The organism is Azospirillum baldaniorum, from assembly GCF_003119195.2.
Classification (GTDB): domain Bacteria; phylum Pseudomonadota; class Alphaproteobacteria; order Azospirillales; family Azospirillaceae; genus Azospirillum; species Azospirillum baldaniorum.
In genome coordinates, this window is record NZ_CP022254.1 from 57,672 (window position 1) to 102,500 (window position 44,829).

40 protein-coding genes (2 of these 40 running past the window's edge) are annotated in these 44,829 nt (G+C 70.3%); 27 read left to right on the top strand and 13 right to left on the bottom strand.

From position 1 onward, the window contains the following. From Sp245p_RS14585 to pflB, 3 genes are all read left to right on the top strand, one after another. Nucleotides 1-787: the 3' end of a PqiB family protein gene (locus Sp245p_RS14585; protein ID WP_041812972.1), read on the top strand. It extends 908 nt beyond the left edge of the window; only the last 787 of its 1,695 coding nucleotides appear in the window; the start codon falls outside the window, past its left edge; its stop codon occupies nt 785-787. Nucleotides 788-795: 8 nt separating this feature from the next. Next, on the top strand, nt 796-1,407 hold the full coding sequence (locus Sp245p_RS14590; RefSeq protein ID WP_052584406.1) for a PqiC family protein: 612 nt from the start codon (nt 796-798) through the stop codon (nt 1,405-1,407). 322 nt (nt 1,408-1,729) lie between these two features. After that, complete coding sequence (pflB, locus tag Sp245p_RS14595; RefSeq protein ID WP_425458899.1) at nt 1,730-4,000, top strand: formate C-acetyltransferase; 2,271 nt, start codon at nt 1,730-1,732, stop codon at nt 3,998-4,000. Between the two features lie 138 nt (nt 4,001-4,138). On the opposite strand, the gene Sp245p_RS14605 is transcribed toward pflB, so the two are convergent. Then, nucleotides 4,139-5,575 (bottom strand): sigma-54 interaction domain-containing protein, encoded by a 1,437-nt coding sequence (locus tag Sp245p_RS14605; protein ID WP_014198551.1) that lies wholly within the window; start codon nt 5,573-5,575, stop codon nt 4,139-4,141. Nucleotides 5,576-5,790: 215 nt separating this feature from the next. On the opposite strand from Sp245p_RS14605, the gene Sp245p_RS14610 reads away from it, so the two are divergent. The 4 genes from Sp245p_RS14610 to Sp245p_RS14625 all read left to right on the top strand — a co-directional run bounded on the left by Sp245p_RS14610 (nt 5,791) and on the right by Sp245p_RS14625 (nt 8,771). After that, nucleotides 5,791-6,366: a sigma-70 family RNA polymerase sigma factor gene (locus Sp245p_RS14610; RefSeq protein ID WP_014198552.1), complete on the top strand. Its 576-nt coding sequence runs from the start codon at nt 5,791-5,793 to the stop codon at nt 6,364-6,366. Continuing rightward, nucleotides 6,363-7,016 carry a ChrR family anti-sigma-E factor gene (locus tag Sp245p_RS14615; RefSeq protein ID WP_014198553.1) on the top strand — a complete coding sequence of 218 codons (654 nt, stop codon included), beginning with the start codon at nt 6,363-6,365 and terminating at the stop codon, nt 7,014-7,016. The genes Sp245p_RS14610 and Sp245p_RS14615 overlap by 4 nt, the downstream gene beginning before the upstream one ends. A gap of 68 nt (nt 7,017-7,084) precedes the next feature. Continuing rightward, on the top strand, nt 7,085-8,284 hold the full coding sequence (locus tag Sp245p_RS14620) for a DNA polymerase IV (protein WP_014198554.1): 1,200 nt from the start codon (nt 7,085-7,087) through the stop codon (nt 8,282-8,284). A 94-nt stretch (nt 8,285-8,378) separates the two neighbouring features. Next, the gene (locus tag Sp245p_RS14625) at nt 8,379-8,771 is read left to right on the top strand and encodes a DUF4280 domain-containing protein (protein WP_014198555.1); all 393 of its coding nucleotides are present in this window, start codon (nt 8,379-8,381) and stop codon (nt 8,769-8,771) included. Nucleotides 8,772-8,930: 159 nt separating this feature from the next. On the opposite strand, the gene Sp245p_RS14630 is transcribed toward Sp245p_RS14625, so the two are convergent. The 11 genes from Sp245p_RS14630 to Sp245p_RS14680 form a co-directional block, all read right to left on the bottom strand. Continuing rightward, the gene (locus Sp245p_RS14630; protein WP_014198556.1) at nt 8,931-9,611 is read right to left on the bottom strand and encodes a toxin-antitoxin system YwqK family antitoxin; all 681 of its coding nucleotides are present in this window, start codon (nt 9,609-9,611) and stop codon (nt 8,931-8,933) included. 1 nt (nt 9,612) lies between these two features. Next, nucleotides 9,613-11,688, bottom strand: coding sequence for a type VI secretion system Vgr family protein (locus tag Sp245p_RS14635; RefSeq protein ID WP_014198557.1), 2,076 nt, complete (start codon nt 11,686-11,688; stop codon nt 9,613-9,615). A 16-nt stretch (nt 11,689-11,704) separates the two neighbouring features. After that, a complete protein-coding gene (gene tssH, locus Sp245p_RS14640) occupies nt 11,705-14,320 on the bottom strand; it encodes a type VI secretion system ATPase TssH (RefSeq protein WP_014198558.1) in 2,616 nt (871 codons plus the stop codon). After that, nucleotides 14,317-15,387, bottom strand: a complete 1,071-nt coding sequence (tssG, locus tag Sp245p_RS14645; RefSeq protein ID WP_244439442.1) for a type VI secretion system baseplate subunit TssG — start codon at nt 15,385-15,387, stop codon at nt 14,317-14,319. The genes tssH and tssG overlap by 4 nt, the downstream gene beginning before the upstream one ends. Further along, on the bottom strand, nt 15,384-17,180 hold the full coding sequence (tssF, locus tag Sp245p_RS14650; protein WP_014198560.1) for a type VI secretion system baseplate subunit TssF: 1,797 nt from the start codon (nt 17,178-17,180) through the stop codon (nt 15,384-15,386). Before tssF ends, tssG begins: the two co-directional genes overlap by 4 nt. Before the next feature lie 14 nt (nt 17,181-17,194). Further along, nucleotides 17,195-17,668, bottom strand: coding sequence for a type VI secretion system baseplate subunit TssE (gene tssE / locus Sp245p_RS14655; RefSeq protein ID WP_014198561.1), 474 nt, complete (start codon nt 17,666-17,668; stop codon nt 17,195-17,197). Nucleotides 17,669-17,832: 164 nt separating this feature from the next. Then, nucleotides 17,833-18,348, bottom strand: coding sequence for an Hcp family type VI secretion system effector (locus Sp245p_RS14660; RefSeq protein ID WP_052584407.1), 516 nt, complete (start codon nt 18,346-18,348; stop codon nt 17,833-17,835). A 38-nt stretch (nt 18,349-18,386) separates the two neighbouring features. Continuing rightward, a complete protein-coding gene (tssC, locus tag Sp245p_RS14665; RefSeq protein WP_014198563.1) occupies nt 18,387-19,856 on the bottom strand; it encodes a type VI secretion system contractile sheath large subunit in 1,470 nt (489 codons plus the stop codon). Nucleotides 19,857-19,905: 49 nt separating this feature from the next. Next, complete coding sequence (gene tssB / locus Sp245p_RS14670) at nt 19,906-20,442, bottom strand: type VI secretion system contractile sheath small subunit (RefSeq protein ID WP_014198564.1); 537 nt, start codon at nt 20,440-20,442, stop codon at nt 19,906-19,908. A 168-nt stretch (nt 20,443-20,610) separates the two neighbouring features. Next, on the bottom strand, nt 20,611-21,246 hold the full coding sequence (locus Sp245p_RS14675) for a hypothetical protein (protein ID WP_174452046.1): 636 nt from the start codon (nt 21,244-21,246) through the stop codon (nt 20,611-20,613). Nucleotides 21,247-21,374: 128 nt separating this feature from the next. Then, nucleotides 21,375-21,689 carry a hypothetical protein gene (locus Sp245p_RS14680; RefSeq protein ID WP_014198567.1) on the bottom strand — a complete coding sequence of 105 codons (315 nt, stop codon included), beginning with the start codon at nt 21,687-21,689 and terminating at the stop codon, nt 21,375-21,377. Between the two features lie 169 nt (nt 21,690-21,858). Between Sp245p_RS14680 and Sp245p_RS14685 the strand changes: the two genes are divergently transcribed. From Sp245p_RS14685 to modC, 19 genes are all read left to right on the top strand, one after another. Further along, nucleotides 21,859-22,611, top strand: a complete 753-nt coding sequence (locus Sp245p_RS14685; protein WP_246119781.1) for a hypothetical protein — start codon at nt 21,859-21,861, stop codon at nt 22,609-22,611. Beyond that, nucleotides 22,608-24,566, top strand: coding sequence for a hypothetical protein (locus Sp245p_RS14690; RefSeq protein ID WP_109138648.1), 1,959 nt, complete (start codon nt 22,608-22,610; stop codon nt 24,564-24,566). Before Sp245p_RS14685 ends, Sp245p_RS14690 begins: the two co-directional genes overlap by 4 nt. After that, entirely contained in the window at nt 24,563-26,587 is a 2,025-nt protein-coding gene (locus tag Sp245p_RS14695) for a PP2C family protein-serine/threonine phosphatase (RefSeq protein WP_109138649.1), read from the top strand. Before Sp245p_RS14690 ends, Sp245p_RS14695 begins: the two co-directional genes overlap by 4 nt. A 200-nt stretch (nt 26,588-26,787) precedes the next feature. Continuing rightward, nucleotides 26,788-27,348 carry a lytic transglycosylase domain-containing protein gene (locus tag Sp245p_RS14700; RefSeq protein WP_052584408.1) on the top strand — a complete coding sequence of 187 codons (561 nt, stop codon included), beginning with the start codon at nt 26,788-26,790 and terminating at the stop codon, nt 27,346-27,348. Nucleotides 27,349-27,358: 10 nt separating this feature from the next. Then, complete coding sequence (locus Sp245p_RS14705; protein ID WP_014198573.1) at nt 27,359-27,874, top strand: SPOR domain-containing protein; 516 nt, start codon at nt 27,359-27,361, stop codon at nt 27,872-27,874. Nucleotides 27,875-28,090: 216 nt separating this feature from the next. Further along, nucleotides 28,091-28,855 carry an SPOR domain-containing protein gene (locus Sp245p_RS14710; RefSeq protein WP_014198574.1) on the top strand — a complete coding sequence of 255 codons (765 nt, stop codon included), beginning with the start codon at nt 28,091-28,093 and terminating at the stop codon, nt 28,853-28,855. A gap of 5 nt (nt 28,856-28,860) precedes the next feature. Continuing rightward, nucleotides 28,861-29,310 (top strand): hypothetical protein, encoded by a 450-nt coding sequence (locus Sp245p_RS14715; protein WP_014198575.1) that lies wholly within the window; start codon nt 28,861-28,863, stop codon nt 29,308-29,310. Nucleotides 29,311-29,337: 27 nt separating this feature from the next. Beyond that, nucleotides 29,338-30,681 carry a type VI secretion system baseplate subunit TssK gene (tssK, locus tag Sp245p_RS14720; protein ID WP_014198576.1) on the top strand — a complete coding sequence of 448 codons (1,344 nt, stop codon included), beginning with the start codon at nt 29,338-29,340 and terminating at the stop codon, nt 30,679-30,681. Nucleotides 30,682-30,698: 17 nt separating this feature from the next. Then, nucleotides 30,699-31,574 carry a DotU family type IV/VI secretion system protein gene (locus tag Sp245p_RS14725; RefSeq protein WP_109138843.1) on the top strand — a complete coding sequence of 292 codons (876 nt, stop codon included), beginning with the start codon at nt 30,699-30,701 and terminating at the stop codon, nt 31,572-31,574. 15 nt (nt 31,575-31,589) lie between these two features. Further along, entirely contained in the window at nt 31,590-35,726 is a 4,137-nt protein-coding gene (locus Sp245p_RS14730) for a type VI secretion system protein (RefSeq protein WP_109138650.1), read from the top strand. An 8-nt stretch (nt 35,727-35,734) separates the two neighbouring features. Continuing rightward, nucleotides 35,735-36,838 (top strand): type VI secretion system protein TssA, encoded by a 1,104-nt coding sequence (gene tssA, locus Sp245p_RS14735; RefSeq protein ID WP_109138651.1) that lies wholly within the window; start codon nt 35,735-35,737, stop codon nt 36,836-36,838. A 3-nt stretch (nt 36,839-36,841) separates the two neighbouring features. Beyond that, nucleotides 36,842-37,399: an Hcp family type VI secretion system effector gene (locus tag Sp245p_RS14740; protein WP_014198580.1), complete on the top strand. Its 558-nt coding sequence runs from the start codon at nt 36,842-36,844 to the stop codon at nt 37,397-37,399. After that, the gene (locus Sp245p_RS14745) at nt 37,396-37,983 is read left to right on the top strand and encodes a TIGR00645 family protein (protein ID WP_014198581.1); all 588 of its coding nucleotides are present in this window, start codon (nt 37,396-37,398) and stop codon (nt 37,981-37,983) included. Before Sp245p_RS14740 ends, Sp245p_RS14745 begins: the two co-directional genes overlap by 4 nt. Before the next feature lie 26 nt (nt 37,984-38,009). Then, entirely contained in the window at nt 38,010-38,963 is a 954-nt protein-coding gene (locus Sp245p_RS14750; RefSeq protein WP_014198582.1) for a ligand-gated ion channel, read from the top strand. Between the two features lie 82 nt (nt 38,964-39,045). Next, a complete protein-coding gene (locus Sp245p_RS14755) occupies nt 39,046-39,777 on the top strand; it encodes an SIMPL domain-containing protein (protein ID WP_014198583.1) in 732 nt (243 codons plus the stop codon). A gap of 417 nt (nt 39,778-40,194) precedes the next feature. Next, nucleotides 40,195-40,986 (top strand): TOBE domain-containing protein, encoded by a 792-nt coding sequence (locus Sp245p_RS14760; RefSeq protein ID WP_014198584.1) that lies wholly within the window; start codon nt 40,195-40,197, stop codon nt 40,984-40,986. A gap of 24 nt (nt 40,987-41,010) precedes the next feature. Then, the gene (gene modA / locus Sp245p_RS14765) at nt 41,011-41,757 is read left to right on the top strand and encodes a molybdate ABC transporter substrate-binding protein (RefSeq protein ID WP_014198585.1); all 747 of its coding nucleotides are present in this window, start codon (nt 41,011-41,013) and stop codon (nt 41,755-41,757) included. A gap of 34 nt (nt 41,758-41,791) precedes the next feature. Continuing rightward, complete coding sequence (gene modB / locus Sp245p_RS14770; RefSeq protein ID WP_014198586.1) at nt 41,792-42,460, top strand: molybdate ABC transporter permease subunit; 669 nt, start codon at nt 41,792-41,794, stop codon at nt 42,458-42,460. Next, complete coding sequence (modC, locus tag Sp245p_RS14775; RefSeq protein WP_014198587.1) at nt 42,457-43,548, top strand: molybdenum ABC transporter ATP-binding protein; 1,092 nt, start codon at nt 42,457-42,459, stop codon at nt 43,546-43,548. The genes modB and modC overlap by 4 nt, the downstream gene beginning before the upstream one ends. Before the next feature lie 18 nt (nt 43,549-43,566). Here modC and Sp245p_RS14780 read toward each other — a convergent pair whose 3' ends face one another. Then, nucleotides 43,567-44,466 (bottom strand): DMT family transporter, encoded by a 900-nt coding sequence (locus Sp245p_RS14780; protein WP_014198588.1) that lies wholly within the window; start codon nt 44,464-44,466, stop codon nt 43,567-43,569. Nucleotides 44,467-44,583: 117 nt separating this feature from the next. On the opposite strand from Sp245p_RS14780, the gene Sp245p_RS14785 reads away from it, so the two are divergent. After that, nucleotides 44,584-44,829 carry the 5' portion of a hypothetical protein gene (locus Sp245p_RS14785; RefSeq protein WP_014198589.1) on the top strand. The gene runs 93 nt beyond the window's last position, so only the first 246 of its 339 coding nucleotides appear in the window; its start codon is at nt 44,584-44,586; its stop codon lies off the right edge, out of view.

Below are 44,829 nucleotides of genomic sequence, written 5' to 3' on the forward strand. Positions count from 1 at the left end.
GTCGGTGCGCGGGTTGCATCCGGGGTCCGCGGTGGAGTTCCGCGGCATCCGTGTGGGCGAGGTGACCGACATCCGCCTCGACGTGGACCCGGTGACTGGCGAGGCCCGCATTCCGGTGACCCTGAACATCGAGCCGGAGCGGCTGGGCAGCGACCTGCCGGCGGCGCACGACACCGAGACCGCCTATGCCCGCATGAAGACGCTGGTGGAGCAGGGGCTGCGGGCGCAGTTGCGCACCGGCAACCTGCTGACCGGTGAGCTGATCGTGACGCTCGACCTGTTCCCGGACGCGCCCAAGGAAACACTGGTCCGCGGCGGTCCCTACCCGGAACTGCCCTCCCAGCCGAACGTGCTCGACACGGCGACCAAGACCGCCACCGACCTGATGAACGAGCTGGCTCGCGCGCCCATCGCCGAAACAGTGGTGGAACTGCGCTCGACCATCCAGAAGGCCGGTGCCCTGATCGGCTCGCCGGAGATCGCGCAGGCCGTCGGCTCGCTCAGCCGGTCGCTCGCCGAACTGGAAAAGACGACGCAGGCGCTGGGCAGCGAGGGCGAGCCGACCATCCGCGCCCTGCGCGACGTGGCGGAAAACACCTCCAAGCTGGTCCGGCAGGCCGAGAAGACGCTCAGCAGCGCGGACGGGCTGGTCAACTCGTCCCGCCCCGCGGTCAGCGACCTGCAGGGGCTGGTGCGCGAACTGACCGCCGCGGCCCGCTCCATCCGTGGCCTGACCGACTATCTCGAACGCCATCCCGAAGCCCTGATCCGGGGCAAACGCGGTTGAGGATTCCCATGGCTCTCGCTCGTCACACCCGTCGCCTGCTGCTGTGCGCCTCCGCTGTGGCCCTACTGGCCGCCTGCAGCACGCCGCCCAGCCGCTTCTACCATCTGGACGCCGTCGCGCCGGACACGGCACCCTCGGGCGCAGCTCCGTTGCGGGGCGCCGAGGCGCAGCGGCGCGTGATCGGGCTGGAAGGGGTGAAGGTCCCCGGCTATCTCGACCGGTCGGAGCTGGTGATGCGGGCGCCGGGCAACCGGCTGGTCGTCCGGGAGTTCGACCGCTGGGGCGGCCCCCTCGACGAGATGGTGACCCGAACGCTGCTGCGGAACCTCGAGACGGACCTGTCGGGGACGGAGGTCGTCGGCCTGCCGCTTCAGCGCGACTTCCCGCTGTCCCAGGTGGTCGAGGTGACGCTGGACCGCTTCGACGCGGCGGAGGACGGGCCGGCGGTTCTGGAGGCGCGCTGGCGCGTCTTCGACCAGGGCGGCGACCGGCTGCGCCGCCTGGGCCACACCGCGGCGCAGGAACCGGTGAGCGCGGCCGGCGATCCCGGTGCCGTCGCCGACGCGCTCAGCCGCACCCTGGCCCGCTTGGCGCAAGATATCGCAAGCGCGCTGCGCTGATCCCGGTCGTCTGTTTTAAAACGGGCGATCCAAATGAAAATAATCGATTCTCGATCGATTGTCTCAAATGCTGCGCTGCAAAAGCGGCGCATTCCATCAGTTTTTGTGACAGGACGTGACTTGGATGGTGCCCTGCGTATTTCGCAGAGATTGATTGATTGGGATCAATGTGGGCGGGGAGCTTTGAGCGCCTACTGATTGGGCAAGCGCGATGCTTGGCCGGGCGGGTCCGTCCGGTCGGGCGCCGCGCAACGTGGCGCGGCCCCCGCCGGGGAGGGCAGGGACCGCCGCAGACCAATAGAGGCGCGTCATGGATTCCCTGATGTTCGAACCGAAAATCCCCGTTGCCGAAGCCGAGACGCCGAACCCCTGGCGCGGTTTTGCGCCCGGTTCCTGGCGGACCACGGTCGATCTGCGCGATTTCATCGTGAAGAACGTCCGCCCCTACGGCGGCGACGGCAGTTTCCTCTCCCCGGCCAGCGACCGCACCCTGTCGCTGTGGAACAAGGTGCGCGATCTCCTGAAGGAGGAGCGCGCGGCCAAGGGCGGCGTGCTCGACGCCGACACGGAACTGGTGTCCTCCATCGTCAGCCACGCCCCCGGCTACATCGACCGGGAGCTTGAGGTCATCGTCGGGCTTCAGACGGACAAGCCGCTGAAGCGGTCGATCATGCCCTTCGGAGGCTGGCGCATGGTCAAGACGGGCCTGGAAGCCTACGGCTTCAAGCCCTCGCCCAAGCTGGACGACGTGTTCCCGGCGCTGCGCAAGACGCACAATGACGGCGTCTTCGACGTCTACACCGAGGAGATGCTGCGCTGCCGCAAGTCGGGCGTCATCACCGGCCTGCCGGACGCCTACGGGCGCGGGCGCATCATCGGCGACTACCGCCGGCTGGCGCTCTACGGCGCGACCTTCCTGATCGAGGATAAGAAGGCCCAGTACAAGAGCCTGGAAGTCGACCGCATCGACGAGAACACGCTGCGCCTGCGCGAGGAGATCACCGAGCAGATCCGCGCGCTCCGCGACCTCGTGACGATGGCGGCGTCCTACGGCTTCGACGTGTCGCGCCCGGCGACCAACGCCTTCGAGGCGGTGCAGTGGACCTACCTCGCCTATCTGGCAGCGGTGAAGGAGGCCAACGGAGCGGCCATGTCGCTCGGCCGCGTGTCGAGCTTCCTCGACGTCTACATCGAGCGCGACCTGCGCGAAGGCCGCCTGGACGAGGCGGGCGCTCAGGAACTGATCGACCAGTTCGTCATCAAGCTGCGCATGGTGCGTTTCCTGCGCACGCCGGAATACGACCAGCTCTTCTCCGGTGATCCGACCTGGGTGACGGAGTGCATCGGCGGCATGGCGCTCGACGGGCGCACGCTGGTGACCAAGGGCAGCTTCCGCATGCTCCATACGCTCCAGAATTTGGGTCCGGCGCCGGAACCGAACCTGACCGTTCTGTGGTCGGAAAGCCTGCCGGAGGGCTTCAAGAAGTTCTGCGCCGAGACGTCGATCAAGACCTGCTCGGTGCAGTACGAGAACGACGACCTGATGCGGCCCTTCTGGGGCGACGACTACGGCATCGCCTGCTGCGTCTCGGCCATGCGCATCGGCAAGCAGATGCAGTTCTTCGGCGCCCGCGCCAACCTCGCCAAGACGCTGCTCTACGCCATCAACGGCGGCCGCGACGAGGTCTCCGGCGAGCAGGTCGGCCCGGCCTTCGCGCCGATCACCGGCGACGTGCTCGACCACGACACGGTGGTCGCCCGCCTGCTGCCGATGATGGAGTGGCTGGCCCGCGCCTACATGAACACGCTCAACGCCATCCACTTCATGCACGACAAGTACATGTACGAGCGGCTGGAGATGGCCCTGCACGACCGCGACGTGCTGCGCACCATGGCCTGCGGCATTGCCGGCCTGAGCGTCGTCGCGGACAGCCTGTCGGCGATCAAGCACGCCACGGTGAAGGTGGTCCGCGACGAGCGTGGCCTCGCCACCGACTTCGTGATCGAGGGCGACTATCCGGCCTTCGGCAACAACGACGACCGGGTGGACGGGATCGCGGTGTGGCTGGTGGAGACCTTCATGGGTCTGCTGCGCAAGCAGAAGGCCTACCGCGACGCGGTGCCCACCCAGTCGGTGCTGACGATCACCTCGAACGTGGTCTACGGCAAGAAGACCGGCAACACGCCGGACGGGCGCAAGGCCGGCCAGCCCTTCGCCCCGGGGGCCAACCCGATGCACGGGCGCGACCGCAAGGGGGCCATCGCCTCGATGGCGTCGGTGGCCAAGCTGCCCTACGCCCACGCCCAGGACGGCATCAGCTACACCTTCACCATCGTGCCCGGCGCTCTGGGCCCGACCGAGGGGGAGCGGGTGGCCAATCTGGTGGGCATGCTGGACGGCTATTTCGGCCAGGGCGGCCACCACATCAACGTGAACGTCTTCGACCGCGAGACGCTGCTGCACGCCATGGACCATCCGGAGCTGTACCCGCAGCTGACCATCCGGGTGTCGGGCTACGCGGTGAACTTCATCAAGCTGACCCGCGAGCAGCAGATGGACGTCATCAGCCGCACCTTCCATGGGGCGCATTGAGAAGCGTCTGAGTCGCGGCGCATTGCCCCCACCCTGACCCTCCCCCGCTGGGCGGGGGAGGGGATAATTCCCTCCCCTGCGTCAGCGGGGGAGGGAAGGGACCCGCGAAGCGGGAAGGGTGGGGGCAACACGCCCCCCTCACACCGTCCCCTGCGTGTCCTCCTTGATCCCCAGCGCCTGCATCCGCTCGTAGAGCGAGGCGCGCGAAATCCCCAGCAGCTTGGCGGCCTTCGCCTTCACCCCGCCGGTGCGGGACAGCGCACCGACGATGGCCGCGCGTTCCGTGTCCTTCAGCACGTCGCTCAAGGGACGGTCGCCACCCTCCGCCAGCCGCTCGCCTGAACCGCCGGGACCCGCCGCGCGCGGCAGGGCACCGCGGATGTGGTCGGCGGTCAGGACCGTGTCGTCGGTCATCGCCGACACCCGTTCCAACACGTTGCGCAACTCCCGCACATTGCCCGGCCAGTCGTAATCCTCCAGCACGGCGATGGCCCCGGCGGTCAGTTCCCGCGACGGGGCGGCGGTGGTGAAGGCCAGCTCGTCGAGGATGCGGTCGGCGATGCTGCCGATGTCCTCCGTCCGGTCGCGCAGCGGCGGCAGGGTGATCGGCACCACGTTCAGCCGGTAATAGAGGTCGGCGCGGAACTGCCGCTCGCGGACCAGGGCGTCGAGGTCGCGGCTGGTCGCCGCGATGACGCGCAGATCGACGCGCACCACCTTGTTCGAACCGACCGCCTCGAATTCCCGCTCCTGGAGCACGCGCAGCAGTTTGGCCTGGAGCGGCAGCGGCATGTCGCCGATCTCGTCCAGGAACAGGGTGCCACCGTCGGCGAGCTGGAACTTGCCCTCGCGCATCTTGCGGTCAGCGCCGGTGTAGGCGCCGGGGGCGACGCCGAACAGCTCGGATTCCAGGAGGTTTTCCGGAATCGCCGCGACGTTCACCCCAACGAAGGGCGCGTTGGCGCGCGGGCTGGCGGCGTGGATGCCGTGGGCCAGCAGCTCCTTGCCGGTGCCGGTCTCGCCCAGCAGCAGGACGGTGCTGTCGAGCTGCGCGGCGCGACGGGCCAACCGCTTCACCTCGCGCATGGAATCGCTGTTGCCGATCATCTGCGACAGGGAGTATTTCGCGCGCCGCTCCTGCGCCAGCTCCTGGCGGGCGCGGGTCAGCTCCTCCTGGAGCTTCTGGTACTTCGACATCAGCGGGCGCAGCCGGTCGGCCCGGTCGAACAGCGCGAAGCCGATGGCCCCGATCAGCGTCCCGTCCTCCTCGCGCAGCGGCAGACGGGTGACCACGATGGTCCGCTCCCTGATGTCCATGAGGTCGAGCAGCATGGTCTGCCCGCTCTCCACCACATGGCGCATCTGGCTGTTGGGGATCACCTCCTCGACCGGGCGGCCCAGCGCGTCGTCCGGATTGCCGGAATAGCCGAGCAATTCCAGATAGCGCTCGCCGATCCAGGCGATCCGCGCGTTCTGGTCGACCACAATCAGCCCGACGCAGGCGTCCGCCAGATGGTGGAACAGCGACTCCACGGCCCTGGCCCGCAAATGTTCGAAGTTCGGTTCGAGGCTCATGCCTTCTTCCTTCTTGATGGGGGGCTTGGTGGAGGGCTTGGCGGAGGGCGTCGCGGACCTAGCATCAAGTGGGGGCATCATACCAGGGAATCCAGTTGGGGGATGCCCCGCCCCTACGCACGACGCTGATCCTATGCCGAATTACGCCGTGTGCCGGGGCACGCGCTGTTGTATGGTGCGGCAAGACCGAGACCGACCGAAGACTTGTCCCTGGCATGCTGCCGAAGGCCGATTCGAACGACCCGACCATGCCGGACCACGAGCAACTGCTGCTTGCCGTCGCGCGCAACCGCGATTCCACCGCCTTCCGGGCGCTGTTCGACCACTTCGCGCCGCGGATCAAAGCCTACATGCGCCGGCTGGGCGCCGACAGCAGCACCGCTGAGGAGCTGGTCCAGGACGTCATGATGGCGGTGTGGCTGCGGGCGGACCGCTTCGATCCGGCGCTGGCCAGCGCCTCCACCTGGATCTACACCATCGCCCGCAACCGCCGGATCGACCGCGTCCGGCAGGAACGGCGGCCCGAGCTTCAGCCCGACGACCTGATGCCGGACGGTGGGGAGGAGCCCACGCCCGACCACCACTTCGAGGCCGCCGAGACGGCCTTCCGCCTGCGCGCGGTGATCGGCAACCTGCCGCCGGAGCAGGCCGACGTGCTGCGGCTCGCCTACTACGAGGACAAGGTTCATGCGGAGATTTCCGCCGAACGCAGCATCCCCCTGGGTACCGTGAAGACCCGCCTGCGGCTGGCGCTCGTTCGCTTGCGCCGGGCCTTCGGGGAGGGGGCGTGACCGTGCCGGCCCATCATCCCGCCCCCGAACTGCTTCTCGACTACGCCGCCGGCAGCCTGCGCGAGGTGCAGTCTCTGCTGGTCGCCGCGCATCTCGCCTATTGCCCGGACTGCCGGGCGCAGGTCGCGGAGCTGGAAGCCTGCGGCGGCGTCCTGCTGGCGGATCTGCCGCCGGAGCCGGTGTCCGATTCGCTGTTCGGCACCCTGATGACCCGGCTCGACGCGACGGCCGCTGCGCCGCCGCCCGTTCCCACGCCGGCCGGAAAGAGCCTGTTTCCCGGCCCGCTGCGCCGGGCCATCGGGGCGGAGCCGGAGGCGCTGGAATGGGTGCGCGTCGTTCCGGGCGTCCATCTGTCGGCCTGGGGCGTCAGCGCCGGAACCGCCTCGGCCTGCCTGCTGCGCATGGCGCCGGGGTCCCGGGTGCCGGCCCACCGCCACACCGACAGCGAGATGCTGCTGGTGATGAAGGGCGGCTTCTCCGACGAGTTCGGGGCCTACCGGGTTGGCGACGTGGCGTCCTACGACACCGGCACGCCGCACCACGCCGTGGCCGACGCGGACGGGGAATGCCTGTGCCTGCTGGTGCAGGACCAGCCTTTGGTCTTCACCGGCCCGCTCGGCTGGCTGCTCAACCGGGGCTTCCGCTTCTGAGCGGAAAACTGGAACGGGACGGGAACATTCCTTCCCCGCCGCGGGCGCGCTGCTGCTAGACTGCGGCCATGGCTGTGTTCGACGATTGCAAGGTCCTGTGCCGCGACTGCGCGGCGGCCCTCCGCGGGAGCGAGCCGCGCTGCTCCAAATGCGGCGGCCGGCGGCTGGTCCGGCATGAGGAGCTGCATGGCCTCGCCATCGGCCACATCGACTGCGACGCCTTCTACGCCACGGTGGAGAAGCGCGACCGGCCCGAGCTGGTCAGCCGCCCGCTGATCATCGGCGGCGACCGGCGTGGGGTGGTCGCCGCCTGCTGCTACATCGCGCGGATGGCCGGGGTGCGCTCGGCCATGCCGATGTGGCAGGCGCTGGAAGCCTGCCCGGACGCCGTCGTGCTGCGGCCCGACATGGCGAAGTACAAGACAGTGGGCCGGCAGGCGCGGGAGCTGATGCACGCCTTCACCCCGCTGGTCGAGCCACTGTCCATCGACGAGGCTTTCCTCGACCTGTCCGGCGTGGCCGAGCGGCTGAGCATCAGCCCGGCCCAGGCGCTGGCCGAGCTGGTCCGCCGTTTCGAGAATCAGCTGGGCATCACCGCCTCGGTCGGGCTCAGCTACAACAAGCTGTTCGCCAAGATCGCCTCCGACCTGGAGAAGCCGCGCGGCTTCTCGGTGATCGGGCGGGGGCAGGCGCTCGACTTTTTGGCGCCCAAGCCGGTGTCGATCCTGTGGGGCGTCGGGCCGGTGCTCCAGCGCAAGCTGCAGTCGGACGGCATCCGCACGGTGGGCGACCTGCGTGGCTGGTCGGAGATCGATCTGGTGCGCCGCCACGGCAAGATGGGCCGCCTGCTGCACCGCTTCGCCCGCGGCCAGGATGACCGCCGGGTGGAGCCGGAATCGCCGAGCAAGAGCATCTCCGCCGAGACGACCTTCGACTGGGAGACCGCCGACAAGGCGGCACTGAAGGACGCGCTGCTTCCGCTGGCCGAGACGGTGGCACGCCGCCTGTCCGCCGCGGGCCTGCGGGGGCGCAGCGTGGTCTTGAAGATGAAGACCGCCGATTTCCAGACGATCACCCGCTCGCGCCGGGTCGATCCGCCCGCCCGCTCGGCGGGGCTGATCTGGCAGACCGGCTGCGAGATGCTGGACGCCGAGCCGGACGGGCGGTCGATCCGCCTGATCGGCGTCGGCTGCACCGACCTGCTCGACCCGGAGACCGAGGCGGAGCCGGGCCTGTTCGACGGGTTCGGCCCGTCTCCGCCGGGGTGAAGCGAATTCGGACCAATCCGGTCCAGGGACCGCTTGCCGCGGCACGGTGGAGGCGCCCACTCTTCGTCTCGACGTTTCGGTATGGAGAGACGGGATGAGTCAGGCGGTGTGCGCGGGTGCCATGATGACCTGCAGTTTTGGGGCGGCGCCGTCCGCCCTGGTGGTGCTGCCGCTGAACCGGACGATGGCCGGCGGGCCGCCGATGGCGAACATCATGGACAACAAGCCGATCATGAACATTCCGCCCTTCGGCGTGTGCACCAGTCCGGCCAACCCGGTGGTCGCCTCGATGATTCCGGTGCCGCCGCCGGGCGTGATCAAGCCGCAACCCTGCGTTCCCTGCACCGTCGCCCCCTGGGTGCCCGGCGCGCCCACGGTGATGGTCGGCAACATGCCGGCCCTGACCTCCACCAGCAAGCTGATGTGCAATTGGGGCGGGGTGATCCAGATCGTCGTGCCGGGGCAGTTCACGGTGCAGACGCCGTAGGGTGTGCGGGGGGGTGAGGTGTCGGGGGGAATTGCCCCCACCCTAACCCTCCCCCGCTATCGCAGGGGAGGGGACTGTTGCCGCTTCGCAGAAGGCACCCTCCCCTGCGAAGCGGGGGAGGGCCGGGGTGGGGCAAGGGTTTTCACTTCAGGAGTGCCCTCACCCCGCCGGGGGCTGAAGCACGGCGATCTCCTTGCCATCCTCCGAATAGGTCCGCAGCGGTTCGATCAGCAGGCCGCGGCGGTAGACGCCGTGCTGCATCAGCGCGCCGGAGGGGAAGAAGCGGCGCAGCACCCCGTCCTGAAGCCCGTCCAGGAAGGCCGCGCGCTCGCTCACCGTGCCGTCGTCGTAATAGCCCAGGACCGGGCCGTGCAGGCGGTCGTTGGCGTAGCTCTCCCGCCGCATCGGGCGACCCTGCGGGCTGTGGAACAGCGCCTCGCCCTCGCGCTTGCCGTCGCAATACTGGAAGACGGCGGCCACCGTGCCGCTCTCGTGGAAGAAGACCGACGGGCCGTTGAGGAACCCGCCGCGGTAGGTCATGCGGCAGGTCGGGCGGGCGTTGGCGTAGAAGGTGGTCTGGCCGTGCTGCACGCCGTCCGCATACTCGGCGACCTGGACGAGGGCGCCGCCGGGGGCGTAGTTGCGCACCTCTCCATGCAGCTTCCCGGCACGCAGCCGGGCGCGCAGGATCGGGTGCCCGTCCTCGCCGTAGGCGGTGTAGAGGCCATGGAACTGCTCGTCGCGCATCTCGCCGCTGCGCACGATGCGGCCCTGCTCGTCGCGTTCCTCCACGGGCTGGGGATCGGGAATCCGCGCTTCAGATGGGCTGTCGTCGGCCATCTCAATTCACCTTCACCAGGGTGCCTTTGACGGTCATGATGGCGCCGGCGCTGACCTCGCCCATGGTCTGGGCCTTCAGCGTGGCGGACAGCCCCTCGGCGGTCAGGGCCATCCCGGCCTTCAGGTTCATGCCCATGCTCGCCTTGACGTCCATGCCCATGCCCGACTTGATCTCCATCGCCATGCCGGACTTGGCGTTGAAGGCGCCGCCGGCGTCGAGCTTCATGTCCGTGCCGGACTTGACGGCGACTTCGCCGGAGGTGGCCGTCACCTTGACCGACTTGCCCTTGATGACCACGTCGCCGGTCACGTCGATGGTCAGGTTGCCCTTCACGGTCAGGGTGTAGTCGCCGTCGGCCTTGTGGATGAAGTCCGCCTTGTTGGTGTGGGTCTCGTTCCCCTTCACCGTCACGGCGCGCGTGCCCTTCGCGACCTCGTGAGTCTCGTTGCCGTCCGACACGGTGATGCTGTGATCGTTCTTCACGGTCAGCTTGCGGTCGTGCTGGATGTCGATGGTGCTGTCGTTCTCGACCGTCTCCACCTCGTCGTGTTTGACGAGGCGGGTCACGTCGTTCAACACCTCGACGTTCATGTCCTTCTGGGCGTGAACGAAAATCTCCTCGGCGTCGGCCTTGTCCTCGAAGCGGATCTCGTTGAACTTGCCGGTGCCGTTCTTCGAGGTCTGGGTCTTGATGGTGCTCTTGGTCGAATCGTCGGGCAGCGTGTAGGGCACGGTCTGCTCGGCGTTGTAGACGGAGCCGGTGACCAGTGGGCGGTCGGGGTCGCCGTCGAGGAAGGTCACCACCACCTCTTGCCCGACGCGCGGGAAGAACATGATGCCGTAGTTCTTGCCCGCCCAGTTCTGCGCGACGCGGACCCAGCAGGAGCTTTTCTCGTCCTTCTTGCCCAGCCGGTCCCAGTGGAACTGCACCTTGATGCGCCCGTATTTGTCGAGCCAGATCTCCTCCCCGCTCTTGCCGACGACGATGGCGGTCTGGGTGGAGTGGATGCGCGGCTTCACCGCCGTGTCGAGCGGGCGGAAGGGCAGATCGGGCGGGAAGGCGGTGAAATGGGCGTTGAAATGGCCGCTCGCCCCGTCGATGCGCACGGAATACAGGACATACTCGGCGTTCAGGTCGCTCTTGCTGTGGCCGGACACGGTGATGCGCGTCCCGGCCTCCAGCGACCGGCATTCGCCGCTGCCGCGCACCCGGCGTCCGGGGAAGGCCAGCGCCTGCTGGCGCAGCTTGGCCATCGCCTCACCGTCTGACGAGGTGGTGTGGCGGCCCATGTAGTCGCTGACCGTGCCGAAGCCCGACGCGCCCTCGGCCGTGGCGTAGAGATCGGTTGAGGGCGTCTCGAAATGGTAGCCGTCGATGCCGTAGCTCTTGGTCGTCACGCGGCGCTCGACGCTGAGCCCGTTCAGCACATGGTCCTCGTCGTCGTGCCCTTCGGTGGTGCGGTATTCGAAAGCGTCGAGCAGCGTGCTCTTGGCGAAGGCGTTGGCCCCGTCGCCCAGCACCAGCGTGTGCTTCCCGTCCTCATGCGCGAAGTAATAGAAGATGCCTTCCTCTTCGAGCAGACGGGCGACGAAGTTGTAGTCGGTCTCGCGGTACTGCACGCAATATTCGCGCTTGGCGTAGGTGCCGGTCAGCGATTTCTTGAGGTCGGTGTAGCCGGCGCCCTTGCAGACCTCCTCGACGATTTCCGGGACCGTCTTCTCCTGGAAGATGCGGCAGTCGCCGGAATGGGTCAGCATCCACAGCCAGGGGTGAAGCTCCGCCTCGTAATGGGCGACCTGGCCGCGGTCGTCGACGTGGGTCAGTTCGATCCGCCCGACGATGGCGTTGATGTAGCGCACCGTCTCCTGGTCGCCGAGCGTGATGGCGACGGTCACCGCCTTGCCGACGACGCGGTCGAAGGCGATGTCCTCGTCCGACGAGATCATCGTGACGCGGTAGGTGAACAGCGACGACAGCCGCTCCTCCCCCACGATGGTGCGCAGCGCCAGCGCGTCCGCCCCCAGCGGGGTGGTGATGGACAGATACTGGCCGTCCTGGGAAAAGCGCTTCGCCATCCTCGCCGCTCCCCGGTCAGGCCGCCGTGCCGTCCACGCTGACGGTGAAGCGGCCGTCCGCGCCGTGGTCCACGGTGATGCGGCCCACCGGCTGGCCGGCGGCGACGCGGTCGAGGATGCGGATCGCCACCTCCGGCACCACGAACTCCGACAGCAGCGTGTCGATCATGCGCGCCCCGGCGTCGGAGTTCAGCGCCCGCAGAACCAGCGCCTCCACCGCCGCGTCGGTGACGGCCAACTCGGCGCCGCGGTTGCCGGCGGTGCGGCGTTGCAGCTTGTCCAGCTTCATCGTCACGATGCGGCGGATCTGCGCCTCGCTCAGCGGGTAATAGGGCACGACCGACAGGCGGCCGAGGAAGGCCGGGCGGAAGCGGCGGCGCAGCACGTCGGAGATGGCGGCCAGCCCATCCTCCCGCGCCTCGCCGATGCGCCCGGCGTCGAGCGCCTCGCGGCCCAATGCGAACAGCTCGGTGTCCCCCAGGTTGCTGGTCAGCAGGATCAGCGTGTTGCGGAAGTCCACCTCCACCCCCTCGCCGTCCTCCAGAACGCCCTTGTCGAAGACCTGATAGAACATGTCCAGCACGTCGGGGTGGGCCTTTTCGACCTCGTCCATCAGCAGCACGGCGTGGGGGCGGCGGCGCACCGCCTCGGTCAGCACGCCGCCGCTGCCGTAGCCGACATAGCCCGGCGGGGCGCCGCGCAGCGTCGCCACGGCGTGGGCCTCCTGATACTCCGACATGTTGATGGTGATCAGGCTGTCCTCGCCGCCGTTCAGCAGCTCGGCGAGCGCCAGGGCGGTTTCGGTCTTGCCGACGCCGCTCGGGCCGCTCAGCAGGAAGACGCCGATGGGGCGCTGCGGCTCGCCCAGCCCGGCGCGGTAGCCGCGCACGGCCCGCGCGATGGCCTGGAGCGCCTGCGGCTGGCCGACGACGCGGGCGGCCATGCGGTCCTCCAGCGTGGCGACCACCTCCAGGTCGTCCTTGGACATCGAACCGACCGGGATGCCGGTCCAGTTCGACACCACGGCGGCGACCACCGCACCGTCCACCCGGTGCGGGACCAGCGGGCTGTCGCTCTGCACGGCCTTCAGCTTTTCCATGGCCGCGGCGGCCTCCACCGCATGGCCGGCCTTCAGCGCGGCTTCCACCGCATTGACCAGATCGTGCTCGCGCGTCCAGCGCTCGTCCAGCGCGGCCTTCTCCAGGGAGAGCGCGCCGCGGCGTTGCGAAATCTGCGACAGGCGGGCGTGGTGGGCGGTGCCGGGTTCGGCCTCCAGCCGCTCCGCCTCGCGGGCGAGGATGGCGTCCTCGCGCTCCATCGCCTCGATGGCCTCGGGCTTGGAGCTGCGGGCGATGGCGACGCGGGCGCAGGCGGTGTCGAGCACGCTGATCGCCTTGTCAGGCAACTGGCGGGCGGGGATGTAGCGGGCGGACAGGGCGACCGCGGCGGCGATGCCGTCGTCCAGCACGCTGACCCCGTGATGCTCCTCGAAGCGGCGGACGAGGCCGCGCAGCATGGCGGCCGCCGCCGTCTCGTCCGGTTCCGGCACCGAGACGGGCTGGAAGCGGCGGGCCAGCGCCGGGTCCTTCTCGAAATACTTCTTGTACTCGGCCCAGGTGGTGGCGGCGATGGTGCGAAACTCGCCACGGGCCAGGGCGGGCTTCAGCAGGTTGGCGGCGTCGCCCTGGCCAGCGGCTCCGCCGGCGCCGATCAGCGCGTGCGCCTCGTCGATGAAGACGACCATCGGCACGGGGGAGGCCGAGACCTCCTTGATGATCGACTTCAGCCGGTTCTCGAACTCGCCCTTCACCCCGGCTCCGGCTTGCAGCAGCCCGAGGTCGAGCGTGCGGATGACCATGCCGCGCAGCGGCGGCGGCACGTCGCCCTCGGCGATGCGCAGGGCCAGCCCTTCCACAATGGCGGTCTTGCCGACGCCGGGGTCGCCGACGAGGATCGGGTTGTTCTGGCGGCGGCGCATCATCACGTCGATGACCTGCCGGATCTCGCGGTCGCGCCCGATCACCGGGTCGATCTTCCCGGCCTTGGCCTGGGCGGTCAGGTCCTGGCTGTACTGATCCAGCATGGCCCGCCCGTCCGACGCGGCGGAGAGCGGAGCGGCGGTGGGAGAGGAGTCGGACGCGGCGGCGGACGGTCCGCCCTCCTTCAGAACGCGCACCAGTTCCGGCAGGTCGGACGCGGTGCGCTCGCGCGGCAGGGCGAGCAGCGAGGGGGCGGACTCCGTGATCACCGCCCGCACGGAATCGCAGGCGACCGCGGCCCAGAGGATGGCCGGGAGGAGGATCTGCGGGCTGTCCAGATGGGTGACGGAGATCAGCAGCGCCGTCTCCAGCATCTCTGGCACGCGGGGGGAGAAGGCCGGGGTGCGGCTGTTGCCGCGGCGGATGCGGTCCAGCGCCGCGTCCAGTTCCGTCTCCAGCCGGCCCGCCTCGACGCCGTAATGGCGCAGGATGCCGGCGACGGTAGCGTCCTTCAGCCGCAGCAGGGCCAGCAGCACATGCTCCGCCTCGACGTCGTAATGGGTCTGCGAGACGCACAGCGCGGCGGAGCGTTCCAGAACCTTGCGCCCGTCGCGGTCGAGCTTTCCGATGAGGGACTTGATGTCGGCGGTCACGGGACGGCTCCCTGGGATGACGTTGCGGGCGGGGCGGGGTCGAGGGTCAGGCGCCCGTCCTTCACATTCGGGCGGCCCGGCGCCCGCAGCCAGGAGGTCCAGCCGAGGCGGCTGCCCTCCGGCGGCTTGGTGGACAGGCGCGTCAGCGGCACCTTGGTGGCTTCCAGCACCAGCACGATGCGAAAATCCATGCCGTCCCCGGTGTGGAAGCGGGCGAGCGCGCAGAGGGTCTGATGGTGCCGCCCGTCGGGCAGGAACTCGCGGAAGCGCTCCAGGCTGTCGAGCGTCAGTTCGATGGCGTAGCAGCTCTGCTGGTCCCAGACGCGGCGGCCCAGCACGACGGTGCGGCCGAGGCTGTTGTTCCGCGCGCCGAAGCCGCCGCCGATGCGGGTCCGGCTCTCCTCGTCCAGCGGCAGCCAGCGCCCGACGAAGCTCTCCACCCGCACCTTGACCCGGAAGACGGCGCCGAGGATCGCCTCAAGCCCAGCCGACGAACGGCGCCGGTTGGCGAGGATGCCGGAGAAGGCCAGCAGCATCCGGTCGGGCGTGCCGGGCAGGCGCTGTTCCAGGCCGGGCGTGCCGATTCCGGCCAGCGCGCGCAGCACACGGGCCATCAGGGTGCGTTCCGGGTCGCGCTCCAGCAGGGGGAGGCTGCCCTGGCGGGTGCGGTAGAAGATCGACATCAGGCGGTGGTTGAAGATGTCGTAGAAGGCCGAGCCCGCCGTGTCGTGTCGCGCCGCTCGCTCCACGAGCAGTTCGGTGGCGACGTAGGGCAGGGGGCCGTTGATGCCCGCCACGCCCAGAACGGGGGAACGCACCACGCCGCGCCCGTCCTCGGTCCGCCGCGCCTCGACCACGTCGCTGGCGGGGAAGACGAAGCTGGGGTCGTGCTCGATGCGGACGGCCTCCTGCTCCGGGTCGATGCCGGTGCCGAGCGGGGCCAAGCCGGGGGCGGCGCGCTCCAGCAGGGCGATGGCCTGCAGCAGGTCGAAGCCCCAGGGCTCGGCCTCCAGCCGGTCGATCAGGGCGGGAGGCTGGCCCGAGGAGGGGGGAGGGCGGTCCGTCACAGGACCGGCTGGCTGCCGGCGAGGCGCGACCATGCCTTCCAGACCCCTTCCCGTTGCACCGAGCGCAGCCGAAGCTGGGCGAAGGCGTTGACGTTGATGTAGAGCCCGAGGAAGCGGCTGAGCACGCCGCCGAAGACCAGCGGGCTGGCGCCGACGAAGTTCCGCTCGTCCAGTGCCACCGTCACCTCCAGCCCGCGCACGAAGCCGCGCCAGGCGTCCTGTCCCATGCGGTGCAGCACCGGGCGGGAGGACAGGCCCTGCACGCCGCGGATCTGGTGCTGGGCGGACGGATCGTCGGGCGCGTGCAGCAGCAGGATGGATTGCAGGGCGCGCAGCCCCTCGGCGTCGCCGGTGAGGCTGAGATGGTTGACCGACAGGTGCGAGATCAGCTTCCAGGCCGAGGAGCCGCCCGCCGGGGCCGGGCGGCCGGGCGTCGGCTTGTGCAGACAGCGGATGGTGGCGATGGGGGCGGATTCCTCGATCATCAGCGCCGCCCCCGCCGGCACCTGCTCGGCCAGCGCGCGGTTGGTGCAGAGCGTGCGCACCAGAAGCGTCTCGTCCGCCGGGTCGGTCGGCGTCAGGTCGAGGTGGTGCAGGCTGAGATGGATGTCGGTGCCCGGCACGTCCTCCCGCTGGGTCGGCTCACGCGCGGCCAGCCAGAAGCCGCGCGGCTCCGTTTCGGCCTCGGCGTGCTGGTGCGAAAAGAGGGGGACGTAGCGGTGGTGCATGCCGTCGCCGTCGCGCAGGCCGCTGACCTCCAGGATCGAATGGACCTCGGTCGTGCGCTCGCGCAGGGCGTCGGGAACGACGCGGTAGGCGGTGCGCCGGTGGTTCAGCCGGATCGGCTCCGCCGTGCGGTTGAACAGGTTGACGATGGGCGTGCAGCCGAGGACGAAGCTGTCCTTGCGCAGGGTCAGCCGGTTGGGCAGCGGGCGCGACACCGCGATCAGGATGTCCACGACCTCGCCCGACAGCCGGCCTTGCGGAAGCGGCAGGTCGTAGAAGTCGAACTTCTGCGGAAACTCGAAGTATTCCTGCAACAGGCCGTAGGCCGGCTGGGCATGCTTGGGATGGGGCAGAACCGTCTCGTCCGGGCCGAAGCCCACGGGGGCGATCAGGTTCTCGCCGCGCAGCCGCACCGGCGGCTTGCCGGGCTGGACGTAGGCGATCTCGACCACGCCGCACAGGAACAGCTCGTGCAGGGCGGATGTGAGGATCGTTTCGCCGTCGATGAACAGGCGCAGCCTGTCGATCGGCAGATTCTCGAAGGACTGGTTGCGCGTTTCCAGCCGCAGCCGCAGCACCGAGGCGGTGGCGGCGCCGTCGAGGAAGTCGTAGCGGTCCGCCGGCTCCACCGCGGCGTCGGTCACCGCGACCGGCCACAGCGTCACGTCGTAGGCGGTGCGGAAGCGGCAACGGATGTTGTCCTCGGCCACGGCGTGCAGCGGCGTCCCGCGCGGCACGCGGAAGCCGCCGGTCAGCCGCCCCTCGCCGGGCGTCGGCTCCATCCGCGCGATGCCCATGGCCGGGATCGGCGCGATCATCTGCGGGTGGAGGATGCCGAGCAGAGCTTCGGAGAAGCGCGGGAATTCGCGCTCCAGATTGAGTTGCAGGCGACCCGACAGGAAAGCGAAGGATTCGATCAGCCGCTCGACGTTCGGGTCGGCGGCTTGGTCCGGTCCCAGCGCCAGCCGGCGCGCGATCTTGGGATAGCTGCGCGCGAAGGCTTCGCCCGCCCGGCGGACGTAGAGAAGCTCGCGTTCGTAATGGTCGAGGAGGTCCTCGCGCCGCATCCTGGTGCGTCCTTTCAGCCGGACTGGCTTGGCTCGGTGGCGGCCGGGCCGCGCAGGCCCACGTCGAACTCCAGCCGTTCGGTGACGGTGCCCGCCACGACCTCGCCGGAGATGCTGGTGACCATGGTGCCGCGCCCGGTTCCGGCGCTGACGGTCACCCGCGGGCGCTTCAGCCGCGGCTCGAAATCGATGATGGCCTGCCGCACCATCCGCTCCACCTGACGGCGGTCGGCGTCGGAAGCGGCGTCCAGATGCGTGATGTCGGAAATCCCATAGTCCAGCGCCGTTCCGCCGAGGTCGGGGCGGCGCGTGCCGGTGCTGCGGCTGTCGAGGATGCGCGCCACCTCGCGCTGAATCGACGCCTTGAGGTCGGGCATGGACAGCACCGTGGCGGACGGCTCGTCGCCCGTCGGGTGGTCCGGTTCGAAGTCGATCAGCCGTTCGAACAGCAGCGACCGTCCGCCGGTCATCGTCTTGGGCTGGGTCATCGCCGTGTCCGTTGGGGGTGAAGTCGCTTCAGTTCCTTCTCCCCTCTGGGGAGAAGGTTAGGATGAGGGGGTTGCGCGTCTCGGAGCGTCCGGCAAAAGCGCAACCCCCTCACCCGGCCCTGCGGGCCACCCTCTCCCCAGAGGGGAGAGGGTTATTTGCCACCTCAGCTGTCGGAGACGGTGCCCTTCAGCAGGTTGAACTTCACGCCGCCACCGCCTTCGTGCTTCTGCTCCTCGGTGTAGCGCTTGTAGGTCCAGTAGATCTCGGTGGCGTTGATCTCGATGGTCTCGGTCGTGTCGCCCTCGTTGACGCTCAGGCTGTGCTTGGCGATCAGCGGGTTGGTCAGCTCGATCGTCAGGAACTCGCCCCACTGGTGGCTGTCGCCGATCGGCTTCAGGCAATGGATGGTCCACTGCTTCTTCGCCGTGTCGGAGTTGGCCGAGCGCAGCAGCAGCGAGATCAGCTTGGGCGAGGCCCGGTCCCACTTGCGCTCAAGGGTGATGTTCTCGACCTTCGGGGTGTGGACCGTGCGGCGGGCGTTGGTCGACACTTCCATTTCGACGGTCATGTCCTGCGACAGGGATTCGCACAGGATCATGTCCTTGAACACCACGCCCCCGGCGATCTCCACCGCGGACTCCCCCTGGACGTTGGGGATATCGAGAATGATCATAGACATGCGGATTTACTCCGGACGATGCGTTCGGGGGGAGGGGATCAGGCTTCCGGCGCCGGCAGTTCGGCGACCATGCGGATGGAGGCCGACAGCTCTTCGAGCTGGAAATGCGGACGCAGGAAGATGTTGGCGCGGTAGACGCCCGGACGGCCCGGCACGTCGTAGACGTCGATGCGGGCCTCGCGCAGCGGGAAACGGGCCTTCGTGCCCTGCGACGCCTCGTCGTCCAGAAGGACGTAGTTGGCGATCCAGGTGTTCAGGTGGTCCGTGATGTTGTTGCGCGTCAGGAAGGCGCCGATCTTGTCGCGCAGCATCACCTTCAGGTAATGGGCGAAGCGCGACGACACCAGCATGTACGGCAGCATCGCGGAGATGCGGGCGTTCGCGTTGGCCTCGTCGGTGTTGTAGACCTTCGGCTTGTTGGTGGTCTGGCCGCTGAAGAACGCCGCGTAATCCGTGTTCTTGCAGTGGACCAGCGAGATGAAGCCGAGGTCGTTCAGCTCCTTCTCACGGCGATCGGTGATGGCGATCTCCGTCGGGCACTTCAGGGCGACGTCGCCCTCGTCGGTCTTGAAGGTGTGGCTGGGCAGACCCTCGACCTTGCCGCCGCCTTCGACGCCGCGGATGGCCGCGGTCCAGCCGTGCTTGGCGAAGCTGTCGGTGATGCGCGCGGCCAGCGCCCAGGAGGCGTTGCCCCACAGGTACTTGGAATGATCGCGCCCGTCGGTGTCCTCGACGAAATTCATGCCTTCGACCGGAACGGTGTTCGGGCCGTAGGGCAGGCGCATCAGGACGTGCGGCATGGTCAGCGAGACGTAGCGGGAATCCTCCGACGAACGGAAGGACCGCCACTTCACCATCTCGGCCGTCTCGAAGATCTTCGACAGGTCGCGCGGGGCGCCCAGCTCGCCGAAGTTCTCCATGTCGAACATCGCCGGCGACACGGCGCTGATGAACGGCGCGTGGGCGGCGGCGGCGAGGTTCGACATCTTCTCCAGCAGGGAGATGTCCTGCGGATGGCGGCCGAACTCGTAATCACCGACCAGCATGCTGTAGGGCGTGCCGCCCAGCGTGCCGTACTCGGCCTCGTAGACCATCTTGAACATGGCGCTCTGGTCGAACTCGACCGCGCTGTCCAGGTCCTTCTGAAGGTCCTTGCGCGAGACGTTGAGGACGCGCAGCTTCAGCGTCGTCGAGGTCTCGGTGTTCATGACGAGGTAGTTGAGGCCGCGCCACGTGCCTTCCAGCTTCTGGAAGTCGGGGTGGTGCATGACCTCGTTCAGCTGGTCGCTGATCAGCTCGTCGATCTGCGCGATGCGCTGGTTGATCGCCTCGACCACGTCGATGGCGGAGGCGTCGCCGGTCTCGGCGAGGACCTGGTCGACGAATTCGGTCAGAAGGTCGCGGGCGTAGGGCCGCTGGCCCTCTTCGCGCGCCATCTTGCCTTCGACCATCATGCGGTCGAGCAGGGACAGACTGGCGGCGCTCTCAACGGACGTTTCCGTGCTCACCTGTTCGCTCCGTGAAGGGGGTTCTGGTTGGGCTTACCGGGAGGGGGGATCAGGCGGGCTCGCCCGCGGGCTCGCCGGCCGGGGCGCCGGCCACCGGGCCGAGGAGCTTCTTCAGCTCGTCCTGCTGTTCGGTGCTGGTGATGACGTCGTTCAGCAGGCCGTTCAGCTCGTCGTTGCCGTCCAGCTTGGCCAGCAGATCCGACAGCTTCTGCCGGGCTTCGAACAGGCGGCTCAGCGTCGGCACCTGCTTCAGCACCTCCACCGGCTGGAAATCGTCCATGTGGCGCATGTTCAGCAGGATGTTCAGCTTGCCGCCGTCCTCCTGCAGCTTGTTGTCCACCTGGAAGGCGAGGCGCGGCCCGACGGAGGCCATCACGTCGTTGAAGTTGTCGCGGTCGATCTCGACGAACTTGCGCTCCTTCAGCTTGGGAAGGGGCTTCTCCGGCTTGCCGCTGAGATCGGCCAGGATGCCGACCAGGAAGGGCAGCTCCTTCATCTCCTGGGCGCCACCGGTGTGGACCTCGTAGGTGAGCTTCACCCGCGGCGGGCGGACGCGCTCCAACTTCTTCTGACTGCTCTCGCTCATATCTGACGACCTCATAGGGTTGTGCGCGTCGCGCGCCGGCTGTCGAGCTTCGCCATCATTCGAAAGGCACCCCCGCGGAGGCCAGCCGAGATGGACCCCAATTGGACGACATCGTCCCGGAACACCTCCGTTTCGGAGGGAATGTCCGGCGTACGAAGCATCGCCCGCTCAGCTTCGAAGGTGCTGCAAGAGGAAGTTGCGGGCCTCCAATAGTTGACTCATCCGCTCGGCGCTGGAGAGCAGGCCGGTGTCGGGATGGAAGATCGGGGCCAGCGTGCGGAAGCGGCTGTTCACCACCTGCGGGTCCAGCCCCCATTCGTGGGTGAAGCCGAGCACGTAGGTGGCCTGCCACGGCTTGCGGATCGGCTGGCGCAGCGGGCGGAAGGCCAGCGTCTCCAGCGCCGCGGTCAACTGCTCCAGCCGCAGGCGGCAGCGGCTCATCTCGCTTTCCACGGCGTTCAGCTCGCCCGCGGTGATGAGGTGCGCGCCGTCGTCGTTGCCGATGGTGGCGGCGACCCAGGCGGCTTTGCGCACGGTCGCCGCGTCCAGCGGCGTGGCGTGGCGCACCCGCAGCTTCGGCACCACCCGCACGCGGCGGGTGCCGCCGTTCTTCAGCGTCACGGTGCGGTGGGAGACGTCCACCGGCTCGGGGCTGCCGGGATCGGGCAGATGGGTCAGCGCCTCCGGCCCGACCAGCGTCAGGCAGGAGCGGATCAGGGCGGGCACCGTCATGCCGCGCGCCGTCGCCGCGGAGTCCACGGCGGCGTAAAGGGCATGCTGACAGGGTGCGGTGATGGTGGGCAAAGGGCCTCCGGGTACGCACGGCGGTAGTGCCCCGCAAGGTGTGCGATGGCGGCCCGCCGCGGAACGCCTTGTTGGTCCACTCCCGGAGTCACGCCGCCGGAACTGCGTCCGTTGCGGAGCGAAGGCGGTCAGGCGTCCTTGCCGCCGCGGAATTCCTCCATCACGGCGCGGATGCCGGTTTCCAGGGCCCGGACGCGGCGGCGCTGCCGCTCCTCCCGCCGTGTGGCCTCCTGCGCCTCGCCGCGCAGGCGGTCCACCTCCTCGACCAGCGAGGGGGCGACGGTGCCGCGGTCGGTGTAGAACAGCCCGACCTGGATGACCTCGTAGAGGGAGGTGCCGGCGGGCATCAGCCGCTCCAGCGCGGAGAGGGCAGCCAGCCGCTCACCGGGGGAATCGCTGCGCAGCCGGGCGAGGATCGCGTGCAGGCGGGCATCCCGGTTCATGATGGCCGGTTCATGATGGAGCGCGTCCTTTCTGGTTTGCTGGTCTGGTTGGCCGGGGGAGTATCGCAGGGGCCGGGGAGCGGCAAAAGCAGATCAGACCAAGTTGGGCCAATCTGAACGGGATGCCCCCGCGGAAAGCCGCTATAGCCGGACCCTTGGGAGGCTGGCCATGCTCTACGGTTTCGGGCGTCTGGCGCTTGTTTTGTGGCTGTGCGCCGTGGGCGGGCAGGCGTTCACGCTGTTCGCCTTTCACAACGCGGTGGCGGAGGCCCACACGGCGGAAATCGCCGCGCGCGCGTCGGCGCTGGCCAGCCGCGTCGCTGCCAGCGCGGCGGAGCGCGCCGCCATCGGCTTTCCGCTCGCCGACCAGAACGACCTGCAACGGCTGATCGAAGTGGCCTCCACCGGCGGCGGGGGCGTGCGGCTCTATGTGGTGGACCCGCGCGGGACCGTGCTGTTCGCCACCGCCCAGGCGGCGGGAACGCCGGTGCCGGCCTCCTGGATGGGCGGCGCCGCGGGGCTGCCGGCGGAGCCGTGGGACCTCGCGGACCGCGACGGCGTTCTGGTCGGCGTGCCGGTGGCCGACGCCCTGGGCAAGCCCGCCGGCGCCGTGCTGGGCCTCGCTCCGCAGCAGGACGCGCGGGTGGAGGTTCTGGCCGCGCTGCGCGAGACGGCGACGGTCACCGCCGTCTTCCTGGCCGCCATTGGGCTTCTCGCCGTTCTGGGCACGCGGCTTCTGCTGTCCGGCGTCTGCCGGTCCGTTCTGGAGCGGACGGCTTTCTACGCCGCCGAGGCGCGGCAGCTGCAGGCCGACGCACCCGCCGCCGTGGCGGTCGCCGATCCGGCGCTGTCCGCCGTCCTGGCCGGGCTGCGCGCGGCGGAGACCGAGGCCGCCCGCATCGACGGGGAGGTGCTGCGATGACCCGCCCGGCGACGCTGTTCCCCCAGCGCAGCGTGTTGCGGCGCTTCATCCCGCTGATGGCGGTGGTGGTCGTCGTGCCCTGGCTCGCCACGCTGGCGGCGGCGCTGATCGCCGCGGCGGGGCTGGCCGACCGGGGAACCGCCTCCCGCGCCGAGATCGTCGGGACGGGCATCGCCCATGATCTGGAAAAGGCGCTGGCGCTCGGCCTGCCGCTCGACCGCATGGCCGGGATGGACGACTATCTCGGCGAGGCGGGCGCGGTCTTTCCGGAGATCAAGCTGATCCTGGTGGTGGACGGCGCCGGGCGCCCGCTGTTCCAGAAATCCGATGCCGCGCGCCCCGACCTGTCGGTCCGGCTGGTGCCGGCGGAGACCGACTGGTCCGCGCTCGGGCTGGTCCTGCAACGCTTTCCCATTCGTCAGGGCGCCGCGACGGCGGGTGAGGTCCTGCTGGGCCGCAGCGCCGTGGCGCAGCCGGCCAACGCGCCGCGCATCCTGATCGATTTCGCGGTGGCGCTGAGCATCGCGCTGGCGCTCGGCGGGCTGGCGCTGCGCACCATGCTGAACGCCCAGGTGATGGCGCCGCTGCGGCTGGCGTCGTCGCTGGAGGCCAACCTTGCGCGCTCCGCCTACGACCGCATCGCCCCGCCGGTGGAGCAGAGCCTGATCGGCACCCTGCTGGCCGAGATGAACCGGGTGGTGACCGGCGTGAACGACCGCTTCGCCCGCCTGCGCAGCTATCTGGCCGAGGTGCGCGACCTCAGCTTCAACAAGGACGCCGCGGCGGAGGTGGCGCCGCTGATCGAGCGGATCGAGCGGCTGGGCCGCTTCTCGCCCGACCGGCTGACCGCGCTGGCGCCGCCGGACGCCGGGTCGTTGCCCTACGCCACGGCCTTCTGCGCCGGTGTGGTTGCGGCCGCCGCCGCGGCCATGGCGGCGCGGCACCTGCCGCCGGGCATCGCGCTCGGCGGGGTGGTTCTGGGCATGGCCGCAGCGGTTCCGCTCGCCTTCGCGCTCGGCCGCCGCGCACCCGTCGCGGGAGCGCTGGCGCTGGGCGGTTGGGCGTTGCTGAACGGGCTGGGCGACGGGGCGGCGGTCTGGCTGACCGGCGTTGTGCTTGGCGGGGCGGTGCTGGGCGGGCTTTCCGCGGCGCTTCCCTTCCAGGCGGCGCGTCCCGCCGCGGAAAGTTTGCGCGCCGGGCCGGCGGTGTCCGCCGCGGGCGGTCTGGTCGCCGGGACGGGGTTGTCGGTCCTGTGCATCGGCGGTGGCGTGCCGGGCGTCCTCATGGCCGGCGCGGTGCTGTCCGGATTGGCCGGTCTGCTGGCCGCGGTCCGGCTGGAGCGGCGGAGCGGTCTGACGCTGCCGCGCGTGACCCTCCGCGCTCTGCTGGCGGTGGACCGTTGGTGGGCGGACGGGACGCTGCGTCCCAGGGGTTGGGGGCTGTGGCTGGTCACAGCGCTGGCCTTGGCGGTGTTGAGCCGGGCCGACGGCGGCGGGGCGATGGACGCCCGCCGGGTCGCGGAACTCTTCTGGCTGCACGCCACCCCGGCTTGGCTGGCCGCCGCGCTGGTCGCGGTTCTGGTGCCGCGGGGGGGTGCGGGGCTGCTGAGTTTGGGCGCGACGGCGGCGGTCGCGCTTCTCCTGGCGCTCGGCCCGGTGGAGCCGGGAACGGCCGTCGCGCTGGGCATCGCCGCGGCGCTTGGCGCCGGGCATGCGGGATTCGCGGCGTCGGGGAACTGGGGGGGGCTGACCGCGGTCCGCGCCGCGCTGACCCTGGCCGGAACGCTCGGCGTGCTGTGGCTGTCCGGCGGGAGCAACACGGTGGTGGCCGCCGGAACGCTGCCTTCCCTCGCCTTGCTCGCCGGGATCGCCGCGTTGCCGCCGCTGGCGCTGGCCCTGTGGCGCCACGCCACGCCACGCCGGCGCGTTCCGGTCGAAGGGGAGGCCGCGCGATGACCGGTCTTCGCCAGCGCATGACGGTGGCCGCCGCCACGGTGGTCCTCGCCGTGCTCGTCACCGCCGCGGTTTTCGCCCTGCTGCGCATCGAGAGCGGGGCAACCCGCCACGCCGAGGACGAGGGGCGGATGACCCTGCGGTTGTGGGAAGGGCTGCTCGACCAGTCCGCCGCGGCTGCTCGGGTGGCGGTGGGCGATCCCCGCCTCACCGAAGCGCTGGAGCGCGGCAACGCGACGGCGGTGGCGGAGCGGCTCGGCGCTCTGGGGTTCACGGCGGTGACGGTGGTCAACGGCGCGGGGCAGACTCTGCTCGCCGTTCCGGCCGACCAGCCGATCCGCCTTCTCGACGAGCGGCGCATCGGGCAGGTGTTGGCCCGCAACGACACGCAGGACGGTCTGGTGCTGACCGGCGGCGGCGCGCAGCTTCTGCTCGCCCGCCCCCTCGGCGCGCAGCGGCCGGCCGACCGGGCGCTGGTCGCCATCCGTCCGCTGACGGGAAGCCTGGAGGCGCTGGCCGGCGTCCTTGGCGGCTCCGCCTTCCTGGTCGGCAGCGACGGCAGGTTGTACGGCCACGCCGGACCGCTGGCCTGGGCCGACGTGCGTCCCGCCGCGGAGCGCGGCGAGGAGGTGCAGGCGACCATCGGCGCCCGCGGCTACGGCGTGCGCAAGCTGCGCCTGCCCAAGGTGGCCGGCACGGAGGGGGACGGCACTCTGTACCTCATCACCGTGCGCGAGACCACGCTGGCCGCCATGGCCGACAGCCTGCTGGACAGCTCCGCCATCCTCGTGGTGCTGATGGTGCTGGTGGCGGGGACGCTGGGGCTGGACTGGTATTTCCGGCGCGTCTTCACGCCGGTCTACGCCTCAATGTCCGCCTTGTCGGCCCTGGCCGCGGGCGACACCGGCGTCGCCGTGCTGGGGGCGGAGCGCACTGACGAGGCCGGGCAGCTCGCCCGCACCGTCGAGGTCTTCCGCAGCCGCAGCCGCGCGCTGCGCGACGCCGAGGAGCGGCGTGCCCGTCACTGGCTGCGCCAGCAGTCCTTCATCCGCCGCCAGATGCTGCGCCTGTCGGAAACCCTGCCGGAGCAGGGGCGGCGGGAACTCCTCGCCGACCTCGCCCGCATCGAAGCGGCGTCGGAGGGAAGGACGCCCTGCGCGCGCACCGACGACCCCGGCGCGCTCGCCGTCGCCTTCGAGGTGATGGCGGAACGCGTGCGCGACCAGCACACCGCGCTCGACGGCATGGTCCGCCAGCTTCAGTCGGCGCTGGACACCCGCACGGAGCTTGTGGAACTGCAGAAGCAGTTCGAGATCGCCCGGCGCATGCAGGCGGCGATCCTGCCGTCGGATCTGACCACGGCCCCCGATCTGGAGGCGTCGGGCCTGATGCGCCCGGCGGCGGAATTCGACGGCAGCTTCTACGATTTCTTCCTGACGGCGGACGGGTCGCTGGCGGTCTTGATCGGGCAGGTGTCGGGCGGCGGGCTGGCCGCCGGCTTCATGACGGTGACGGCGCGCGCCGCCCTGCGGACGCTGGCGGCGGCCGGGCTCGGGCCGGCGGCCTGCCTGACCGGCGCCAACCGGCTGCTGGCGGCGGACAACGCGGCGGGCCTGTCGATCGGCCTCGCCATGGGCATCGTGTCGCCGCGTTCGCGCCGGCTGGTCTTCGCCGCCGCGGGCGTGCCGGAACCCTTCCTGTTGCGGCGCTTCGGCGATGTGGTGGACCTGCCGGTGGCGGCCAACCCGCCGCTCGGCCTCGATCCCGCGATGACGGCGGTGGAGACCGCGCTCGACCTGCCGGTGCCCTCGACTCTGGTGCTGTGCAACGGCGGGCTGCTGGACGGCGAGAACCGCTTCGGCGTCGCCTTCGGGCGGGCGCGGCTGACCGGCATCCTCGGCAACCTCGACGACCTGTCCGCCGCCAGCGTCACCGCGGCGGTGTCCGCCGGTCTGGCCGAGCATGGCGGCGGCGCCGCGATGGCGGTGGACCGGCTGTGCGTCGCCCTGCGGGTGCGGGCATGAGGGCCGGCGCACTTCCGTTCCCTCTCCCGCCCCGGGAGAGGGTGGCGCCAATGGCGCCGGGTGAGGGTCGTGCGAGAATGGTGGCGCGGATCCTTGGCCGCACCCTCACCCTCCCGCCGCGACGCGGCGGGCCCCTCCCTCTCCCGGGGCGGGAGAGGGGTTGGCGGGCGGGGCGCCTTTTCGCCGGTGTTCTGGGATTGATGGGCGCCCTGCTCGCCGGGCCGGTGGCGGCGGAACTGGCCCCGGCGTCCGACGGCGGACCGGCGCTGTTCCAATGCAGCCGCTACCTCCGCAACGGGGAGGCGCTCTACGGCATCCCTCCGGGCATCCTGCACGCCATGAGCGTCGTGGAGTCCGGGCGGGCCGGGATGCCCTGGCCCTGGGCGCTGAACGTCTCGGGGCGCCCGCACTATCCGGCGACGCGGCGCGAGGCGCTGCGGCTGATGCAGGACGGCGAGGGCGGCCTGCGCGGCGACGTGGCGGTCGGCTGCATGCAGATCCACACGCGCTGGCACGCCGGTTCCTTCGCGGGGGGCGACGACATGCTCGACCCCGCGGTCAACGTCGCCTACGCCGCCCGCTTCCTGCGGGAGCTGTACGACCGCCACGGCTCCTGGACGGAGGCGGTGCGCCGCTACCACGCCAGCGACCCGACGGCGCAGGACACCTACCTCTGCCTCGTGCTCGACCGGCGGGTGCGGCTCGGCTACCAGCGCGAGACGGCGGAGATGCGCCGGCTGTGCGGCGGCCCGGAATCGTGAGCGCGGTGCCATGAAGAAACTCCTGATCGGCGTGCTGGCGCTGTTGCTGCTCCTGGTGGCCTTTGTGGGCGGCTATTTCCTGGCCGGGGGGGCGTTGCCGGGCGCGGCGGAGGATCCGGCTCCCTCCGGGGCGAACGCCGCGCCGGCCACGCCCGCCGCAGGGCCACAGGACGCGGCGAAGGCGGAGCCGGAGAAGGTCGCCCCGGCCGCCGTCCCGGTCCGTCCGGTTGCTACCGTGAAGGCGACGACGGCGCGCTTCTCCATCGAACTCGGCGTCTTCCGCTCCGCCGGGAACGCCCAGGATTTCGCAGCGGCGCTGGCCGGGCGGGGCCTTCCGGTGGAGATCGTCGAGACCATGGACGCCGCCGGGGGGCAGTGGCACCGGGTGCGCGCCGGCGCCTTCGCCGACCGCTGGCAGGCCGAGGCGCGCCGCCCGTCCTTCGAGCGGACCGCCGGGATCGGCGGGGTGGTGGTCGAGGAGCCGCTTGCCGCCACCCAGCCCGCGAAGGCCGGCGGCGGCGAATGATCCAGTTCGGACCAAGGGGGTAACCCGCCGGATTTGCGGGCTTCTCCGCACGGCGGAGCGGGCTTCAGGGCCATCGCCGCGAAACCCCCGCGGGACTACGCCAGAACGAACCAGACAGCGCGCGGATTTGGGGCGCCGGGATGCTTCTATCAGGCTGGGCCGCTGTCCTGCGGGGCGGGTGGTCCATCCGACGTTTCTTCCCCAGGAATTCCCGCGATGACCACGATCACGCTCGGACGATGGCAGGTGGCGGCTCTGGCCGCTGGCGTCGCCGTGCTGACCGTCGTGGCCCTGCTGCTCGGCGCGGTGATGGCGGCGCTGATCCTGACCGGAGGTGGAGACACGCCGATGGCGTCGGCCTCCGCTCCCGCCACCACGTCCGCTGCCACGACCGCCGGAGCGCCCGCGGCCGGCGGCGGGCTGGGCGCGATGGCGCGCAGCGGCGTCGCCGACAGCTTCGAGGCCCGCCAGGGCGTGATCGAGACGGCGGACATCTTCAGCGACCAGGCGCGCGGACGGGCGATCTCCGCCACCGAGCCGGTGACCCGCGGCGCCGCGGACGCGGCCCGCCGCCTCCTGCCCGGCTGGATGGCCGGCACCGCCGCCCACGTCATCGAAAAGACCGGCTACCGCGTCACCGAGTTCGCCGGCAACAGCGTGGAAGGCATCGTCGAGGACACGCTGAACGACCGGCTGGACGCGATGAAGGACGGCGGGGCGGCGCCGGTCCGTCACTACGCCATCGAACTCGGGCGCTTCGCCACCCCGGCCAACGCGGAGTCCTTCGCCGCCGCCGCCGCCCAGCGCGGCGTGCGCGGCACGGTCGATTTCGCGCCGCTGCCCGGCGGCAACGCCCCCTACGCCGTGCGCACCGGACGCTACGCCGCGGCCGACGAGGCCGCCCGCGCGCTGGACGCGCTGACGCGGGCGAACGGGGTGTCCGGAACCGTCGTCACCCTTGCCGAAGCGGGAGAGCGCTGAACGCCATGACTCCGGTGAACGGAAAAGGATTTGGTTTGGCCGGCGCCCTGGCGCTGGCGCTGCTCGCCGCCGGATGCGCGGACAAGCCACGCGCCGCGCTGGACAGCGTGTCCTTCACGGTCGCCCCCGCCGCCAACGACACCACGCCGGTCGCCATCGACCTCGTGTCCGTGCGCGACAAGGCGCTGGTGGACAAGCTGGGGGCGCTGACCGCCGCGGAGTGGTTCGCCCAGCGCGAGCAGTCGATGCGCGACCATCCGACCACGCTCGGCGTGACGAGCTGGGAGCTGGTCCCCGGCCAGACGCTGAAGACGGACCTGCCGCCGGGCGAGCCGGCCTGGGCGATCCTCGTCTTCGCCAACTATGCCACGCCGGGACCGCACCGCCTGCGCGTGCCGGACACACGAACGCTGACCCTCACCGCCGGGGACAAGGATGTCGAACTGGTTCCGTGATGTTCTTTCCCATTCCGTGAGGGCCAAATGACCGAGGCGCGCGACATTCCCGACGCCATCGACTGGCACGACGGGATGCTGCTGGCCCCGCAGCATTTCCAGCAGCAGGCGCTGCGGCACGAGCGGCAGCTGACCTACCATGTCCGGCAGGCGCGGCCCTTCCATTGGGGCGTCGTCCATCTTCAGGTCGACCGCGTGCAACTCGTCTCCGGGCTGGTCCAGGTGCGCGAGCTGGAGGCGATCCTGCCCGACGGCCTCGTCGTGGACTACCGCGCCGGGATCGACGAGCCGCTGGAGGTGGACATCTCCGCCTACGCCGACCCGGTGGGGCAGACGCAGATCACCATCCACCTGATCGTTCCCGCCGCCCGCGGCGACCGTGCGCCGGGGCCGGGGGAGACGCCGCGCTACGTCTCGGTCGAGGGCGCGCCGGTCGCCGACCAGCATGGCGGGGAGGAGCTGTCGATCGCCCGGCTGCGCCCGCGGCTGGCGCTGTTCGCCACCACCGGCCCGACGCAGAAGCCGCCGCAGAAGTTCGCCTCCATGCCGATCGCGCAGGCGACCTTCCGCAACGACGCCTTCGTGCTGACCGACTTCGTGCCGCCGGCGCTGACCGTTGCCGCCAACGCGCCGCTCGGCCGGCTGGGGGCGGAGGTGGTGCGGCGCGTGCGCGAGAAGGCGCTGTTCCTGGCCGAGCGTTCCGGCGTGGGCAACGGCAACCCGGCGACCGAGCTGGCCGAGGCGGCGCGGGCGGAGATCCGCAGCCTCGTCACCGGCCTGCCCCCGCTGGAGGCGCAGCTCGGCGTCGGCGTCTGCCACCCGTTCGATGTCTACATGTCGCTGTGCACGCTGGCCGGGCACCTGTCGGCCTTTGCCAGCGGTGCCGTGCCGGCCAAGCTGTCGCGCTACGACCACGACGACCCGATGGCGAGCTTCGGTGAGGTGCGCGATTTCATCCTGCGCATGATCGACCGGGTGAAGGAGGGCGTCGCCCGCATCCCCTTCACCTTCGAGGACGGCATGTTCGGGCTGCCGATGGACGAGGCCTGGCTGAAGGGCCGGCTGGTCGTCGGCGTGCGCGGCCCGGCGTCGGCCCCGGTCAGCGAGGTCGCCGCCTGGATGGAGAACTGCATCGTCGCCTCCCGCTCGCGGCTGGAGACGCTGTCCGGCCTGCGCGTGAAGGGGGCCGAGCGCGTCGCGCTGGACGACAGCGGCGAGGGCGGTGTGGCCGCCCCGCGCGGCGTGGTGCCGTTCGAGATCAAGGTCGATCCCCGCTACATCGTCCCCGGCGAGCGGCTGGAGATCTGGAACCCGGACTCGCTGGGCAGCCGCTTCCGCCCCGTCGAGATCACCCTCTTCGTCAGCGCCTGAGGCTGGGAATGACCGCCATGCTGCACCGCCGGGATCTGGTCGATCACTTCCTCGCCTTCGCGCGGGAACTCCAGAAGCACCGCGCCGCGGTCGGGGCGGGCCGTCCCGCCGCCGCTGCGGCGAAGCCAGAGGGCGCCGCGGGGGAGACGGCGGACAGCCTGCCGGCCTTTCTGACCGAGGACGCCCTGGCGATCCCGGCGCCCCGCGGTGGCATCGCGGCGGTGCCGGCCCTGGCGCTGGAGCCCGACGCCGAGATCATCATCCGCCGCCTTCAGGACTTCCTGGAGGCGCAGGCGGTCCAAGTCGGGCGCACCGGCACCGACCTGATGATCAGCCAGCACCGCGAGGCCCAATACGCCATGGCGGCGCTGGCCGACGACCTGTTCATCCACGACGTGGAGTGGAACGGGCGGGAGCTGTGGCGCAGCGTTCTGCTGGAGCAGGCGGTGTTCCGCACCCGGCTGGCCGGCGAGCGGGTGTTCGACCGCATGGAGGCGCTGCTCGCCAGCAACGACCGTCGGCTGGTCCAGCTGGCGGCGGTGTATCTCTTCGTGCTCGGCATGGGCTTCAAGGGGCGCTGCCGGGTGCCGGGCGGCGAATCCACCCTGCGCGACTACAGCGCCCGCCTGTTCGAGTTCATCGCCGGCCGCGAGTCCGAGCTGGGCGCCGGTGTGCTGCCCGGCGGGCGCACGCTGATCCCCGCTGCCTACGCCTACACGCTGACCGACGGCAAGGCGCGCACGCTGGCGCGCGGGCCGCGCTGGCCGCTGGTGCTGGGGGCCATAGCCGGGCTGTGGCTGGTGCTGGGTCAGGCGCTCTGGTGGATGTCCACGGCGCAGCTTTCCAACGCGGCGGACGCGGTGCTTCAGGCATCGGTCCGCGTGACCCGCTGACGGGAGAGGACGGTTATGGAACTCCTGGCAGCGGTCCTGTCCGGCATCGCCGGAAACCAGATCTGGGTCTTCGCGGGGCTTCTCGTCCTCGTGTTGCTGATCATCGCGGTGATGGCGGCGATCCTGCTGCGCGCCCGCAGCGCCGCGCCGCCCGCCCCGGCGGAACCGGCGGCCCTGCCGCCGCCCGACGCGACGGCGGAGGAGGGCGGGGCGGTCCCCGCGCTGGCCGCCACCGCGCCGGACGTCACCATCCGCGACATCCGCCGCCTGTTCCGCGACGGTCTGGCCGCCTATCGCGAGACGCTGTCGCGCAACGTCTATCTGGTGCCCTGGTACCTGCGCACCGGCGTCGCCGCGTCGGATGACGCCGGCCTGCTGTCCTGCGCGGAGGAGGTGCGGCCGCCGGTGACCGCCGAGCGGCACGCGGGCTTCTCCTGGCGCTTCTACGACCGGGCGGTGGTCATCGACGTTGACGATCCCCGCGCCGCCTGGGCCGGCGTGCTCGACCTGCTGGGCCGCCGCCGCCCGATGCTGCCCGCCGACGGGCTGATCCTGACCGTGCCGCTGGCCGAGCTGGACGACGTGCGCCGCGCCACCGCGCGCGGGACGGAGCTGTACGCCCGGCTGTGGGAGATCCAGCGCACGCTGGGCTTCGCCCTGCCGGTCTATGTGGTGGTGACCGGCTGCGAGGAGGCCCCCGGCTTCGCGGCGCTGGCCGAGGCCTTGCCCCCGTCCCTGACCGGTGGGATGCTCGGCTGGTCGAGTCCCTACGCTCTGGAGACGGCCTTCTCCCCCGACTTCGTGAGCGAAGCGCTGCAGTCGCTGGCGGACGGGCTGCTGGCGGTGGAGCTGGAGGTGTTCGGCGCCACGGCCACGCCGGACGGCGCCCCGCTGTTCGCCCTGACGGAGCGGCTGACCGGGACGGAGGCGGCCTTGCGCGCCCTGCTCGGCACCGCCTTCAAGCGCACCGCCTATCAGGAAACGCTCTACGTCCGCGGCCTCTACTTCACGGGCCGCCCCGATCCCGACGCGGCGGCGCTGTTCGGGCGCGACCTGCTGAACCGCAAGATCTTCCCCGAGGCCGGCCTGCCCAAGCCGACCCGCGCGCTGGCCGCCTCCCGCGCGTGGCGCCGCTATTCCTGGCCGGTGGGGACGGGGGCCGCCGCGCTGGCCGCGATTCTGCTGCTGTGGATGGGGGTGCAGCGCGCCTCCACCCTGTCGGACCGGCTGGTTCCGGTCCTGGCCGATATTCCGGGCGGGCTGCAGCAGCTCGCCGACCAGCGCCCGGCGGTCGAGGCCGGGGCGCCGATGACCGCCGCCTACGGCGATCCGGCCGCCCGCTTCGTGCAGGGCGTGACCATGCTGCCCACCGACTGGACCTTCAACCCTCTGCCGGCCTCCTGGATCAGCGGCGTTCCGGATTCGGTGTCGGGGGCGCTGGCCGTCGGCTACCGCCGGCTGGCCCTGTCCACCGTGCGCGACGTTGCCGAGGACCGGCTGCGCCGCCTGACCCGCGATGGCGGGGTGGGGCCGGCGGGGGTGGGCGCCTTCGAGCGGCTGCGCGCCTTCGCGGGCGAGATCGGCATCGCCGAGGGGCTGGCCCGCGCCTACAACAACGTGGACGCCCGCGACCCGACCCTGCCGCTGGACGAGGTGCTGGACTTCGCGCTGGGCTCCGGCGTGGCGCGCGGTTTTTCCGCGCGGCTGCACGGCTGGGAGATCGACCAGCCGCCGGGCGGCACCGCCATCCCGGCGCCGGGACCAGGGGCGCAACGCCCCATCGACCTGACCGCCCACCGGGCGGAGGTCAGCCGCCGTTTCCGGCAGTACGCCGACGCCTATCTGCGCGACCTCGCCATGGGCGGCCTCGCCGCCGCGCGGCTGTCGGTCGCCGCCAGCGAGCTGGAGCTGCTGGCTGGCGGGGCGCGCTCCGGCGCCGACGCGGCGGCGGCCTACGCCGAGGTGCTGTCGAGCCTGGAGGACGCCGCCCGCGGCCTGGGGGCGGAGCGCGGCGCCTGGATCGGCGCCAACGGCCCCGTCCTGCCGCCGGAGTTCGAGGCGCTGCTGGGCCGGCTGGAGAAGTCCGACCTGCTCGGCCCCAACCTGCGCGCCGACATCCTGGATCTGGCGCAGCGCCGCTACGACGAGGCGGGGGTGAGCGCGCGCAGTCTGGACTCGGTGATCGGCCGCCTGCTGGAACAGGCCCCCAGCGGAGGCGCCCGCTTGGCTCCGGCGGCGGAGCAGCTTCGCCGCACCCTGGCGGTGTGGATGGCCCGCCGCTTCATGAAGACGGACGACGCCGGCGCGCTGGCGATGCCCGCCGTGGGCGCCGGCTGGGACCGCGCCGCTCTGGACAGCATCCCGCCGCTGGTCGAGGACTATCTGCTGTTCGACGCCAAGGACCTGCCGCAGGCGCCGGCCATGCTCCGCACCTCCATGCGGGCGGCGGCGCAGCACCAGCTCCGCCAAGGGGTGGAGCGCATCCTCGCCCGCGCTTTGGCCGGCAGCCCGGCAGGCGGCGGGGTGGACCGGGCGGGTGGGCTGGCGCAGCTCCGCGCCTCGGCCCACGCGTTGCGCACCGCTTTCCCGGTGCTGGCCGAGACCATGCAGTCCTTCCGCCAGATCGGGCTGACCACCTCCGCCGACACCATCCGCGACACGGTGGCCCGGCAGGCCAACGCTGTGCTGGCCCAGGCCGACCGGCTGCTGGAGGGCGACCAGCTCTACCGGCCCGACGCCCACGCGCTGGACGTCTGGGTGGACGGGCCGCTGGTGCCGCACCTGCTGTTCGGGCAGACCACGCCGGCCGGGCTGGCGCTCTATCTCGGCAACGCCCGGCAGGAGGTGACGGTGCTCGCCCGCGACATCGCCGCCCCGGTGGTGGAAATCCTGGAGCGCCCGGTGATGGGCGCCGGGACCGGGTCTGGCGCCGCCTCCAAGTGGGCGCGCATCATCACCGAGCTGGACAAGTACGACGGCGGGCGCCCGAACAGCTCCCTGGCGCAGCTGGAAAAGTTCGTGACGGTGGAAAGCGCCGCGGTGGACGCCGCCGGTTGCCAGAATCTCGGCGCCATCGACGGGGTGCCGGACGACTTCTTCCGCAGCCGTCTCGCCGAGCTGAAGCAGTGGATCGCCACGCGCTGCGTGCTGGCCGCCGACGCCCGCGTCTACGACGCCTACGTCGACATGGCCGCGTCCTTCAACGAGATGCTGGCCGGCCGCTTCCCCTTCGCCGCCGCCGCGGTGCCGGGCGAGGACGCCGACCCGGCGGCGGTGCGCGCCTTCTACGAGCGGTTCGACGCGCGGTCGGCCTTCGTGCTGGAGGGCTTGCGCCGCGGCGAACGCTTCGGCACCGCCGGGCGCGAGGCGCTGCGCTTCGTGGAGACGATGGAGCGGGCGCGTCCGCTGCTGATCGCCGCGGTGACCCCGGACCAGAGCGGCGGCTTGGCGCTCGACCCCGCCTTCCGTGTCAACCGCGGCCGCGAGGCCGGGGGCAGCGACATCATCGAATGGAAGCTCGCCACGCCGAACGGCGCCCTGTCCAGCGTGCTGCCGCGGACGCCGTTGCGCTGGTACCCTGGCGACAAGCTGAGCCTGACGCTGCGCTGGGCCAAGGATGGCACGGTGCTGCCGGTGTCCGGCGTCGGTGCGGGGGTGACGGTGGACGGCCCCTCGCTGCGCTTCGACTATGACGGTCCCTGGGCGCTGTTCGCCCTGGCCGGCCGGCAGGCCGCGCCTCAACGCGACCGCCGCCCCGGCCCGGACACCGAGCCGCTGCTGCTGTTCGAGGCCACGGCCAGCGGCCCAGTCAAGGAAGCCGCCGCCGCTGCCCCGATGCCGATCGCTCCGGCGGTGCAGGCGGTGCCGCAACCCGCGGTGAAGCCCAACGTGCGGGTCTTCATGACTCTGGCGGTCAAGCGCACCGTCTTGGCCGACGGCAAGCCGCCGCGCGAGGAGAAGGTGGCCGTGCCGGCGCTGCCCGCGCAGGCGCCGCCGCTCGCCCCGGTCGGCTCCATGCGGCGGATGCCCGGCTTGGCCGGATGGCCGGCGCCCTCCGGGGCGGTGGCTCCGGCGGATCGCGCCTTCTTCGATCTGGGCAACGCCCCGTCCCAGCCCCCGATGCTCCGCCCCGCGGCCCAACGCTTCCCGTGAGCAGTTCCATGACCACCACGCCCCACCCTCTGATCGACATCGGTGCCCTGCTCCAGCCCATCCCCGGCGACGATCCGGCGGGCGAGGACCTGCGCCATGGCCCGGAATTCGACGCGCTGACCGAGGCGCGCCGGATGGACGACGATCTGGACCAGGGCATCTGGCAGACCACCGTCAAGAAGGCCGACTGGAAGGGCGTCGTCCAGCAGTCCTCGGACCTGCTGACGACCCGCACCAAGGATCTTCAGGTCGCGGCGTGGCTGGTCCAGGCGCTGGGCCACCTGCACGGCCCGGCGGGGCTGGCGCCGGGGCTTCTGCTGGTCCATGGGCTGGTCGAGGATTTCTGGGAGGGCCTCTATCCGCGCCTGGACGACGGCGATCCGGAGCCGCGGCTGGCGCCGCTGGTCTGGCTGGACAGCCAGTTGTCGCGCGACCTGATGGCGACCGCCATCACCCAGCCGGGACCGCACACCGACGAGACGCACCGTTTCCAGGATTGGCAGAACGCCCAGCGCCTGCGCAAGCTCGCCACCCGCGATCCGCGCGCCTTCCACGCGGCGGTCGATGACGGCGAGGTGACGGTTGAGCAGATCCTCGCCGCCCAGGACCGCACGCCGCCGGACTTCTACCAGACCCAGCACGGTCATCTGCGCGACACGGTGACGGCGGTGCGCACCCTGGCGGCGGAACTGGACGCCGTGGCCGGCCGCGCCGCCCCCGGCTTCAGCCAGCTGCTGAAGACCCTGGAAAGCCTGATCCAGTTCCACCGCGAGGCGCTCGCCAAGCGCGGCATCGATCCGGACGGCGCCGCCGCCGTGACGGAGGAGGCCGAGGGCGGGGAGGGAGCTACCATCGACGCGTCCGCCGAGATCATCCCCGCCGCCGCCTTCGCCCGCCCCGGCGGGCCGCGGACCCGGCAGGAGGCCTACGCGATGCTGCACCAGATTGCCGATTTCCTGGCGCGGGAGGAGCCGCACAGCCCGACCTCCTACCTCGTCCGCCGCGCCGCCGCCTGGGGGAACCTGTCCCTGCCGGAGCTGTACGCCGAGCTGCTGGGCGACCGCGGCGAGGTCGGGCGGATCTTCGGACTTCTGCGGCTTGAGGAGCGCTGAGCCATGCCCCGCATCCTGCTTGACTATCCCGGCATCAAGGGCGAGTCGCTGATCCGCAACTACAAGAATCTGGCCGACTGCGTCAGCTTCGACCTGTCTTCGGGCAAGCGCGAGGTCGGCGGCTTCAACTACGACGACCCGATCGAGGAGACCTCCTATTTCAGCGGCCGGAAGGCGCAGAAGCAGGACAAGCTCGGCGTCGACAGCCTGAAGCTGGAGCGCCACTTCGACCTCGCCTCGCCCAAGCTGATGCAGGCGGCCTTCGATCCGCAGAAGAAGGACGTCACCGCGACGATCCACTTCTTCCGCACCTTCGCGCAGTTGCAGGGCGGCGAGCATTTCGGCGAAAGCGACATCTTCGCCGAGCCGTACCTGACCATCATCCTGAAGAACACGCAGATCACCGAATACGTGCTGTCGGTTGACGACGACGACAGCAGCAACGGCACCGAGACCATCTCGCTGGCCTTCGACCAGTTGCAGATGACCTACCAGCACCAGATCGACGGCCGGAAAATCGGCCAAATCCGTGGCGACATCACATTGGCGAGCAAGTCATGACCCAGTCGAACCCGTCGGCCCTGACCGGCGACACCACCCTCCTGTCCCGCAACGGCGAGGGGCGCCGCGGTCCGGCGCGCCGGGCCGAGCATTTCCTGGAGCAGGTGATGTTCCAGAGCCGCTGGCTCCTGGCGCCGCTCTATGTCGGCCTGGTGGGCGCGCTGCTGATGATCGGCTGGCGCTTCGCGCTGGAACTGGTGCACGCGCTGCCGCTTCTGATCCACGGCACGGAAAACGACATCATCCTGATCGTGCTCGGGCTGGTCGACCTGACGATGGTCGGCAACCTCGTGCTGATGGTGATCTTCAGCGGTTACGAGAACTTCGTCTCGAAGATCGACGTCGCCGGCCACGCCGACCGCCCGGAATGGATGGGCAAGCTGGATTTCAGCGCGCTCAAGGTGAAGCTGATCGCCAGCATCGTGGCGATCTCCTCCATCCAGATCCTGAAGACCTTCATGAACGTGTCGGAGGTCTCCGACCGCGACCTGATGTGGCTGGTCGCCATCCACGTCACCTTCATCGTCTCCGGCGTCCTGCTGGCGACCATGGACGTGCTGGTCAAGAAGAGCCACGCGCACTGACATCCGGCAGGAAAGGAGAGGGCATCATGATTCGGTACGCGCTGGCGTTCCTCGCCATCCTTCTGACCGGCCTACCCGGAGCGTCGAGGGCGGAAACGCCCCCTGGGCCATCGAAGGTGGTGGTCGGCACCTACGTCAACCAGATCACCGGGGTGAACCTCCGCGACAATCAGGTCAATGTGGACTTCTACGTCTGGTTCCGCTGGGACGACGACTCCCTGAACCCGCTGGAGACGTTCGAGTTGATGAACGGGCGGATCGAATCCCGCACGCCCACCCCGGTCCGCAAGCTGAAGGACACCAACTATGGGCAGGCGCGCGTCCAGGCCGTTCTGAACCAGCCCTGGGACGTCAGCCGCTTCCCCTTGGACACCCAGACCATCCGTCTGGTGATCGAGGACAGCGACCAAACGGCGGAATACGTGGTCTATGTGCCGGACACCGACAACAGCACCGTTGATCCCGACGTCGACGTCTCCGGCTACACGCTGATCAACAACGGGTCCACCATCTCGGCGCACCACTACCGCACCAACTACGGCGACATCACCCTGCCGAAGAACCACGAGTCCGTCTATTCCCGCTACACCCACGCGATCACCCTGGAGCGGCCGGATTCGGTCTATTACATCAAGACCTTCTCGACCATCTTCATCTCCTCGCTGGTGGCCTTCCTGGCCTTCCTGGTGAAGCCGGTGGACCTCGACCCCCGCTTCGGCCTGGGCATCGGCGCGCTGTTCGCGGTGGTCGCCTGCTACTTCGTCATCGCCAGCGACCTGCCGCGCAGCAGCGGCTTCACCCTGTCGGACCGGGTCAACCTCGCCTCCATGGGCATGATCTTCCTCAGCCTGATGCAGAGCGCGGTGTCGCTGATGATCTACGAGCGGAACGCGGCGAAGGCCCTGATCCTGGACCGCTGGTCCCTGGTGATCTTCCCCGTCGCCTACGCGCTGCTGTGCGTCTGGCTGACCACGGTGTGAGTCTGGCGGAGGGCGCCGTTCCGGCCTGAGCTTCGCCACAATCCTTCGTCATGCTCCGCGAAGAGCGACGAGGGAGAGTGGGATGATCGGAAACCGGACGGCGCTGGCGGCTGCGGCGTTTCTCGCCATCGGAATCGCGGTGGCGGGCTGGTCGGCGGGGCGCGAGGTCGCCCAGGTCCGGTTGGCCGACCGTTTCGTCACCGTGAAGGGCTCCGCCGAGCGCGAGGTCAAGGCCAACCTCGCCCTCTGGCCAGTGCGCTTCGTCGCCACCGGCGACGACCTGTCCGCCGTCCAGGCGAAGACGGCGGCGGACGAGAAGGCCGTGCTGGCCTTTCTGGAACGCTACGGGCTGGGCGCCGACGCCGTCGTCTCGCGCTCGCTCGATCTCGTGGACCTGCTCGCCCAGGCCTACCGCCAGGGGCCGGCGGACCAGCGCTACATCCTCACCCGCACCCTGATGATCCGCAGCCCGGACGTGGAGCGGGTCGACCGCGCCAGCCAGAATCTGGCGGAGCTGCTCGACCAGGGCGTCACCCTGGGCGGGGAGCCGGGCATGGGCTCCGGCCCCAACTACCTGTTCACCCGGCTGAACGACGTGAAGACCGAGATGATCGCCGAGGCGACTGCTAAGGCGCGCGAGGCGGCGACCCAGTTTGCGACCGACAGCGGCGCCACTCTGGGTGGCATCCGCCGCGCCAACCAGGGTCTGTTCCAGATCCTCGCCCGCGACGAGGCCCCCGGCATCATGGAAAGCCGGCAGATCGACAAGGTCGTCCGCGTCGTGTCCACGCTCGACTGGGAACTGGTGGATTGACGGGGCAGCAGCGCTCCGCCCGCTCCCTCGCTGTATAGGTCGCCTATATATTGGATTCGCCGCATCCGGCCGTCCCCCGCCCAAAAGGCGGCGGGCGGCGCAGCCTGCGGATGGCTGATGGGCCCTGATGGTGCGGAAACTGACAATCCTGTTCCCGTAATCCGTCGATTGCGCCGCCAAGCGAACAATAAACCTTCGTCCAGTGCCAAAATACGCTCAGGAAATCGGCAGAATGGGCAGATGTCGTGCATCGTTTGCACGATGCACTTCGTGGGTTGAGCGGTTGTTCAGATCGCCATCCTACACTCTCGCGCCGATATTCCTCGAAAAACGACGATTCTGTCAAAAAGCGCTAGTTCACCTGCGCCGAGCATGGTTATATAGCCAACGTATATAGCGAATTCGGGGTGCCCGCTCATGTCCGTCCAACCGCAGGTGTCGTTCGCCGGGCCGCACGCGTCGCCGATCGGCGCGGAGCGCATCCGGCTTTTGGAGGCGGTGGGGCGCGAGGGCAGCATTTCCGGCGCGGCGCGGTCGGTTGGCGTCACCTACAAGGCGGCCTGGGACGCCATCGACGCCATGAACAACCTGTTCGGCCGCCCGCTGGTCGAGGCGCAGGCCGGCGGAAAGCGCGGCGGCGGAACCGCCTTGACGCCGGACGGCGTGCGGCTGGTCGCCACCTTCCACCGCCTGCAGAGCGAGATGGTCCGCGCCTTCCAGGTGCTCGAACCGGAACTCAACGGCACCGGCCTCTCAGCGGCCAGCCTGATGTGGGGATTCTTCATGCGCACCAGTGCCCGCAACGCCCTCCGGGGCACCGTTACCGCCATCACCGACGGGGCGGTGAACGCCGAAGTCACCCTGGCCGTCTCGGACCAGACCTCGATCGTCGCGATCATCACCCGTGACAGCGTGCGCGACCTGGGCCTGTTCCCGGGGCGCGCGGCGACGGCGCTGATCAAGGCGCCTTTCGTGATCCTCGCCCCGGCGGACGAGGCGAAGCGCACCTCGATGCGCAACCGCGTGGAAGGCGTGGTGGCCCGCCGCGAGGACGGCGCGGTCAACAGCGAGATCACCCTGGACATCGGCGGCGGCAAGACGCTGACCGCCATCATCACGCTGCGCAGCGCCGACGACATCGGCCTGAAGCCCGGCGACCCGGCCTGCGCGCTGATCGACGCATCGCACATCATTCTTGCGGTGGATTGACGATAGATCGGAAGGAGTTTTCGAATGACGCGTTTCCTGCTTGCCGCCGTCGCGCTGCTGTCCGTCTCGGCGACGGCCCGGGCCGACGAATTCAACGTTGCGGTCGCCGCGAACTTCACCGCCCCGGCGAAGGAGATCGCCACCGCCTTCGAGCAGAAGACCGGCCACAAGGCCGTTCTGAGCTTTGGCGCGACCGGCCAGTTCTACGCCCAGATCAAGCAGGACGCGCCCTTCGTCGTCTTCCTCGCCGCCGACGACGAGACCCCGAAGAAGGCGGTGGAGGAGGGCTTGGCCGTTCCGGACTCCCGCTTCACCTACGCCGTCGGCCGTCTGGTGCTGTGGACCAAGGCCGGCGACGCGCCGCTGGGTGAGGACACGCTGCGCAAGGGCGCCTTCGAGAAGCTGTCGATCGCCAACCCGGCGACCGCGCCCTACGGCCTCGCCGCCGTGCAGACTCTGAAGAAGATGGGCGTCTACGAGGCGATCCAGCCGAAGATCGTCCAGGGCAACAGCATCGCCCAGGCCTTCCAGTTCGCCGAGACCGGCGCCGCCGAACTCGCCTTCGTGGCTCTGTCCCAGGTGATCGCCAAGCCGGACGGCACCCGCTGGCCGGTGCCCGAAGCGCTGCACGACCCGATCTTCCAGGACGCCGTCCTGCTGAAGAAGGGCGCCGGCAACGAGGCCGCCACGGCCTTCCTCGCCTTCCTGAAGGGGCCGGAGGCCGCCGCGGTGATCTCCAAGTACGGCTACGGCACGCGGGCGCCGAACTGACCATGCCGGCCTCCCTGGGAAGGACAGCCCGCCGATGAGCTGGCAACCGATCATCCTGACGCTGGAGCTGGCGGCGCTGACGACGGTCATCCTGCTGATCGTCGGCACCCCCCTGGCCTGGTGGCTGGCGCGGTCCGGAGCCTGGTGGAAGGAGGCGGTGGCTACGGTGGTGGCGCTGCCTCTGGTCCTGCCGCCGACGGTTCTGGGTTTCTACCTGCTGATGCTGCTGGGGCCGAACGGCCCCGGCGGGTGGCTGGCCTCCCTGTGGGGCGCCCGCTCCATGGCCTTCACCTTCGAAGGGCTGGTCATCGGATCGGTGCTGTACTCCATGCCCTTCGTGGTGCAGCCGATCCGCAACGCCTTCGAGGCGTTCGGCGACCGCCCGCTGGAGGCGGCGGCGACGCTGCGCGCCTCGCCGCTCGACACCTTCTTCACCGTGGCGGTGCCGCTGGCCCGCCGCGGCTTCCTGACCGGTGCCGTGCTGGGCTTCGCCCACACCATGGGCGAGTTCGGCGTCGTCCTGATGATCGGCGGCAACATCCCCGGCCAGACCAAGGTCCTGTCGGTGGCCATCTACGACTATGTCGAGACGCTGCAGTGGGACGAGGCCCACCTGCTGGCCGGTGGCATGCTGGTCTTCTCCTTCACGGTGATCCTGACGATGATGATGCTGGAGAAGCGCATCGGGCGGGGCGGGCGATGAGCCTGTCGGCGCATTTCCACGGGACGCTCGGCCAGTTCGCCCTGGACGTGGCGTTCGAGGCGCCGGGCCGCGGCATCACGGCGCTGTTCGGCCCGTCCGGTTGCGGCAAGACCTCGGTGCTGCGTTGCGCAGCCGGATTGCAGCGGCTGAACGGGCGCTTTGCCCTGGACGGCGACGTCTGGCAGGAGGGGCGGACCTTCCGGCCGACGCACAAGCGGCCCATCGGCTACGTCTTCCAGGAAGCCAGCCTGTTCCCCCACCTGTCGGTGCGCACCAACCTGCTGTTCGGCCATCGCCGGACGGTGGGCCGCGGCGTGCCGGAGCACATCCGCTTGGACGACGTGGTCGATCTGCTGGGGCTGGGGCATCTGCTCGACCGCTCGCCGGAGCATCTCTCCGGCGGCGAGCGCCAGCGGGTCGGCGTGGGCCGCGCGTTGCTCTCGCAGCCGCGCCTGCTGCTGATGGACGAGCCCCTGGCGGCGCTCGACCGCTTCAGCAAGGAAGAGATCCTCCCCTATCTGGAGCGGCTGCACGGCGTGCTGTCCGTCCCCGTCCTCTATGTCAGCCACGACATCGCGGAGGTCGAACGGCTCGCCGACCATCTGGTGCTGCTGCGCCAAGGGCGCGTCGTCGCTGCCGGCCCAATGCAGGAACTTCAGGCAGATCCCACCCTGCCCATCGCCCGCATGCCCGAAGCCGGGGTGACCCTGCCCGCGGTGGTGGCGGGGCGGGAGGACGCCTATGGTCTGACCCTGCTGCGGCTGGACGGCGGCCACCTGCTCGTTCCAGGCGATCTCGGGCCGCAGGGCACGGCGCGGCGCGCTCGGATCGCGGCGTCGGACGTCAGCCTCGCCCGCAACCCGCCGGAGGGCAGCACCATCCTGAACGCGCTCCCCGCCCGCATCGTCGCGGCGGAGCGGCAGGACGAGGTGCAGATGATGGCCGTCGTGGCCCTTGGCGAGGAGGGCAGGGGGGCGCGCATGCTCGCCCGCGTCACCCGCAAGAGCTGGGACGCCCTCGGCCTGTCTCCAGGCCAGCGGGTCTACGCCCAGGTCAAGGGCGTGGCCCTGGTCCAGGAAACGATGTGATTCGGATGGGCGTTGCGCTCAGCCCGGCGTGAAGCGCTTGGGCAGGCGCAGCGCCCCCGTTCCCATCGCGATTCCGAACAGCACGCACAGCAGTCCGGCGGCGTGGGCCAGCGTGAAGGCCTCGCCCAGGAACAGCACGGCGGCCAACACGCCCGCCGCCGGTATCAGCCCGGTGAACAGCCCGGCCCGGTTGGCCGGGACATGAGCGATCCCGCGCATCCACAGCACCACCGCCAGCAGGCCGCCGGTCAGGCCGGACGCCACGAACAGCAGCCAGACCCAGCCGGGCACCGCGGACGGATCGAAGCCGCCCAGCGTCGCCAGGGCGCCCGGCGCCATCATCGCCGCGGCCAGCACATTCGCCAGACAGGTCAGCGCCAAAGGCGGAATCCTCCCGCCGAGCTGTCGCGCGAAGACTCCGTACAGCCCCTCCGACACCACCGCGCCCAGCACCAGCGCGTTGCCGACGACGGAATCGTCGGGTCCACCGCCGCCACCGGGGCGCAGATTCAGCGCCACCATGCCAACGACCGCCAAGGCGATGGCCGCGGCGCTGCCGGCTCCGATCCGCTCGCGCAGGATCAGCGCCGCCCCGAGAGCCGTCATCGCCGGGATGGTGCTGGTGATGATTCCGGCGGCCACCGCGCTGGTCTCGCGCAGCCCATAAAGAAGGAACAGGTTGAACAGCACCATGCCGAACAGGGAGAGCAGGGCGAGGCTCGTCCAGTCCCGGCCATTGCGCGGCAGCGCCGCCGTTCCACCCCTGAGGGCAAAGGGCGCCAGAAGCACCGCGACCAGGGCGAAGCGCATTTCCGCCGCCACAAGCGGTGGGATATGGGATACGATCACCTTGGACGCTGGAACGGACAGGCCGACCAGGGCCATCGACAGGGCGAGATTGAGATAAGCGGCGCGCATGGGCCGCATTCTATGAGCGCCGCCGCCGTCTTACGGAAGCGGCATTTTCACGCAATGAATTTGCAAAGAATGCGTGTCATTCTTCGCGCCAAGGTCGCGGTACACAAGGGGCGGGGTATGTCGGAGCCGATCCTCGGGATCACCAATTGGATGCATCTGTTCCGCTGGATCGTGAAGCTGATCCGTGACGAATACGGCGTGGATGAAAAGGTCCTGACCCGCAACGCCGTGCTGGACGGCGGAATCGGCCTCACCGCCGAGCAGCTGGAACAGGTTCTGGACCACATCGCCGAAACCTTCGAGCTGACCTTCCCCGAGAACACCCTGAACGAAACCGTGCGGTTGGAAGACCTCTGCACGCTG

Coding starts and splice junctions, on each gene's coding strand:
- Sp245p_RS14755 (WP_014198583.1), top strand. CDS start 39,046: ATGATCGGAAACCGGACGGCGCTGGCGGCTGCGGCGTTTCTCGCCATC.
- Sp245p_RS14635 (WP_014198557.1), bottom strand. CDS start 11,688: ATGGCGAAGCGCTTTTCCCAGGACGGCCAGTATCTGTCCATCACCACC.
- Sp245p_RS14715 (WP_014198575.1), top strand. CDS start 28,861: ATGACTCCGGTGAACGGAAAAGGATTTGGTTTGGCCGGCGCCCTGGCG.
- modA (WP_014198585.1), top strand. CDS start 41,011: ATGACGCGTTTCCTGCTTGCCGCCGTCGCGCTGCTGTCCGTCTCGGCG.
- Sp245p_RS14630 (WP_014198556.1), bottom strand. CDS start 9,611: ATGGCCGACGACAGCCCATCTGAAGCGCGGATTCCCGATCCCCAGCCC.
- Sp245p_RS14710 (WP_014198574.1), top strand. CDS start 28,091: ATGACCACGATCACGCTCGGACGATGGCAGGTGGCGGCTCTGGCCGCT.
- Sp245p_RS14625 (WP_014198555.1), top strand. CDS start 8,379: ATGAGTCAGGCGGTGTGCGCGGGTGCCATGATGACCTGCAGTTTTGGG.
- Sp245p_RS14740 (WP_014198580.1), top strand. CDS start 36,842: ATGCCCCGCATCCTGCTTGACTATCCCGGCATCAAGGGCGAGTCGCTG.
- Sp245p_RS14780 (WP_014198588.1), bottom strand. CDS start 44,466: ATGCGCGCCGCTTATCTCAATCTCGCCCTGTCGATGGCCCTGGTCGGC.
- Sp245p_RS14610 (WP_014198552.1), top strand. CDS start 5,791: ATGCTGCCGAAGGCCGATTCGAACGACCCGACCATGCCGGACCACGAG.
- Sp245p_RS14590 (WP_052584406.1), top strand. CDS start 796: ATGGCTCTCGCTCGTCACACCCGTCGCCTGCTGCTGTGCGCCTCCGCT.
- tssF (WP_014198560.1), bottom strand. CDS start 17,180: ATGCGGCGCGAGGACCTCCTCGACCATTACGAACGCGAGCTTCTCTAC.
- Sp245p_RS14725 (WP_109138843.1), top strand. CDS start 30,699: ATGCTGCACCGCCGGGATCTGGTCGATCACTTCCTCGCCTTCGCGCGG.
- Sp245p_RS14660 (WP_052584407.1), bottom strand. CDS start 18,348: ATGTCTATGATCATTCTCGATATCCCCAACGTCCAGGGGGAGTCCGCG.
- Sp245p_RS14760 (WP_014198584.1), top strand. CDS start 40,195: ATGTCCGTCCAACCGCAGGTGTCGTTCGCCGGGCCGCACGCGTCGCCG.
- Sp245p_RS14680 (WP_014198567.1), bottom strand. CDS start 21,689: ATGAACCGGGATGCCCGCCTGCACGCGATCCTCGCCCGGCTGCGCAGC.
- tssK (WP_014198576.1), top strand. CDS start 29,338: ATGACCGAGGCGCGCGACATTCCCGACGCCATCGACTGGCACGACGGG.
- Sp245p_RS14750 (WP_014198582.1), top strand. CDS start 38,010: ATGATTCGGTACGCGCTGGCGTTCCTCGCCATCCTTCTGACCGGCCTA.
- Sp245p_RS14705 (WP_014198573.1), top strand. CDS start 27,359: ATGAAGAAACTCCTGATCGGCGTGCTGGCGCTGTTGCTGCTCCTGGTG.
- Sp245p_RS14730 (WP_109138650.1), top strand. CDS start 31,590: ATGGAACTCCTGGCAGCGGTCCTGTCCGGCATCGCCGGAAACCAGATC.
- tssB (WP_014198564.1), bottom strand. CDS start 20,442: ATGAGCGAGAGCAGTCAGAAGAAGTTGGAGCGCGTCCGCCCGCCGCGG.
- tssA (WP_109138651.1), top strand. CDS start 35,735: ATGACCACCACGCCCCACCCTCTGATCGACATCGGTGCCCTGCTCCAG.
- modB (WP_014198586.1), top strand. CDS start 41,792: ATGAGCTGGCAACCGATCATCCTGACGCTGGAGCTGGCGGCGCTGACG.
- modC (WP_014198587.1), top strand. CDS start 42,457: ATGAGCCTGTCGGCGCATTTCCACGGGACGCTCGGCCAGTTCGCCCTG.
- Sp245p_RS14605 (WP_014198551.1), bottom strand. CDS start 5,575: ATGAGCCTCGAACCGAACTTCGAACATTTGCGGGCCAGGGCCGTGGAG.
- tssE (WP_014198561.1), bottom strand. CDS start 17,668: ATGACCCAGCCCAAGACGATGACCGGCGGACGGTCGCTGCTGTTCGAA.
- Sp245p_RS14745 (WP_014198581.1), top strand. CDS start 37,396: ATGACCCAGTCGAACCCGTCGGCCCTGACCGGCGACACCACCCTCCTG.
- Sp245p_RS14695 (WP_109138649.1), top strand. CDS start 24,563: ATGACCGGTCTTCGCCAGCGCATGACGGTGGCCGCCGCCACGGTGGTC.
- Sp245p_RS14685 (WP_246119781.1), top strand. CDS start 21,859: ATGCTCTACGGTTTCGGGCGTCTGGCGCTTGTTTTGTGGCTGTGCGCC.
- pflB (WP_425458899.1), top strand. CDS start 1,730: ATGTTCGAACCGAAAATCCCCGTTGCCGAAGCCGAGACGCCGAACCCC.
- Sp245p_RS14620 (WP_014198554.1), top strand. CDS start 7,085: ATGGCTGTGTTCGACGATTGCAAGGTCCTGTGCCGCGACTGCGCGGCG.
- Sp245p_RS14700 (WP_052584408.1), top strand. CDS start 26,788: ATGGGCGCCCTGCTCGCCGGGCCGGTGGCGGCGGAACTGGCCCCGGCG.
- Sp245p_RS14690 (WP_109138648.1), top strand. CDS start 22,608: ATGACCCGCCCGGCGACGCTGTTCCCCCAGCGCAGCGTGTTGCGGCGC.